Source organism: Pseudomonas sp. GM79 (assembly GCF_000282495.1).
GTDB lineage: Bacteria > Pseudomonadota > Gammaproteobacteria > Pseudomonadales > Pseudomonadaceae > Aquipseudomonas.
In genome coordinates this window covers 55,366-113,036 of record NZ_AKJE01000108.1, presented here as the reverse complement: position 1 = coordinate 113,036, position 57,671 = coordinate 55,366, and the positions used below count along the sequence as shown (strand labels likewise).

46 protein-coding genes and 1 pseudogene (2 of these 47 only partly in view) are annotated in these 57,671 nt (G+C 56.0%); 18 read left to right on the top strand and 29 right to left on the bottom strand.

The window, feature by feature from the left end; all coding sequences use genetic code 11:
* The 7 genes from PMI36_RS03895 to PMI36_RS03925 all read right to left on the bottom strand — a co-directional run.
* Positions 1 to 899: the 5' portion of a 4-hydroxyproline epimerase gene (locus PMI36_RS03895; protein ID WP_008075382.1), read on the bottom strand. Its footprint begins 145 nt before the window's first position; the window shows 899 of its 1,044 coding nt (coding positions 1–899); its start codon is at positions 897 to 899; the stop codon falls past the left edge of the window.
* A gap of 57 nt (positions 900 to 956) precedes the next feature.
* The gene (locus PMI36_RS03900; protein ID WP_008075380.1) at positions 957 to 1,838 is read right to left on the bottom strand and encodes a dihydrodipicolinate synthase family protein; all 882 of its coding nucleotides are present in this window, start codon (positions 1,836 to 1,838) and stop codon (positions 957 to 959) included.
* A 36-nt stretch (positions 1,839 to 1,874) separates the two neighbouring features.
* A complete protein-coding gene (locus tag PMI36_RS03905; RefSeq protein ID WP_008075379.1) occupies positions 1,875 to 2,540 on the bottom strand; it encodes an amino acid ABC transporter permease in 666 nt (221 codons plus the stop codon).
* A 10-nt stretch (positions 2,541 to 2,550) separates the two neighbouring features.
* Positions 2,551 to 3,222: an amino acid ABC transporter permease gene (locus tag PMI36_RS03910; RefSeq protein ID WP_008075377.1), complete on the bottom strand. Its 672-nt coding sequence runs from the start codon at positions 3,220 to 3,222 to the stop codon at positions 2,551 to 2,553.
* Positions 3,223 to 3,233: 11 nt separating this feature from the next.
* The gene (locus PMI36_RS03915; protein ID WP_008075375.1) at positions 3,234 to 4,055 is read right to left on the bottom strand and encodes an amino acid ABC transporter ATP-binding protein; all 822 of its coding nucleotides are present in this window, start codon (positions 4,053 to 4,055) and stop codon (positions 3,234 to 3,236) included.
* A gap of 52 nt (positions 4,056 to 4,107) precedes the next feature.
* Positions 4,108 to 4,950 (bottom strand): transporter substrate-binding domain-containing protein, encoded by an 843-nt coding sequence (locus PMI36_RS03920; protein ID WP_008075374.1) that lies wholly within the window; start codon positions 4,948 to 4,950, stop codon positions 4,108 to 4,110.
* Between the two features lie 186 nt (positions 4,951 to 5,136).
* Positions 5,137 to 6,048 carry a LysR family transcriptional regulator gene (locus PMI36_RS03925; protein ID WP_008075372.1) on the bottom strand — a complete coding sequence of 304 codons (912 nt, stop codon included), beginning with the start codon at positions 6,046 to 6,048 and terminating at the stop codon, positions 5,137 to 5,139.
* Between the two features lie 468 nt (positions 6,049 to 6,516).
* Here PMI36_RS03925 and PMI36_RS03930 point away from each other — a divergent pair, with 468 nt between their 5' ends.
* From PMI36_RS03930 to PMI36_RS03945, 4 genes are all read left to right on the top strand, one after another.
* Positions 6,517 to 7,368, top strand: coding sequence for an IclR family transcriptional regulator (locus PMI36_RS03930; protein WP_008075371.1), 852 nt, complete (start codon positions 6,517 to 6,519; stop codon positions 7,366 to 7,368).
* Between the two features lie 130 nt (positions 7,369 to 7,498).
* Positions 7,499 to 8,890: an MFS transporter gene (locus PMI36_RS03935; RefSeq protein ID WP_008075370.1), complete on the top strand. Its 1,392-nt coding sequence runs from the start codon at positions 7,499 to 7,501 to the stop codon at positions 8,888 to 8,890.
* Between the two features lie 130 nt (positions 8,891 to 9,020).
* Positions 9,021 to 9,950 carry a dihydrodipicolinate synthase family protein gene (locus PMI36_RS03940; RefSeq protein WP_008075369.1) on the top strand — a complete coding sequence of 310 codons (930 nt, stop codon included), beginning with the start codon at positions 9,021 to 9,023 and terminating at the stop codon, positions 9,948 to 9,950.
* A gap of 214 nt (positions 9,951 to 10,164) precedes the next feature.
* A complete protein-coding gene (locus PMI36_RS03945) occupies positions 10,165 to 11,412 on the top strand; it encodes an OprD family porin (RefSeq protein ID WP_008075368.1) in 1,248 nt (415 codons plus the stop codon).
* A gap of 478 nt (positions 11,413 to 11,890) precedes the next feature.
* Here PMI36_RS03945 and PMI36_RS03950 read toward each other — a convergent pair whose 3' ends face one another.
* Positions 11,891 to 12,463: a TetR/AcrR family transcriptional regulator gene (locus PMI36_RS03950; protein ID WP_032830684.1), complete on the bottom strand. Its 573-nt coding sequence runs from the start codon at positions 12,461 to 12,463 to the stop codon at positions 11,891 to 11,893.
* Between the two features lie 131 nt (positions 12,464 to 12,594).
* Between PMI36_RS03950 and PMI36_RS03955 the strand changes: the two genes are divergently transcribed.
* A complete protein-coding gene (locus PMI36_RS03955; RefSeq protein WP_008075366.1) occupies positions 12,595 to 13,353 on the top strand; it encodes an SDR family oxidoreductase in 759 nt (252 codons plus the stop codon).
* Between the two features lie 69 nt (positions 13,354 to 13,422).
* Here the strand turns inward: PMI36_RS03955 and PMI36_RS03960 are convergent, their stop codons facing one another.
* Positions 13,423 to 13,821, bottom strand: a complete 399-nt coding sequence (locus PMI36_RS03960) for a nuclear transport factor 2 family protein (RefSeq protein ID WP_008075365.1) — start codon at positions 13,819 to 13,821, stop codon at positions 13,423 to 13,425.
* Between the two features lie 273 nt (positions 13,822 to 14,094).
* Between PMI36_RS03960 and PMI36_RS32550 the strand changes: the two are divergent.
* Together PMI36_RS32550 and PMI36_RS32545 are read left to right on the top strand one after the other, a co-directional pair.
* Positions 14,095 to 15,285 (top strand): annotated as a pseudogene (locus PMI36_RS32550) (HAMP domain-containing protein); the annotation flags it as partial.
* 144 nt (positions 15,286 to 15,429) lie between these two features.
* A complete protein-coding gene (locus tag PMI36_RS32545; protein WP_443216708.1) occupies positions 15,430 to 16,143 on the top strand; it encodes a methyl-accepting chemotaxis protein in 714 nt (237 codons plus the stop codon).
* Positions 16,144 to 16,987: 844 nt separating this feature from the next.
* On the opposite strand, the gene PMI36_RS03975 is transcribed toward PMI36_RS32545, so the two are convergent.
* The 9 genes from PMI36_RS03975 to PMI36_RS04010 all read right to left on the bottom strand — a co-directional run bounded on the left by PMI36_RS03975 (position 16,988) and on the right by PMI36_RS04010 (position 30,200).
* A complete protein-coding gene (locus PMI36_RS03975) occupies positions 16,988 to 19,426 on the bottom strand; it encodes an efflux RND transporter permease subunit (protein WP_008075361.1) in 2,439 nt (812 codons plus the stop codon).
* A gap of 16 nt (positions 19,427 to 19,442) precedes the next feature.
* Positions 19,443 to 20,585, bottom strand: coding sequence for a WD40/YVTN/BNR-like repeat-containing protein (locus tag PMI36_RS03980; RefSeq protein WP_008075359.1), 1,143 nt, complete (start codon positions 20,583 to 20,585; stop codon positions 19,443 to 19,445).
* A gap of 2 nt (positions 20,586 to 20,587) precedes the next feature.
* Positions 20,588 to 21,979, bottom strand: a complete 1,392-nt coding sequence (locus PMI36_RS03985) for a DUF1329 domain-containing protein (protein ID WP_008075358.1) — start codon at positions 21,977 to 21,979, stop codon at positions 20,588 to 20,590.
* Positions 21,980 to 21,999: 20 nt separating this feature from the next.
* Positions 22,000 to 23,730, bottom strand: coding sequence for a DUF1302 domain-containing protein (locus PMI36_RS03990; protein WP_008075357.1), 1,731 nt, complete (start codon positions 23,728 to 23,730; stop codon positions 22,000 to 22,002).
* 1,069 nt (positions 23,731 to 24,799) lie between these two features.
* On the bottom strand, positions 24,800 to 25,099 hold the full coding sequence (locus PMI36_RS03995) for a putative quinol monooxygenase (protein WP_008075356.1): 300 nt from the start codon (positions 25,097 to 25,099) through the stop codon (positions 24,800 to 24,802).
* Between the two features lie 68 nt (positions 25,100 to 25,167).
* A complete protein-coding gene (locus tag PMI36_RS04000) occupies positions 25,168 to 26,346 on the bottom strand; it encodes an FAD-dependent monooxygenase (protein WP_008075355.1) in 1,179 nt (392 codons plus the stop codon).
* Between the two features lie 256 nt (positions 26,347 to 26,602).
* Complete coding sequence (locus PMI36_RS0129905) at positions 26,603 to 27,199, bottom strand: VOC family protein (protein ID WP_008075352.1); 597 nt, start codon at positions 27,197 to 27,199, stop codon at positions 26,603 to 26,605.
* A 20-nt stretch (positions 27,200 to 27,219) separates the two neighbouring features.
* Positions 27,220 to 28,890: an AMP-binding protein gene (locus PMI36_RS04005; protein WP_008075351.1), complete on the bottom strand. Its 1,671-nt coding sequence runs from the start codon at positions 28,888 to 28,890 to the stop codon at positions 27,220 to 27,222.
* Positions 28,887 to 30,200: a hypothetical protein gene (locus PMI36_RS04010; protein ID WP_008075350.1), complete on the bottom strand. Its 1,314-nt coding sequence runs from the start codon at positions 30,198 to 30,200 to the stop codon at positions 28,887 to 28,889. Before PMI36_RS04010 ends, PMI36_RS04005 begins: the two co-directional genes overlap by 4 nt.
* A 505-nt stretch (positions 30,201 to 30,705) precedes the next feature.
* Here PMI36_RS04010 and PMI36_RS04015 point away from each other — a divergent pair.
* The 3 genes from PMI36_RS04015 (at position 30,706) to leuD (ending at position 33,948) form a co-directional block, all read left to right on the top strand.
* Positions 30,706 to 31,698, top strand: a complete 993-nt coding sequence (locus PMI36_RS04015) for an MDR family oxidoreductase (protein ID WP_008075349.1) — start codon at positions 30,706 to 30,708, stop codon at positions 31,696 to 31,698.
* A 226-nt stretch (positions 31,699 to 31,924) separates the two neighbouring features.
* Positions 31,925 to 33,343 (top strand): 3-isopropylmalate dehydratase large subunit, encoded by a 1,419-nt coding sequence (gene leuC, locus PMI36_RS04020; protein ID WP_008075348.1) that lies wholly within the window; start codon positions 31,925 to 31,927, stop codon positions 33,341 to 33,343.
* A complete protein-coding gene (leuD, locus tag PMI36_RS04025) occupies positions 33,340 to 33,948 on the top strand; it encodes a 3-isopropylmalate dehydratase small subunit (protein ID WP_008075347.1) in 609 nt (202 codons plus the stop codon). The genes leuC and leuD overlap by 4 nt, the downstream gene beginning before the upstream one ends.
* A 31-nt stretch (positions 33,949 to 33,979) precedes the next feature.
* On the opposite strand, the gene PMI36_RS04030 is transcribed toward leuD, so the two are convergent.
* The 3 genes from PMI36_RS04030 to PMI36_RS04035 all read right to left on the bottom strand — a co-directional run bounded on the left by PMI36_RS04030 (position 33,980) and on the right by PMI36_RS04035 (position 37,323).
* On the bottom strand, positions 33,980 to 35,377 hold the full coding sequence (locus PMI36_RS04030; RefSeq protein ID WP_008075346.1) for an MFS transporter: 1,398 nt from the start codon (positions 35,375 to 35,377) through the stop codon (positions 33,980 to 33,982).
* 270 nt (positions 35,378 to 35,647) lie between these two features.
* The gene (locus PMI36_RS0129900) at positions 35,648 to 36,535 is read right to left on the bottom strand and encodes a TetR/AcrR family transcriptional regulator (protein ID WP_008075345.1); all 888 of its coding nucleotides are present in this window, start codon (positions 36,533 to 36,535) and stop codon (positions 35,648 to 35,650) included.
* A gap of 275 nt (positions 36,536 to 36,810) precedes the next feature.
* Positions 36,811 to 37,323, bottom strand: a complete 513-nt coding sequence (locus PMI36_RS04035) for a MarR family winged helix-turn-helix transcriptional regulator (protein ID WP_008075344.1) — start codon at positions 37,321 to 37,323, stop codon at positions 36,811 to 36,813.
* A 326-nt stretch (positions 37,324 to 37,649) separates the two neighbouring features.
* On the opposite strand from PMI36_RS04035, the gene PMI36_RS04040 reads away from it, so the two are divergent.
* The 4 genes from PMI36_RS04040 (at position 37,650) to PMI36_RS04055 (ending at position 41,222) form a co-directional block, all read left to right on the top strand.
* Positions 37,650 to 38,378: a dienelactone hydrolase family protein gene (locus PMI36_RS04040; RefSeq protein WP_008075343.1), complete on the top strand. Its 729-nt coding sequence runs from the start codon at positions 37,650 to 37,652 to the stop codon at positions 38,376 to 38,378.
* A gap of 39 nt (positions 38,379 to 38,417) precedes the next feature.
* A complete protein-coding gene (gene bktB, locus PMI36_RS04045; protein WP_008075342.1) occupies positions 38,418 to 39,596 on the top strand; it encodes a beta-ketothiolase BktB in 1,179 nt (392 codons plus the stop codon).
* A 97-nt stretch (positions 39,597 to 39,693) separates the two neighbouring features.
* Positions 39,694 to 40,626 (top strand): fumarylacetoacetate hydrolase family protein, encoded by a 933-nt coding sequence (locus PMI36_RS04050; protein ID WP_008075340.1) that lies wholly within the window; start codon positions 39,694 to 39,696, stop codon positions 40,624 to 40,626.
* A gap of 107 nt (positions 40,627 to 40,733) precedes the next feature.
* A complete protein-coding gene (locus PMI36_RS04055) occupies positions 40,734 to 41,222 on the top strand; it encodes an acyl-CoA thioesterase (RefSeq protein WP_008075339.1) in 489 nt (162 codons plus the stop codon).
* A 300-nt stretch (positions 41,223 to 41,522) separates the two neighbouring features.
* Here PMI36_RS04055 and PMI36_RS04060 read toward each other — a convergent pair whose 3' ends face one another.
* The 4 genes from PMI36_RS04060 to PMI36_RS04075 all read right to left on the bottom strand — a co-directional run bounded on the left by PMI36_RS04060 (position 41,523) and on the right by PMI36_RS04075 (position 47,208).
* A complete protein-coding gene (locus PMI36_RS04060; RefSeq protein ID WP_008075338.1) occupies positions 41,523 to 43,337 on the bottom strand; it encodes a hydantoinase B/oxoprolinase family protein in 1,815 nt (604 codons plus the stop codon).
* A gap of 11 nt (positions 43,338 to 43,348) precedes the next feature.
* Positions 43,349 to 45,397 carry a hydantoinase/oxoprolinase family protein gene (locus PMI36_RS04065; protein WP_008075337.1) on the bottom strand — a complete coding sequence of 683 codons (2,049 nt, stop codon included), beginning with the start codon at positions 45,395 to 45,397 and terminating at the stop codon, positions 43,349 to 43,351.
* A 151-nt stretch (positions 45,398 to 45,548) separates the two neighbouring features.
* Entirely contained in the window at positions 45,549 to 46,241 is a 693-nt protein-coding gene (locus tag PMI36_RS04070; protein WP_008075336.1) for a Crp/Fnr family transcriptional regulator, read from the bottom strand.
* Positions 46,234 to 47,208 (bottom strand): SDR family NAD(P)-dependent oxidoreductase, encoded by a 975-nt coding sequence (locus tag PMI36_RS04075; RefSeq protein ID WP_202949518.1) that lies wholly within the window; start codon positions 47,206 to 47,208, stop codon positions 46,234 to 46,236. Before PMI36_RS04075 ends, PMI36_RS04070 begins: the two co-directional genes overlap by 8 nt.
* A gap of 100 nt (positions 47,209 to 47,308) precedes the next feature.
* Here PMI36_RS04075 and PMI36_RS04080 point away from each other — a divergent pair, with 100 nt between their 5' ends.
* Entirely contained in the window at positions 47,309 to 48,004 is a 696-nt protein-coding gene (locus PMI36_RS04080) for a Crp/Fnr family transcriptional regulator (protein ID WP_008075334.1), read from the top strand.
* 120 nt (positions 48,005 to 48,124) lie between these two features.
* Positions 48,125 to 49,501 (top strand): amidohydrolase family protein, encoded by a 1,377-nt coding sequence (locus tag PMI36_RS04085; RefSeq protein WP_008075333.1) that lies wholly within the window; start codon positions 48,125 to 48,127, stop codon positions 49,499 to 49,501.
* 538 nt (positions 49,502 to 50,039) lie between these two features.
* Here PMI36_RS04085 and PMI36_RS04090 read toward each other — a convergent pair.
* Both PMI36_RS04090 and PMI36_RS04095 read right to left on the bottom strand, forming a co-directional pair.
* Entirely contained in the window at positions 50,040 to 50,516 is a 477-nt protein-coding gene (locus PMI36_RS04090) for a VOC family protein (protein WP_008075332.1), read from the bottom strand.
* A gap of 41 nt (positions 50,517 to 50,557) precedes the next feature.
* Positions 50,558 to 51,595 (bottom strand): CDP-6-deoxy-delta-3,4-glucoseen reductase, encoded by a 1,038-nt coding sequence (locus PMI36_RS04095; protein WP_008075331.1) that lies wholly within the window; start codon positions 51,593 to 51,595, stop codon positions 50,558 to 50,560.
* A 359-nt stretch (positions 51,596 to 51,954) separates the two neighbouring features.
* Between PMI36_RS04095 and PMI36_RS04100 the strand changes: the two genes are divergently transcribed.
* Positions 51,955 to 52,725, top strand: a complete 771-nt coding sequence (locus PMI36_RS04100) for an enoyl-CoA hydratase/isomerase family protein (protein WP_008075330.1) — start codon at positions 51,955 to 51,957, stop codon at positions 52,723 to 52,725.
* Positions 52,726 to 52,874: 149 nt separating this feature from the next.
* On the opposite strand, the gene aceF is transcribed toward PMI36_RS04100, so the two are convergent.
* Both aceF and mdeB read right to left on the bottom strand, forming a co-directional pair.
* Positions 52,875 to 54,194 (bottom strand): dihydrolipoyllysine-residue acetyltransferase, encoded by a 1,320-nt coding sequence (gene aceF, locus PMI36_RS04105; RefSeq protein WP_008075329.1) that lies wholly within the window; start codon positions 54,192 to 54,194, stop codon positions 52,875 to 52,877.
* Between the two features lie 106 nt (positions 54,195 to 54,300).
* A complete protein-coding gene (gene mdeB / locus PMI36_RS04110; RefSeq protein WP_008075328.1) occupies positions 54,301 to 57,009 on the bottom strand; it encodes an alpha-ketoglutarate dehydrogenase in 2,709 nt (902 codons plus the stop codon).
* Between the two features lie 383 nt (positions 57,010 to 57,392).
* On the opposite strand from mdeB, the gene PMI36_RS04115 reads away from it, so the two are divergent.
* Positions 57,393 to 57,671: the 5' portion of a hypothetical protein gene (locus PMI36_RS04115; RefSeq protein ID WP_008075327.1), read on the top strand. The gene runs 471 nt beyond the window's last position; the window shows 279 of its 750 coding nt (coding positions 1–279); the start codon lies at positions 57,393 to 57,395; its stop codon lies beyond the right edge, outside the window.

Here is a 57,671-nt window from a genome sequence, read left to right as displayed (position 1 = left end):
GTGCCATTGTCCAATTGAAGCTGTTGCGCCACACGACCGACGAAAAAACTGCCGATCAGGCTTTCATGACGATAGGCCGCACCGTCGGCCAGCCAGCCACGCGCAAATCGCTGCGCGACCCGGGCCGAGCTGCCGGTGCCACACGGGGAGCGGTCGATGAGGCTTGCGCCGGCAATCACCACAGCCCGCCCCTGGGACTCTGCTGACAGCGGCGCGCCTGTCCACATGCAATGGTTGACGCCTCTGATCGCCGGGTTTTGCGGATGGACCACGTCCATGGATTGATTGACCAGGTCCTGAATCTGCCGCCCCCATTCCAACAGCTGTTGCGGGCTGAAATGCTCACAGCCCGGATAGTTGGGCTGCACGTCGATAATCGGATAAAAATTACCGCCATAGGCAATATCGACCTTCAACTCGCCCAGCGGCGGGAAGTCGATGGTCAGGTCACGGTGCAACAAGAATGACGGGACGTTGGTGAAACACACCGAGGTGACCTTCTCGCCCACACGGGTGTAAGTGGCGTGAACCTGCCCCGCCGGTACATCCACCACCACGGTGCCGGGGACTTTCGGCTCGATCAGGCCGGCCTCCAGCGCAAAACTGATGGAGCCCAAGGTCGCGTGCCCGCACATCGGCAGGCAGCCCGAGGTCTCGATGAACAGCAGGCTGAAGTCGCTGTCGGCGCGCATCGGCGGATAGAAGATCGTGCCCGACATGTGCGCATGCCCTCGGGGCTCGAACATCAAGGTGCGGCGGATCCAGTCGAACTCGATCATGAAGTGTTCACGCCGATCGCTCATGGTCGCGCCCTTCAGTACTGGGCCTCCGGCGATCACCATGCGCACGGGCATGCCTTCGGTATGGCCTTCAATGCAATTGAATACGTGTCGGGTCATCTCATCTCACTCCGTAGAGCCGCATCGGCCGGGCGTGGCGGCCGATGCGGCAGGCGCTTAAACCTGAGCCAGTTCGAAAGCCTCGCGGAAGCTGGCTTTCTCTTCGTTGGTCAGCGGTTGCAGTGGCATCCGTGCGTTGCCGGCCTGGAAGCCCGCCAGCTCACATCCGTACTTGACCTTCTGAATGAACTTGCCGGATTCCATGTCCGCCAACACCGGGAACAGCGAGCGCACGATGGCCTGGGCACCGGCCAGATCACCGCTGGAATATTTGGTGTAGAAATCGCAGACCTGTTGCGTCAGGCAGTTGGCCGGGCCGCAGATCCAGCTGGTCGCGCCCCACAGGAAGAAGTCCAGTGCCTGGTCATCGGAACCGCAGGACAACTGATAGTTGTCTTTGTAGGTGCCGCCGATTTCGATGGCACGCAGCAGGTTGCCGCTGCTTTCCTTGATGCCGATGACGCGCTCGTTGTCCTTGAAGGCATCCAGCACGCCGAAGCCGACTTCAACGTTGGTGCGTACCGGGTAGTTGTACAACACCACATTGATATCCGGCGCGGCATCGAGAATCGCCTGATAGTGACCGATCAGCTCGTCCTGTGAAGGCAGTGCGTAATACGGCGGCGCGATCAGCAGATTGGTGTAGCCCGCATCACGGGTCTGCTTGACCTGCTCGATAACCTCACGGGTGCAGGAACCATTGGCACCGGCAATCAACACGCCGCGATCACCGACCACTTCGCGCACCGTGGCCAGAATCTGCCGCCGCTCTTCGTTGGTCAGGGCGTAGTACTCACCGGTGGAACCCAGCGGCACGAAGCCTTTGACGCCGGCCTTGAGTTGAAACTCGATGATGTTGCTGAGCATGTCGAAATCGACTTTGCCGGCCTTGTCGAAAGGCGTGACCAGAGCAGGCAGGATGCCTTTGAGTTGGGTCATTGAAGACACTCCACGTTGTTGAATGACGGGTTGGGGTTAGTACGCATAACGTCGCAGCATCCGCGTCTCGATCACTCCGACCAGACGGGTCAACGGGAACGCCACGAGGAAATAGATGACCGCCACCGCCGAGAGGAACTCGACCGGACGGGCCGTGCTGTTGGAGATGTTCTGGCCGACGAACATCAGGTCGGCGATGCCCACCGAAGAAATCAGCGCGCTCTCCTTGAACAGCGAAACCACGTTGGAAAGCAGCGGCGGAATACCCCGCAGCAACGCCTGGGGAAACACCACGAAGAGGGTTTTATTCCAGGACGCCAAGCCCAACGCGACGCACGCATCGTGTTGTTCGCCGGGGATGGATTTGAGTGCGCCGCGAAAGGTCTCGCTGGTGATGGCGGTCATGTACAGCGTCAGCGCCAGCAACACCGAGATGTAGGGCGGCACATCGATGCCGAACACCACCGGAAAGCAGAAAAACACCCAGAACAGCTGGATCAACAGCGGCGTACCGCGAAACAGCTCCACATAGAACCCCGCCGGCACGCTCAACCAGCGACTGCGGGACGCGCGCAACAGGCTCAGGAAAAACCCGCAGAGACTGCCCAGGATGGCGCAGCCGACAGTGAACGCCAGCGTCAGCGCCAACCCCTGCAGCAAGGCTTGCCAATAAGAGAACACCACGGTGAAATCGAGATTCATGACAGTCTCCTCAGCGCGCGAGCGCAGCGTCCTGACGTCGTTCAAGCCACTGAACGAACTGAGCGATGGGCAGCGACAGGGCGAAGTAAATGAGCGCGATCAGCGAATAGGTCTCCAGCGGGCGGTAGGCTTCGGTGGCAATGCTTTTGCCGACGTACATCAGGTCGCCCACGGCCACGATTGCCACCAGCGCGCTTTGCTGAAGGATCGAAATGCCGTTGGTCATCAACACCGGGATGGCACTGCGCAACGCTTGCGGAAGAATCACGTAGAGCGTGCGCTGCCACGGGCGCAGGCCCAATGCAACGCAGGCGTCCAGGTGCTCACGCGGTACCGCCTGCACGCCGGCCCGATAGGCCTCGGCATTGAACGCCGTCAGGTTCAAACCGAGGGCCAGAACGCCCATGGTGATCGGGTCGATGAACACGTCGAACAGCATCGGCACGCAGTAGAAAAACCAGACGATTTGCAGCAGCACCGGCGTGCAACGAAAGAACTCGATAAACAACTGCGCCGGCCAGCGCAGAAAAAACCAGCGACTCAAGGTCAGCAGGCACAGGCCAAAACCCAACACTAGACCGACGATGTTCGACACCAGTGCCAGTTGCAGGGTGACTTTCAGGCCGTCCCACAACAGGCCGAAGTTGCCGTTGAGAAAGCTGAAGTCGAATTGATAATTCATGGTCGCGCTCCTCAGTCCAGGTGCAGCACTTTTTCCAGGAACTCGCGAGTGCGGGGTTCCTTGGGCTGAGTGAACAACTGATCGGGATGGCCTTGCTCTACCACTTTGCCGTTGGCGCAAAACACCACGCGGGTGGCGATATGCCGGGCGAAATGCATATCGTGGGTGACGATGATCATCGCCATCTTCTGCTCGGCCAGTTGCAGCATGACGTTCTGCACCTCGATGACCATTTCCGGATCGAGCGCCGAGGTGACCTCATCGAACAGCATCAACTTGGGCTCCAGCATCAACGCCCGGGCAATCGCCACCCGCTGTTTCTGGCCGCCGGATAACTGGCTGGGGTAAACGTTGAGCTTGCTCTCCAGGCCCAGCCGAGCCAGCAATGCCCGGGCCTTGTCAGTCGCCTGTGCCCTGGACAGGCCATGCACTTTCATCGGCGCCAGGATCAGATTGCCCAGAACCGACAGGTGCGGAAACAAGGTGTAGTGCTGAAACACCATGCCCACCTGGGTTTGCAGCGAGCAATCCATGGGCTTGCCTTTGCCCCTGGCGTTGCCATCGATATAGGGTTTGTCCTGGAAGCGGATGGTCCCGCCCTGAATGCTCTCGAGCCCCATCATGACCCGCAGCAAAGAGCTCTTGCCGCTACCGCTGGGACCGATGATGACCAGGCGATCATCGGCGCGCATATCCAGATCGAGGTGGTCCATCACCACCAGGTTTTCGCCGTAGGACTTATAGACGTCGCGCAGCTGGATGAACCCGGCGCCCTTCGTTTCGCAGGCAGGCAGAGGCCGTGACGGCACCGCCGCCAGAGTGGAAGTTTTCATCGAACATTCTCCGAGAGCGCGCAGCCCGCTGCGCGCTCGGCATCGGCGGGGTTTACTGAGGAGTTTTCTCGGCGTTGGCCAGTTGCGAAGCCTTGTCGACCAAGGCGTCGATCTCACCGGTCTCGCGACGCTGGGAGAGATAGATGTTCAGCGTCTGCAAGTCGGCGGCGCTAATGTCGCGGCGCACGCCGAACGCCACGCCCTGCTTGGCCAGTGCGGGTTTGGGCAGCACTTCCTTCGACCAGCCCGGGTTAGCCACGGCAAACAGGTGGTTGGTGTCACTGGCATCGACCAAGACGTCGGCACGCTTGGACATCACCGCCAGGCGCACCTCGTCCATGCCCGGCAAGCGCATGATCTTGCCTTGCTTGATAACCGCCGAAATGGCCTTGTCCTGGGCGGTGCCGGACATGACCGCGAAGGTCACTTCAGGCTTGTCGAAATCGACGAGGGTATTGCCGGCGTTTGCCAGTTTCGGGTTGTCCTTGTTGATCAGCAACGACACCTGGTAGTCCGTCGCAGGCACCGAAAAACTCACCGCCAGCGCGCGTTCAGGTGTCTGGTTCAGCGCCATGGCCATGTCCCACTTGCCACCTTGCAGCCCGGCCACGAGGTTGTCCCAGTTGGTGTCGACGAACTCGACTTTGACCTTCAGCACCCTCTCGCCAAAGTCGCGACACAGGTCCACGAAGTAGCCGCTGTATTCACCGGAGCGTGCATCACGCATGACGTAGGGCGCGGCAACGGCCGCGCCACAGCGCAAGACGCCTGCTTTTTGAATGTCTTTCCAGAGTGAAACATCAGCCGCCTGGGCTGGGACCTGGGTGAGCAACGCGCCAATAGCGGATGCACAAACGAGCATGTTGCGGATGGTGCGAGGAAGGAACCGAGCCATTTTGACCTCTCCGATGATTTCGTTCTTGTAGGCAGGAAGGTACAAATTCAACATCACTGTGCGCCATCATGTGTGCAGCGCTGTATGCAAGATAGATTTGAATGAATCGAACTGTCAACACGCGTCGAAAAAATTCATGAGGAAAATGACCGAGCGGTCGGACGACCGCTTTGGGGAGGGGGAAAACTAAAGAGTTTGCTGAATGGCTTCGAGGAAGTGGTCGAGAATCAGGCTTGGTCGACGGCTTTTCGAGGTGACCACGGCCAGTGGTGCATCGAAATACAGGCGCTGTGGCGCAAGGGGTTTCATCAACCCCTTCTCGACCCAGCCAGCGGCGAAGTGGTCGGGAAGAAAACCGATGTAGCTGCCCGTGAGGATCAGAAAAGCGATGCCTTCGCGGTCCGTGGCGGTCGCCGAACATTCCAGCAGGTGATGAAGACCGATCGCCTCAGCGGTCATTCGGTAACTCGGGACAACCGCATCGACATGCCGCAGATCATCGTTGGTCACCTCCTGCGTGCGACCAAACAACGGATGCTCCCAGCTGCAATAAAGATTCGAACGCTCCTCGTAGAGCAAGCTGTACTCCAGTCCCGAGAGTGGCGTAATCAACGGGATTGCCCCGACATGCAGGCGCCCGTCCAACAGGCCTCGCTCAATCTCCCCGGGGGTGCTCATGCTCAGGTTGATCGTGACGCCATCCCCTTGGCCACGCAGTGATTTCAGGGCGCGTGTGATGCGCATTTTCGGCTGTGTCACCAGGTTGTTCATGACGCCGATATTCAGATCGCCGCGCAGTTGGCTGTGCAACTGATTGACCTCGCTGCGAAATCCCTCGATCGCTACCAGCACCGCTTCACTGGAACGCAGAACCTCCCGGCCCTCATCGGTCAGCGCGAACCCGGCGCGCCCTCGCTGGCATAGCCGCATGCCTAAACGTTTTTCCAGGTCGCTCATGTGCAGACTGATCGCCGAGCGGCTGATGCCGAGTGTGCTTTCAGCGGCGGAAAAACTGCCACATTGCACCACCGTTTTAAACAATCGAAGTAGGCGCAAATCAAAATCGCTGACCTGGGTCAGGGGGCTCTTCTTGCTCATGGGTGAGTTTTTCCGAAAGTTAACGTAATAACTTAAAGATTTAACTCACCAATTAGATTGGCTACAAGCTCCACAACGGAAATATTCTCAGGAGGCCGGCCGTGAACAAACCTCTGCCAACGTCCACAAAACGGCCTTGGCGAGATGTTCGCGTGGCAACTGACCCGAGCACTCGCAATAGAGACGGTTCGAGCGGATTGGGGCAGATGTTCGATCCAGTTTAAGGCTGTAGAGGTGAGCTGAATGATGTCCGTAGGCGATTTTGATCTCCCCTCAGCGAAGCCCAATAAACTACGTACAAAAAAAACGCCGCTCAAATGAGCGGCGTTTTTGCGTATTCATATATTCAAAAATGGAATAAAAAAAACTAAAAATCAGCAAATAGATATAGGACAACAAAGCCCAAAAATAATATTCTATTTGAAAGAAAATAATTTCGCAATCCGAAAAAACAAAAAAGGCGAAAAAATGATAAAGACACTTGAACAAAACACTGCCAGTACCGAATCCACGTCGAACACTGATGACAAAAAGGCACGCAGTACTGTTCAGTCCCTTGCAAAGGGGTTCCGGGTGCTGGAAGCCTTCACTTCTGAAAATGATGAACAAACCTTAAGCCAGATAGCCATGGCCGCTGAGCTCGACCCAGGTACCACCTTCCGTATGCTCAATACGTTGGTCGATCTGGGATATGTTTCAAGAATCCCGGAAAGTCGTCGCTTCGCACTGACACTCAAGGTGCTCGACCTTGGTTTCCACGCCATCGCTCGTACGGACCTACGTAGCATCGTGCGGCCAATTCTTCGCAGCTTGGTCAGTGAAACCAACGAAGCTGCGAGCTTTGCCGTATTACAAGGTGCAGATGTGCTGTATCTAGAACGGGTGCGGGCGGGTATCACTCGACTAGGCGTGGATATCCGTATCGGTACCACAGTACCCGCAACTCAGACCGCTATCGGGCAGTCAATACTGGCCTTCTTGCCGGAACAACAGGTACAGAAAGTCCAGATGCTGACGCCCACAACACCATTCATTATTAAACCCCACGCCACTGAGCCAGCCCTTCAGGACTTGCTTGTGCAGATTCGTGAGGACGGTTTCGTTCTAACCGAATCCCTGTTCACCGATGGCTTAAGAATTCTTGCGGTACCCGTACTGGATATTGACGGGTATCCGGTGGGTGCAATCAGCATCGCGGCACCTTCGGTCAGATGTACTGCGGATGAACTACGATGCCGCGCATTGAACTCCACACTGGAAGCAGCCAAGGATATCGGAAAAGCGCTCGAAGCCAACGGCAGTATCGGCTCGTACTTCTAGATTCTTATCACGAGATAAAACGGGTTTACATTTAAGCCCGCTAAAGCTGTAAAAAACCTCCAGCATTGTGCCCACACAGAATGCTAGCACCCGCACGCCTCTACAATCTGAAAATAAGAAAGGAAGTGCTATGTTGATGCAGAATATAGAAACAGAACCCTTAATTGAGGGTGTCAAAAGCCAAGCCAATATAAGTGCAAGGCTTGAACGCTTACCCATGACCAAACAAGTGTTCTGGGCAAGAAATATTATTGGTGCGGCCACCTTCTTTGACGGTTACACGGTTATTGCAATTGCTTATGCGATGCCAGTGCTCGCAAAAGAATGGAATCTTACCCCCACACAGATCGGCATGCTTCTTTCGTCCGGCTACATAGGCCAACTGTTTGGAGCGGTGTTTTTCGGCTGGTTAGCTGAACGTATCGGACGGATGAAGGTACTTACCTTCACCATTCTCTTGTTTGTTGCGATGGACATTGCTTGCCTTTTCGCATCGGGGGCGGCTGCCATGATGGCATTCCGTTTCCTCCAGGGTATCGGCACGGGGGGTGAAGTACCGGTAGCCAGTGCTTATGTGAACGAACTCATCAGTTCGAAGAAGCGCGGTAGATTCTTCCTGCTTTATGAGGTGATGTTCCTGCTCGGACTAGTAGGCGCGGGAATAATCGGCTATCTGCTAGTCCCAATCTACGGCTGGAAAGCGATGTTCGCGGTAGGGTTGGTGCCCGCGACACTGTTGATTCCGCTACGGTTCTTTCTGTTTGAGTCACCACGCTGGCTGGCCTCCAAAGGCAGGCTCGATGAGGCTGATCGTATCGTTACTCGCCTGGAAAACAGCGCACTTAAGACTGGAAAGAAACTGGCGCCCCCCGTCGAGGTTCCACAAATTCAGGCGCAAAAGAGCACTCAGGGCTGGCGAGAACTGTTCCGAGGCATGTACTTCAAGCGGTCAATGGTCATCTGGTCCATGTGGTTCGGCGCCTACATGGTAGCCAACGGCTTGATCACCTGGCTGCCAACCCTCTATCGTCAACACTTCAACCTGTCTCTGGACACCAGTCTCGCCTATGGCTTCATTACATCGGCCGGTGGCGTTGTCGCGGCCGTCATCTGTGCACTCCTGATCGACAAGATCGGCCGACGCCGCTGGTATATCGGAGCGTTGTTTCTGGCGGCTGTTCCATTGTCCTGCCTCGCGCTTACCGGGGCGACCACCCCATTACAGATCCTGATGCTGGCGGGCTTGGGGTATGCCTTGGTGCAAACAGTCACCTTCTCTCTTTACCTGTACTCAGCCGAACTCTATCCCACTCGCCTGCGGGCCCTTGGCACAGGACTGGGAAGCGCGTGGCTGCGTCTTGGATCGGCCGCCGGGCCGCTCGTGGTAGGACTTGCGGTATCCGGTGCCGGGGTGCATTACGTATTCGGTGTATTTGCGGCAGTACTGGTAGTTACCGGATGTATTACAGCGTTGTTTGCGATTGAAACAAAAGGTCGAATTCTAGAAGAACTGTCTCCGTAACTACGGACACTTGTCGCGCCATAAAAACTGCAAGTCTGATCCTCCCAATTAACCTCAAAAAATACTCATTAGTGTTTTTTGCGCCACTGCACGCGTTAGCTGCGGAAACTTTGTAAACAGAGGAAATAAAATGAGCACTAATAATACGATCGATCTCAAAGGCCTGGTACCGGCTCCTGTCACCCCGTTTACTCGCGATGGCAAGGTCGATTACGACGCGATCCAAAAACTGGGGTCCTGGCTGGGCAGCTTCGACGGAGTCAAAGGCCTGGTGGTTCTCGGCCATGCGGGGGAAGGAACATTCCTGACCCAGGCGGAACAGGCCCAAGTCATCCGAGCCTTCAACGAGTCGTGCGAGGGCCGTCTTCCCGTGATCGCTGGCATTACCGGAGAAGGTACTCAAGTGGCTGCCGAGGAGGCCAAGCGCGCCGTAGATAATGGTGCTGCAGCAGGCTTGGTTTATCCGTCTCACGGTTGGTTGCGCTTTGGCTACCAGAAAGGCGCAGCGCAGGATCGCTACCGTGCGATCTACGAGCACAGCGGCTTGCCGCTGATCCTGTTCCAGTACCCGGATGTCACCAAGGCCACTTATGACCTGGAAACCCAACTGGAAATCGCCAAACAGCCGGGCGTGTTCGCAATGAAGAATGGCGTGCGCAACATGCGTCGCTGGGACACAGAGATTCCGGTAATCCGCAAGGAAGTACCGGACCTGCAGATCCTCACCTGCCACGACGAATACCTGCTGCACACCATGTTCGATGTGGATGGTGCCCTGGTTGGCTACGGCGGTCTGACCCCAGAACCGCTGATCGAGCTGATCGCTGCAGGCAAACGTAAGGATTACCCAGCTGCTCGCGCCATCCACGACAAACTGCTGCCGGTGACACGCAACGTCTACCACCGCGGTTCCCACATGGAAGGCACCGTGGCACTGAAGCATGGCTTGGTTGCTCGCGGCATCCTGGATCACGCAACTGTCCGTTCGCCGCTGCTGCCGCTCGCAGAAGGTGCTGACCGCGAAATCGCCGATGCACTGCGCTCCGCCGGCCTGATCTGATCCAACGGACGGCGCGGCACTTTAGTGTCTCCCGTCCGGACGCTCATATCAAAATAGGGCTCCGCTACTGCGAAGCCCTGTCTCTACGCTCGTACCCATTGAGATACCTGACCCAATAGTCGATCAGTTCCCCCAGACGAGCAATTCGCAGAATTGTCTCCCAAGGGAATTGCAGATCGCTTGTGCCCTTCAATAAAAACAACAGGGGAAAATCATGGTCTTGAATTCAAAAGCATTACATGTAACGGGCGCACTCCTCGTGTCAACCATGCTGTTGCAACCGAGCAGCTTTGCTCAGGGTTTAGTCGAAGACAGCACTGCAAACCTGACACTCAGAAACTTCTTTTTTGAACGCACTTTCACAGCGCCGAACTATCCGCAGGATAAGGCCCGAGAATGGACGCAAAGCTTCATCTTCGATCTTCGCTCTGGCTTTACCTCCGGCACTATTGGCGTCGGAGTCGACGTGCTTGGCAAATACGCCGTGAAACTGGACGGTGGTGCCGGCCGTTACGGCGCATTATTGCTACCCAAGGATAGAGATGGAGAACCGGCAGACAATTTCGGCCGGCTCGGGGTAGCGCTCAAGGCGCGACTTGGCGCAACGGAACTGAAGGTCGGCGAATGGATGCCAAATCTGCCGATCGTGACCGCCGACGACTTCCGCGCATTGCCGCAAACCTTCGAAGGCGCTCAATTATCCTCACAAGATATAAAACATTGGACGCTCTATGCAGGCCAACTCAACAAAAGCAGCTTGCGTAACGACTCCTCCATGGAGGACTTGGCCTTCGGCAGCGCCCACAGTGACGCTTTCAACTATCTGGGAGGGGATTATCGCTCTGAGTCCAAGAACACCACGATTCGCCTTTGGTCAGGACAACTCGAAGACATCTATCAACAGCAATACGTTGGACTTAACCAACGCTGGCAGCTATCGACATCGGCCACACTAAATACAAACATCGGCTATTTTTGGGGCAAGGATGATGGCAGCGCCAAAGCGGGACGACTGGATAACCGCACGGCTTCGCTGATGATTGGTTTAGGGGTGTATGAGCACACTTTCAGTATTGGTCTTCAACAAGTCAGCGGTGACACCGGATGGATGCGGATTTCCGGTACGGGGGGCATCTACCTGGCGAACAATACATTTAACCATGCGTTCGACAACCCCAGGGAAAAGTCTTGGCAATTGCGCTACGACCTAAACTTTGCAGGATACGGACTGCCGGGGCTTTCGTTGATGACCCGTTACGTTCGTGGTGAGGATGTCAGGCTGCAAAAGATCGATAACGGCTCTGAATGGGTTCGCGAAACGGAACTTGGTTATGTAATCCAGAGTGGCCCCGCCAAGAACCTGGCCGTACGCTGGCGCAATGCAAGCGTGCGTCGTGACTTCAACAACTCTGATTACGATGAGAATCGTGTGATCCTCACGTACCCTATCAATATTTTGTAAACCGAAAGAGATGCGAACAATATATCCGTTCCTTATTGGCCTGCGGCGCAACACCCGAAAATAACCGTGGCTTATTTAAATCAGAATACTGCCAAGAAACAGGGCAGCTCTTTCTACCATTAGCACTTAGTAATACAAGTGAAAATCACCTATCCATTTGTCAGGAGTAAATAATTTTGAAACTATACGAAGCATGCGAAATTATCGAAGTACACGGAAGTTTAAACACCAATGAAAAGCTCTTGGAAGGTTGGATACTATTGGCTGTGGTAGCCGGAGCCAACGCCTGGCCCTGGTACGTTTTAGGTAGAAAGGCTTCGTCAAAACAAAGCCAACAATCGAACTCAAATACCCAGTAAGTTGGCCGGACTTTAGTATGGGGCTGGCAATCGATACCTCCTATTCGTTTTCTCTTCTTGCGTAATCGTTCGGCCAACACCCATCTGGATCCAGGCGGAGCAAGCCCCTCTTGGCCAAGCTAGGGAACGCGTGCGGGTGCGCCCGCGCGCAATCCGTCCATGACGAGGTCCATGAGCCGGGTGAGGCGTGGTTGCCAGTCTCCACCGGAATCGATCTGCCAAATGCCGGCGATGGCCAGAAAGAAGTCGTCCGTGGTAACTCCCGGGCGAATGGTACCGGCCTCCTCGTTAACGCCGAGCAGGAGTTGGGCCGCAGCGGCCACCGGGGCATAACCCGATTTCCCTGGGCAGTCTCGTGCGCTGGCGGCCTGACGGATTGCATCCGCCAGGCCAGCCTTGGTCAAGGCGTATTGGGCAAGGCGATCCATCCACTCCCGCAGGGCCTGGTCCGGCGGACAGGTCTGGAGCAAGTGGGCTGCGAGATCAGCGACCTGCTCCATCTCGTAGCGGTAGACCTCCATTATCAAGGCCTCTCGGTTGGGGAAGTTGCGGTAAAAGGTAGCCTGCCCGACACCCGCCTTCTTAGCGATTGCGCTCAGCGGTACGTCCGCCGAACGCGTCAACTCGGTGATCGCCACTTTCAAGATACGTTCACGATTCTGTAGCGCGTCCGAACGCAACGGTGTGTCCATCTGCTGCGGCACTCGTCCTCCTTCCCAAACGGGATGCTCTTGCGAAACGGACAGCTGTCCGCTAGGCTTCGGTAAAACGGATATCTGTCCGCTTTTGGTTATTGTAACCACAATGCACAGGAAATCATTTCATGAAGACCACAGGCAACACGATCCTGATCACCGGCGGTACCTCAGGCATAGGGCTTGGCTTGGCGCTGCGCTTTCATGAGGCGGGCAATAAGGTAATCGTCGCCGGCCGACGTGAAGAGCTGCTCGACCAAATTACGACCGATCACCCGGGCATCGAAGCGATCGTACTCGATGTAGCAGACCCCGCTTCAATCACCCATGCGAGCGAAACGGTGGCTGCCAACTACCCTGAACTGAACGTCTTGGTAAACAACGCGGGCATCATGCTGGGGGAAAACCTCCGTGACCCCAGCTGCCAGCAGATTGCCGAAGATACAGTCACCATAAACCTGCTCGGCACGATTCGGATGGTGTATGCCTTCTTGCCGCAACTGGTGGGCAAAGCCGACGCAGTCATCATGAACGTCACGTCTGCGCTGGCGTTCGTCCCGCTACCGGCCACCCCCACCTACAACGCAACCAAGGCTGCGATCCACTCTTTCACCGAGAGCCTGCGCGTCCAACTCGTCGACGCGTCTGTCAGGGTAATCGAAGTAGCGCCGCCGGGTGTGCGAACGACTTTGTTTGGCCAGCAGGACGATGAACAGTCCATGCCGCTGGAGGACTTCCTCTCCGAAACCATGACTCTCCTGCATGCCGACCCGGGGGCGCACGAGATTATCGTAGAGCGCGCCAGGTTCGTGCGCTACGCAGAGGCCAATGGCACGTACGACAATGTCCTGAGCATGCTTAGCACTGTAAAACCGACCCACGGCTGAGTAGCTGGAACAGCAGCGCCCCGTCAGTGGTGATGGGGCGACTTCCTGTCGCAATCCGCAATGACCGAATCAGTCATCTGAACCGGACACAGGTTCGATTTTCAGCACGCGACTCGCTAGACGCCAACCCGCCAGGGTTGGCCGAAGCTGGTCCAGGAAGGTAACGCTTGCGACTGCCCCATTAGCCAGCAGCCCCAGACCTTTGGACTCCGCGATGAGTTCGTCTCCTAGCCCATCTTGCACATACACATTGGTCGTGTGATGCGCCCGAGCATGGCCTTCCTGATCAAACATCCCTCGAATCGCGTCAATACCCGAAACAGGTGTATATCCGAAGATGCTGCAGTCATAGAGCGCATCGTCGGTAAGCACCTCATCAAAACGGTGCCATGCGCGCCTGTCAACGAGGTGACCCCAAAGGGATAAAAGCTGGTTGACTTCAACGATGTCACTGATGGACGGCTTCATAGATGATTTTCCGTGGTGAATGATGGGCTGGTAAACGTTGAGATGAGCGGTTCTGAATTTATTGATACTGATATCAGTATTAAAGGGTCTCTTGGTTACTAACCGACGATCGACCCTCTGCCAAAAAAGCCAATATTACAGACCTGCCTTACGCCAAACCCTATCGAAGATTATTGACCAGATCAAATTAACTGGTATATAAATTTAACAGGAATTTCAGCAGACAGAAAAATGCTGATACGCCCTGTCTGACGACAGCTCATAAAAATAAAAATGAAAGGGAGACGTCTTGTGAAGCGCCTGCTGTATCCGGCCATCGAGCTGATGAATCGCCTGAGCTTTGGTATGAAGTTCAGCCTGATCAGTATTCTGTTTTTCGTACCCATGCTGGTGATCAGTTTTTACCTGGTCCGCGATTCTTACGCTGAGTTCCTGAGCACTCGTGTTGAACTGCAAAGTCTCGACCTGCTGAGTGCCAGCCTGACCTTGCGCAGAGACCTGGAAACCCTGGGCAATCTGGTCGAAATCAATGCAAATCTGGGGCAGTTGGGCAAGGCCGGTGATATTGAATCGAAAATCAGTAGCCTCGAACAGACCATTTTGAATCACCTGCAAGGCCTGACGGCGGTCAGCGTCGATCCGGAGCAAATCGCCACCTTTAATGGCAAACGCGACGAAATGGTTGCGGCGTTTCAGGCGCAGCAGGTCGATAAGTCCTTGCTGAGTAGAAGTACGCAGATCGAAAAGCTGCTCGGTAGTGCGCAGATATTGAGCAAGATCATCGCCAGCCAGGCCAGGCTCAACCAAGACAGCAAGAGCGAAGTGCGCCAGATGAGTGATTTGATTACCAGTGCTACGCCACTTATCACTCAGACCATCGGCAAAGGCCGGGCGATGGGGGCCTCCTCTTTAGGTCAGGGCTTTCTCCTTTCGTCAGCCAGCAGCCGTTTCGATGAACTGCTCCAGCAACTAGAGAAGCTACAAGGCGAATATGATTTGAGATTGCAGGATGCTTTGGGGGCTAGCAAGTCCGCCCGTGACGCCCTGAATCAACTGGCCAGCGGCAGCCAGGCGACACTCAAGCAGAGCACTGGATTGTTCGAAAAACAGGTGGTCATGGCCGACACTCTGGATACACCATGGCAAGCGTTTTATGACCAAGTCACAGGTTTGATGGAGAAAACCTACCAACTGAATGATGCAACCCTGGCCTTCCTCGACCAGGAGCTGCAGCAACGCCTGGAGCAGAATCGTCTGCATATGCTGCTACTGGTCGCCGCCCTGGTCAGCGTATTCCTGCTGATCGTCTACCTCTATGGTGGATTCTATGTCTCGACGCGCACCACCCTGAAAAGATTGGGTGAAGTGATGAACCAGGTCGCAGCCGGGGACATGACCGTGAGTTTCACCGCCCAGAGCCATGATGAACTGGGGGAATTGGGGCAGGTATTCAATGGCACAGTGGCGAAGATTCATGACCTGATCGAGCTGGTCAGCAAGACAGTCATCGAAGTCGAGCAGCAAGCGGCACAAGTGGAGTCAATTTCCGCGGTGAGCAATCAGGCCGTCGCCGGGCAGCGCCGCCAGATCGAGCAAGTTGCCACGGCCATGAACCAGATGGCAGCCACCGCACAGGAAGTGGCGCGTAGCGCTGGCGCAGCGGTCAGCAGCGCCCACAGTGTCAATGAAGAAACGGTCAGTGGACGCGGGCTGGTGCAGTCCCAGCAAGGCAGTATTGCCCAGCTGGCCTGCGAGATAGATCAGTCAGTATTGGTGATCAATCAACTGGCCAGCGATAGCCAGTCCATCAGCCTTGTGCTCGAGGTGATCAAGAATATTGCCGAGCAAACCAATCTACTGGCGCTGAATGCGGCGATCGAGGCCGCCCGCGCGGGTGAGCAGGGTCGTGGTTTCGCTGTAGTGGCTGATGAGGTGCGAACACTGGCCAAGCGTACTCGGCAGTCCACGGAAGAAATCGAGCAGATGATTTCCAGGATTCAGGGTGGTGTGGGCGCGGCAGTGAAGGCCATGAACGTCAGCCATCAGATGGCCAACGGCACAGTCAGCCAGTCGGAGAAAGTCCAGCAGGCCCTGGAGAATATTCTTGGCGCGATGGGGATGATCGTCGATCAGAACCAGCAAATCGCCGCGGCAGTAAAGCAGCAGACGGCCGTGGCCCATGATATCGATCAGAACATCGTGGAGATCAACCGTGCTGGCGAACGTACCGCCGAAGGTACTTGTCAGACTGAACATGCCAGTCGACAACTCTCATCGCAGGTGCTCCAGCTCAAACAACTGATCAGCGCGTTTCGCATCTGAAAAACTTCACCGACAGCGCTAGCCTATCGCCTGGTTGAACAGTTCACGGGCATTTTCCAGGTCGGTGATCCCTGGTTAGGCATGCGCTCTGTGGGGCGGCACTTTCATCCATTGGTGACAAGCCTACACAGCAGGAAGCGCTGGCTTATGGCATCAGCAGCGCTTCATGGATCTCAATGGAAGGTATCCCGCCATCCCTGCGCTTGCCTGCAAGCCAAACCCTCATTTTGCTCACATCGAAAATCTGCCCCTGCTCCATCAAGGTTAATACGAGGGCATCAGAAACCCGGTAATGCCCACAGGATGGACAGTCTCGTTCCTCCCAATCACCATCACACATAATGCGCTCGGCGGGTCCTGCACAAATTAGACAGATCATGGGCGCCCCCTTCTTTTTTCAACAATCTGTGCCCGATCCGTCATCGTCGCACCCTCCTCCCCATCCAAAAGCTGTTGCCTATCCAAATTGCAGTGTTTTGAATCAATCAGCCACACACATGCTGGCATTGGTACCTGACTCCAGACAGAGGGGCGACATGCCGTTGAGGCACGCGACAAGATTCGCAAGCGGAGCAGATTGCTCGACTGGCTCGATGAAGATTATTGTGGACGCCTTCAGCCGAAGCGCTGAGATGAGAAGGGTATATTGCTGCGCCATGGAGGTACTGATCCCAGGCCATCAGGCGCACCCCGCTCACCGGGTTGATACGTCTCACTAGCTCCTGGGCAATGGGCTCGCAAGGCGTTACAGCCTCCTCCACCGCAGACTCGGATGCGTCAGGAGGAAGGCCGAAACTCTACTCTGATTGATCACACTTCCTGATTGTCAAACCGTTACAGAACCTTATATCCAATGCGGCGACGGGGGCTTTAACTGGATTGGACCTACTGGCCGGACGCGCCGCAACAAAAAATATGACAGCGCTGGAATCAGCACTAAAGCCCCGATCATGTTCCAGACGAACATGAACGCTAACAAAAGCCCCATATCAGCCTGAAACTTGATCGGAGACCACATCCAGGTAATCACCCCTGCAGCCATTGTTATACCAATTAACGCAACCACTCTCCCGGTAAAGCCTACAGCTGCACCATACGCCTGCGCCAGGGTTGCACCTTGACGCTGCATGACGAGTTGCACGCTAAGAAGGTAGAGGGCGTAGTCGACGCCAACCCCAACACCGAGTGCATGCACGGGTAGCGTCGCCACTTTCAAACCGATACCGGCCTTGACCATCAACGCCTCACAAACCACTGCGGTAATAAGCAGCGGAATGAGTGCGACGATCACTGCTCGCCAGTTGCGGAATGTGACAAAACATAGCAACGCCACGGCGCTATAGAGCAATAACAGCATTTCGCTATGCGCTTTGCGCACTACTGTATTGGTAACAGCCTCGACGCCGGCGGTACCTGCTATTGGCAGGAACTGTATTTTGTCGGAGTCATGTGCCCGCGCGAAGTCTTCGACGATTTTCAGCATACGGGCCAGTGTTTCAGCCTTATGGTTCGTCAGATAGGCAATAACCGGCATAACCGAGTAATCGGCATTTACCAACTCAAGACCGCGTTGCGTATAGATGTTGTAGACCGCCACGCCAGCGTTGCTATTACGTGGAATGGTGAGCCATTTAGGATTGGCTTCAAACTGGCCCATGTTGACGAACGGGACATCCGCTGCAATCGAGGACACACCCTGCACGTCCGGGTCTTGTTGCAACAGCCAGCCGAGACGATCCATTTCTACGAGAGTGCTGTACTCCTGACCACCGTTCTTTGATGTTTTGACTATCACTGCAAACTGGTCGCTCGATAAACCAAAGTTTCGGTTCACGAAGTCGACATCCCGGTTGTAAATCGAGTCGGGCCATAGCTCGGGGGCTCCCGCATCTAAATCCCCAACCTTCAAGTCGCGACTGATCAGCCAGCTTGAACCGGCCAGCACCGCCGCTACCACAAGGGCCGCTATAGCCCAGCGCCGCTCGGTGAAGCGAGTGAGGGTGGCCAACCCCAACCCTTTCAAGCCTTGTCCAGACGCTTGCTCTGAATCCAGAGCCAGGCGGCGCATCGCTGCATGGTGATTCACACCGATGTAGGAGAAGGCAACAGGGATCAACACCAACTTGGTTAAAATCAATATCGTTACGCCAACACTGGTGATAAAGGCCATCTCCCGAATGACCGGAATATCCACCACCATCAGCACTGCAAAGCCCAGGATATTGGTCAACAACGCAGTCAGGCCGGCCAGAAACAGGCGGCGAAACGTATAACGCGCCGCAACGTATCGGTGCGTACCGCGAGCAACGTCCTGGGCGATCCCGTTCATCTTCTGTGCGCCATGACTGATGCCAATGGCAAAGATCAAAAACGGCACCAGAATCGAATAAGGATTCAACTCGCGCCCGAGCAACCCAATCAATCCCAACAGCCAGACCACGCCAAGCACCGATACCCCGACGAGTACGAAAGTGCTGCGCAGACAGCGACTATAGGAATAGATGATCACCCCGGCGATGGCCACCGCAGCCCCGAAAAACACCATGACCTTATAGAGGCCCTGGATAAGTTCGACCATCAGCACGGAGAAGCCAACTGCATGAATCTTGATTTTGTCGGTCTGAAGTGCAAGCAAAGCCTGAATCCCCGTCCGACCAAATTCCTCATAGTTGAGCGGCTCTCCGGTGTCAGGATCATAGTCCAGCATCGGTATCACAATCATGCTCGACTTAAGGTCAGGTGACACGAGTTGGCCAACGAGGTTGGCACGCTGCACGTTGAGCCGAAGTTTCTCGATCATCAAGGGTGAGCCGTCGAAACCATCCGGCATCACCGGTCCACCGGCATAGCCTTCCGCAATCACATCTGTCCAACGTACCGTAGGTAACCAAAGCGACTTTACCCAGCCGCGGTTGACGCCCTTGGTGACCATGGCTTGATCTGTCACCTTGGCCAACACTTCCAGGTAGGCCGGATCAAAGATATCGCCATCGGTGTTCTCCACGGAGATGCGCACGGTATTGCCCAGCGCACTCAGATCCCGCAGGTGAGCCAGGTAGTTCTGCATGTAGGGATGCGACTGGGGAAGCATCTGTTCATAACTGGCATTCACACGCAAATGCAGTGCCTGCCAGCCGAGCAAGATCGAGATCACGAGGCAAAGCAGCAGCACCGGAATGCGATTGTTAAAGATCAGTCGCTCAAGCCAATTTCCTGACTGAGTGTCAAAGTCTTCAATCCGCTTCACCACAGGCATAGCATTGAGGTTTATATCGGCAGTCATGTCTGTAAAGGCCTATTCAAGGAGTAACGCTGCTAAGCGCGCGCACGCCGCCAAGACCGGCCAAGACCAAGGTCTTGCCACCAGCATCGACAACTCCGGTATACGGTCGCGCAGCGCCTATGTGCCACGCGGAAAAATTGCGGCCGTTGTCGTCGCTGACCCACAGACCGGCACCGCCATCAACCAGCACTACCCGCCCGTCGACAAGCACAGCGCCCCCTGTCACCGAAGACGAACCAAGGCCGGATGATTGATCCCACGTTTTGCCACCATCGCGCGACACAATGGCCCGACCCAGCAGACCATAAGCCAACACAAAGTCTGGCGTGCCGATCACACCAAACAGGCTTCCGCCTTCCGGTGGCTGAGTGCTGATGAAGCGCCCACTGGCAGAGTCCAGCTTCAACAACAAGCCTTGATCGCCGGCGATCCAAAACTCCGATCCTATGGAACGAATCGCATAAAGATGCCCAGCACCAGGGTTGTCGACCAGATGCAGCCAAGGTGTCCACGTCGCTCCGGCGTCCGTGGTGTGCAGCACCAGCCCCCATGCGCCAACAATGAATCCTTCATTTGCATCGCTGAACCAGACATCAAGGAAGGGCCGGGCCCCCTGCTCCTTCACAAAGCGCCGGGACTCTGCGAGCGCAGCCTGCATGCGGGGATCGTCAGCGGGCTGCGCCGCATAATAATCGAGCATGAGTTGCGCCGCGCGCCGCCCCTCCAGCACCAACTGCCAGGTACTCCCGGCGTCAATGCTTTTGAGCACAACGCCGTCATGACCCGTGGCCCAACCGACCTGCGGAGTCGGAAACTGGACGCTGACCAAATCCACACTCACCGGCACTTGTGCCTGCGTCCACTCCAGACCCTGGTTATCCGAATACACGATATGGCCCCGAACGCCGACCCCGACGATTCGAGTTCCGGCGGTAGCCACCGCGATTATCGGAGCTGCCGCGGCCAAGCGACTGCTCACTGCAGGAACCTGTACTGGCTCGAGCACCGTCTGCCCACCGCTCGCGGCACCCAGCGGCAACACAAATACCCACAGAGCACACCACACGAAGGTCGGAAACTTCCTCGTCAGCCAGGAGACAATTCCTGCGCCTTTCGGCCCTGCCATCGATTGGCACGCTATCGTGCATTCACCCATCATGGTTAACGGACTCCTCGCGCAGCGATTGCATCAGGAGACCAGTCACCCTTGCTCCAGGTATCCGCCGCCATAGGCCCTTTCAATCCTGCCTTGATCGGTCCGTTGCTCGGCATGCCGCACATGACATAGACGTTGTTGGAAAGGTCATAAACCAGCCATGGGATCGCATACGGAATAACTTTGTCATAGAGCTGGATCGACATGGTCAGGTTGACCCGCAGCAACTTGCCGGCGTTGTCGTATTGATCGGACATACCAGCGCCCGCATTGTCCTCATCCCAGTAGAAAACCCGCTTCGAATAGAGATGGCGCTTGCCTGGCAACAAGGTGGCTTCTACTACCCAAACACGGTGCAATTCCCAGCGCATATACTCGGGGTTCACAAACTTGGGTGATCCAACAGCCTCCATCCCTTTCTCAAAACTATTGGACTGCAACGCCCCATAAAGCTTGTAGAGGTTATAGGGGATATACACCTCTTTCTTGCCAATCAGCTTGAAGTCGTAACGGTCCATACGCCCCGAAAACACCCCAACATCATCCAGCGTGACCATACCGGCACCTGCTGGAAACGGGGTGTCATAAGCCAGCTCCGGAGCCACTTTGACTCGACGTTGCCCAGGCACATACTGCCAGGCACGGCGATCACCGGTGGTGAAGTCAAGCGGATCGAGAATCACGAACTGTTGCCCTGCCAGCGCCGCAGGTTCTAGCGCACTGGTGTTTTGCTTGAGGTAATAGGTGCTTCGATCCGGATTCTCTGGCTGATAGTAAGGATACTCGTAGCGCATTTCCGAGTTCCCGGTACTGGTCTTGCGACCGGACTGGTCAACGTAGAAATTGCTGGAGGTGAACTCCGCAACATCGCCCCCGTAAGCCAGAAGGTGGTTCCACATCACCTCGTGGCCAGTTTTGGGTATTGGGAATGGTGTCCCCCCTTCGGCGCCAGTGATACCAACGCCGTTACCAGTCGTCTGCGTGCGTGTGGCGTTCTTGACGGATGCATCGAGCACCGTTTGTGGCATTGCCACGGACCGGCGAGTCGGATAAACGTCCATTTTATAGTCGGGATAACGTGTGAGCAGCGCCTTCTGGCCCTCGGTCAGCTTGTCGGCGTATTGCGCCATGTTCTTGGAAGTGATCGAGAACAGTGGTTTATCGTCTTTATACGGATCTGGATAAATCCCACTGCCCTCCTTAAATTCCGCAGGCGACTTTTTCAGGCCGCCGGTATAGGCAGGGATGCTGCCATCCTTGTTACCTGCTACCTCCGCGCCCCACGGCGTGAGTGCGCTGCCAAGTTGTTTGGCTTCATCAGCCGGCACAGCCGCTTGGGCAACGCTTGCGGATGCAATCCACAGCCCCCAGGCGAACGGTAAAATGAACTTTTTCATATCAATACCTCCTCTGCGACTCAGAATGTGGTTTTCAGGGTGAGTGAAACCCAGCCACGATCGTCGAAGGTGTTACCGACGCCATTGACTGAACTCACCGCTGGCAAACCATTGACAACACCTTCCTTGGTCTTAAGCAGATAACCGTTGTACTGAAGGCTGACGCTGTACTTGCTGCGCACGTCCGCGGTCAGGCCGATGCTGTAAGAGCCTGCCCCCTGATTGCCCCCGAAAGGCACCGGTGAATTCCCCTTCAAACCCGTCTGCAGAAACAGCGGTGCCTTGAGATCGATACCGGGAAAAACCTGGTACCACGTCGGCGTAAAGGCCAGTGCCAATCCCCAGGCGTCACGTGTTGCGCAACCGTCCCATTTGTCGTTGGTCGGGCAACCGCCATAGCCAACGCCGCTGAAGTTTTCTTTGTTACTCGTCACTTTTTGCAGTCGACTGTAGGTCAGCTCGGCCACGTAGCTGGCGCTGTCGAAAGCGGCATTGCCGGGCATCAGCCCCAATACGTTAACCAGGGCGTGAAAAGTGTCACCACGTGGCTCATCGCCAACCAGCGTTGAACCGCCGTTGAGCAAGCCAGTGTCCATGCGGTAAACCATTTCGGCCCCCACACTCAGACCGCCAACTTCCTTACTGAGGCTGACCCCTACAAGCTTCGCTTTTCGCAGGTAAGACAACCGCAAATCAGTTGGAAGGCCCGACTCCTGGAAGCCACCTAACACGTACTGCGGGAAGCGATCGGTATACTCGCGGTAGTAGAACCCGAGTGCACCGTCCAACACCTCGGGACGCCAGGTTGCCTTGACGCCCCAGTCGCCACTGTTCTTGGGCCGGTCTTGTACACCTAGAAAAGGAACTGGAGCGATTGAGCCGGCAGGCAGGCCGAACGCGGATGCAGTCGCCCCCGCCGCGGCAGGATTGACCACATAGGTATTGCCGCCCAATGAGGAAAAGTCGACCGCGCCCAAATAGGTCCCGCCATCAGGTAACCTCGACGGATCCCATTCGAAGAAGTACTGCCCACCCACACTGAAATTGTCAGCCAATTGGGCTTCGCCAGAGATTTGGTTCTGCGGCAAGTAAAGTTCTTTTGCCTCTATACCCGGTGTGGTGGCGAGCTTGCGAAGATCCACCGGCCCCTGGGAGTAAGAAACGCCATGCACGAATGAGAAAATCGATTCACCCCAATAGAGGTTATGACGACCCAATCGCCCATCCACTGGCACGCTCCCAACATCGAAACGGCCAAACACAAACGCATCGAGAAGCTCCCCGGACGGGCCGCGATTCCAACGTTTGGTGTATGAGGAATACCGAGCGTTCGGATAGGCTGTACTGGTATTCCCTTGGCCTGGCACCGAGAACGCCGAGTTGGACTTCACATCGGTATCCCTGTAGGCGTCGTCGTACCAACCAGCTGCACTGACGCGCCCGCCATACCGTTTTTTGTACTTGAAGTCGAATTCACTCAACACATCGATACGATTTGTGACCACGTCACCTCGATCGAACTTTGAATCGGAATCGTCGTAGCTCGCGTTGTTAAGTAGCTTCTGGTCCTGCTTTTGAGCCCGCATGCCCACGTTGTAACGAAGGGTGTTATCCCACCGGGCAGTCCAGTCGGGATCTTCAAGATTCAGCTGAAACGCCGATGCGGCAAACGGCAGCCCGCAGCATGCCAACACTGAGATCGTCTGTTTGACGTACCTACCGCAGTAGGCCGAACCTTTTTTTCGAGCCATCGTTGCCACCCTCTTATTATTTTTCTTATCTCAAAGGACCGATCGGATTCCCAACGGTCAATCGCCGCTATAAAAACCGTTCGGGATTAGCGGGCCGCAGCTACAGGGCCCGCTTCGCACCAGTGCAAAGCTTGTGATACGTAAGACCAGGCACTCGAGAAACCGGCGACCCTCGCCCGTGCAACGGAGAAGGATTGGTCTCGGGGCTTAATGCGGATGAAGGAACTCTGCTGAGCAGGGGATCCCGCTACAGCAGGCGCGTGCTGCGCGATGGACAATAGAAAGAGATTGGCGTTGCTGCGCGACCACGCGGTCACGGGATAGGCAATTTTGACGTGTGTAACAGGTTTACGCACGGCTACATGGCACTTCACGAATAGAGTCACTTTTCGCCTCCATCTTATTTTTATTATGAGCAGCACATCAGCGTCTGCTAACCAGCGCATGACATTGCATAGAGACAAGCTAGATCTATTTTTTAGGGATGTCAATATTATCTAGGCAAGGCATTCATCGAGTTCATCTTGAAATGATTCATCACAAGGTAAAAATTTGGATCCAGCTCGCTGAACACCACATAACTAGCCTAAACCAGGCGTAATGGAGTCATTCCTCCACCTCGACATTATTTAGTTGATACCCCAGTCAAATAAACTCAATTTCAGGATGCTGACTTCCAGTAAACGCCGGCTCAAATCCTCATCCTTGGTTGAAGGAAATCGAGGCAATCTCGATGCACCCAACGAGCGGGATACCTCCCGCAAAAAAAACTCAGGCTCATAGGAAAAACCCAACCTGGAATTGGACCCGTTTGCGTAACGTGAGGGACGAAGTCGACATCCACACCCGTCCACCACTACGAGTAGCGGTAAACGGACGGGGAGATTATTTCGACCGAAACCGCGCACATTGCACGGCATGAAACGTTATGCGCGCCTGAATTGGCATCACTGGGTAAGCAATCGGACGGCCGCCCGATTACTAGGTGACTTTGGCAAGAAACCTGGGCTCGTGCTGTTTGGACACGCTGACGACTCTATGGCGGCCGCCGATTAAACGGCTACTGGAATCAAAAAGACAAAGGATCGCCAATCTCGAATATTTGGAATTTTCGATGGGTAATCCAGCCTGCAGCCTCACTCGATCGCCACTGCGCCATATGGGATGACGCCGAGTGTTCATCGAATGCAGCTTTGCTCAACCAGGTTTCCTTGACCCGAATAAGCCCAGGATCAAGGACATCCTCAGCATACGTATAGTCCAGGCACCCAGCCTCCTCCCGACTTGCTGCAATCACCTGCTCCATTGCAGGCTTTGCTGCCTGGACCCTGCCGACCGGCAAACGGACCTCGCCAACTATCAGCAACATCGTATTCTCCTTTACCAAGGGATCGGACCTACCCACGTTCAGTGGTAGACACTCTGATTTCAGATGACTTAATGGACGATGCTTCCTGATTGCTGCTCGGTCACATCCTCGGATGCCGCCAGAGAGGCGCGCCATTCTTGGCGATAGCGGTCCATAAAATGAGGGAACTCATTGTTCAAGCGCTGCTCATCCACCCGTCCGGTGCGCTTCATGTAGTCAAAAACAAGCGCTATCGGACTGAGATCGAGCTTCGACACGACATGCTCATACCATGTAAAGCTTTTTTCCGCCGCACTGACCAGTTTCTGTTTTGCGGGCTCGCGCTCTTTACGGAAGGCTGCGAGTGCCGAAGCAACGTCCGCATTACTCTCCAGCGAGGAGACCAGAGCAATGGCATCCTCCATAGCGATACGAGTACCGGAACCGATGCTGGGATGCGCACTATGCAGAGCATCGCCGATCAACACCTTATTACCGACCGACCAGTTACGTACCCGGGTGACAGGGAGGCTATGCCACATTGACTTGTTGCAGATCAGCGACAACCCCTTCAACTCCTTCGCGAACATTTTCTCGGTAAACCGTGCACTTTCCTGTTCGGTCATCTGGCTAAGACCGGATCTCTCCCAAGTCTCGGCATCGCACTCCGCGACAAACGTGCTCATCTTTTCCGTATAGGAATAGCCCACCGCCCAGAAATGCCCCAGCTCGGTCGTCTTGAAGCTGAGAACCGGATAAGGAAATGCGGCTTCGGTGCCATACCACGCAAGCTTGTTGGTTAACGAATAGGTGGTTGCTCCGAAATCCTCCAAAAAGCCATTGCGAAGTGCCGAGTTGACGCCATCACCACCGACAATCAAGTCGGCTTCGGGCAAATCTCGCGCCTCCATCCGACTCCCGTAGTTGACAATCACACCTGCACGCTCAGCACAATCCTGAAGGATCTGCAGCAACCGTAAGCGCGCAATCGCCGCACCGTAACCACCGCCCTCGATAAAGATCTCCTCGCCCTTGTGCATCACCACGCGGTGCCGCGAGATAAAGCAGGACCGCATGATCTCTTCATAAGACTCCAGGTCAGCCTGCTTCATGCGATCCATGCCTCGGTCGGCCAGCACGATGCCGAAACCATAGGTAGCGTCGCGAGGATTCTGCTCATAAACCGTCACATCCGCACCGAGTCTTTTACGAGCCAGAAGCGCGAAATACAGCCCGGATGGACCACCTCCATAGACCACGATCTTCATGACTCCGATACCTCATTTACGATGCGCATAGTGTCGCGTCCATACTCCAGGATGCGACCACAAAAGCCGCCTGTTAGAGCACTGTTCCAGAGCGCCGGACCTAGTCCGAGTGCCCGGCGCTCAAAGTGGATCTGATCAGCCGACTCGATCCGCCAATATCCATTCTCAGGCTCACGCACGGTGCAATTTCCGACCTTAAGTGCTCCGTTGATTAGCGGCATGAATTCAGGAATGTCCGGCACGAAGATTCTGACCATTATTCGGCTCTCTCCATTTGTGCATCGAGCATGGCGCCCTTGGCCTTCCAGACACTTTCGATTTCCTTCAACCGCCCCCCCAGACCCGTGCACTCCGCTTCAACCGCGATAGCCGCTGCGAGCGTCAGTTCTGCGTCCGAAATATCGAGCGACTGGAAGGGTCGAACCGGTCGTCCGATCTCGAGGTAATAGCCGTTCGGATCACGAAAATAGATCGACTCCACCACTTCGTGCTCAATCTGGTACAAAACATCCACGCCTCGAGACTCGAGCAATCGGCGCCACGCCATTAGCTCCTCTCGCGTCTCCACTCGCCAAGCGGTATGGATTGCATCATTGTCATATTCCGGGCGGTGAACGAGATGATCGGGTTGCTCGTCCCCCAGATAGTAGAAAAATGCGATGGTGCTGCCATTACCGCTGTCAAAGAAAAAATGCAGAAAGTCGGGATGCTCCGATGGCCCCCAGCCTCGTGCCGAAACACAATGGAGAAGCGGCAGCCCAATAACATCGCGATAAAATTCGAGTGTCTCCCGCAGCTTCCAGGTGGGTCGGGCGGTATGATGGACACCATTGAGTAGCAGTTGCGTAGTCATGGCATTTCCTGTCTGGCTAACTAGTTAGTAACCACGTCGGGCTGTTCGAGCCGTTTCGCGATGTCTATTCGCAACGCAGCCTTGTCGAGCTTTCCGACCTTGGTAAGCGGGAGCGCGTCGATCGTCACGACTCGTTCAGGCCATTTGAACTTGGCCAGGCCCAGCGCCTCCATGTGCCCCTGGAAATCGCTGACGCTTGGTGCCTGATGTCCACTTCGGAGCACGACATAAACGCAGACCCGCTCACCCAGGATGGGGTCAGGCATTCCCACGACAGCGCATCCCGCAACTGCGACATGAGTTGAAACTGCGAGCTCGACCTCCTCACAGTTGATTTTCTCGCTTCCGCGATCGACAACATCCTTGAGCCGCCCGGCAAAGGCGTAATAGTGCTTGCCGTCGATAACACGGCGAACCAGCAAATCGCCTGGCTTGTAGAAACCATCGGGCGTGAATGCCTCTCGGTTTCGCTCGGGAGCATTGAAGTAACCCGATACCGTATATGGCCCACGGCAAATCATTTCACCGATCTCGCCATCGGCGACCTCGTCCATCGTCCCCGGCACAACAAGCCGTACTTCGTCAAAGCTGGAAAGAGGCCTGCCGACCGTCCAGTCGCGCGCCTCTTCAGAGTCATCAGGGCGACAGTACATATTCATGCCTTCGGACATTCCGAACATGGCGTAAGTTGGACGACCATATTTCTCCCGCAACATGCGGGCAGAATCAGCCGACCAGAACGCGCGCACATGCCCGAGCGCAGCAGGCTCAAGATCGAATGCAGCTTCAAGCCGCGGTAAAAGCGGGCGGATCACGCCGATATAGGTGGGTGGTGTGCGTTTGAAGGCGGCAGCCCAGGACTCTGGCGTCAGATCTTCAGGAATTACGAATGCAGCACCGGCTAACAGGACAGGCATGGTGAAACAAATCATGCAGGCGTTATGCATCATCGGCATCGGCATAAACATTACATCGTCGTGCCGATAGCCTATCGCCTCGATGGTCAGGGTCGCGTTAAGCAAATAGTCGTTCTGCATCCGGGGAATAACCTTGGGAACGCCGGTCGTGCCCCCCGACAACTGAAAGACGGCAACCTGATAAGCATCTCTAGGTACCGCCCTGACCGCAGCGTAGGCCTTCGCCGCATCGGTTTTAGCAATCAGATCTTCCATCCGAGTGACGCCATCGCGCGGCCGCCCTCGGAAGGAGATGACGTGGCGAACAGTCGGAATCTGCGGCTGCATCTTCAGCGCAAACGCCTCCAGATCGAACTTCACGTCATCGCCCTGCACGATGAACGCCTTCGCATCGACATGACGGCCGAGATAGGAGATCTCGCGCTCGCGATGGGCCGCCAGCGTGCAGGTGGGGATCAACCCGGCCTTAAGGCAGGAAATGAGTGCAATGATGAGGTCGGGCGAGTTATTCGCCTGAAATAGCACCCGATCAAGCGGCATGAGCCCCATGTCAAGCAGCGCGGCGGCAAACCGATCGGTTCGCTCATCAAACTCGGCGTAACTAATGATGCCATCGGTAGTACATAGGGCCGGCGCACCGGCATTGTCCGCGAACGAAGCCATCAGAGCTTCAATGAGACTGGTCTCGGACAGTTCACCGCTTTCGACATAAGTTCGCAGATGGTCAAGCGGCGGATAGACAACTCCGGGCAAGGGATCACGGACGCCGATCATGATAATGCCTCCTTGCGGGAAGGGCTTTTCAACTGAACCGCAGTGGCAGGAAAGCGTGGCGCGAGCCATTCAATCACATGCTCCGCTGCAACCTCCTGGCCATTGCGCTCGTCAAGACGCAGTGACTGACCATGATGGTTTCCGCGGATATCGATACGCTGCTTATCGCTGGTTGCAATGCTCGCAAAAATACTCGCGGCATCACCGGGAAAGACGCTGTTATCACCTGTGTAGTACACGACGAATGTGGGCTGATTGATCGAGTTGCCACACAATTCGAATGAGGCACGCGAGGTCAATGCAGACCATGTCGAAAGCCAGCTCTCCGGTGTACACACCCGCGCGAAACTAACGCTACCCATATTGGACACAGCAGGATTCGCCCCCCACACGCTGCCCCATCGGCGATCCGAAGAATCCAACGACAGGTCAAAGCAACGTAGGTCAGCATCGGTGCGCCAGACCGTGAACACACCAGAAAAGGCAGCTCTTAAGGCATCACCTCCGCGGCCATCGGCGATCTTCTTCTTCTCCGCCATACGACTGCCGATACTGCCGATAGCCGCCGCATCGATCCGAGCGATACGAGCACACTGCGCAGCGCGATATCGCTCAACGAATTCGTGGGGATAGTGAGCGCCGCCCGCTTTTCCATCGCTGTAGCCGTTTGCAACATTAAACGGATCAAGTGAAGCATCGACCGAAAAAGGATCGTTCTCATCGGTCAACGAGGGATCGATCATATTCATCAGCAATCGCCCCTGCCCCGGGTGCGGCGCGACGAAAACAAAGCCATCCGCGATAGGCATGGACGCTTCGGCCAACTTGGTCGGCCGCCCACCGGGCGTGTGGGCAACGCGCTGATCGCCACTGAGCTGTGACTGCTGATTATAGTAGGCAAAGAGACTTGCACCACCGGAGTTGCCGAGCATCACGATCTTCTCGAAACCCAACTCGCGTAGCTTATTCATACCCGAGGCGACGTCGTGCAGCGCCAGTTCGTGCTCCAGACGTATATCGTTTCCGGTCGAGCGCGGCGCTTGCACCCAGCACGCATAGCCCGCTGAAACCAGACCGGGTACCAGGTAATGCGAAACCAGTAGTTCGCGAGGATGCATGATGTATACGACGGTGCGCTCACCGCCACAGGCATGCAAGTACCCCATGACCGGTGCGCCGTCGAAGGTCACGCCTGGATAGACCACTGTACGCATATCACTTGGCAGTAACGCCGGATTCCAGGACGCACCGCGAAGCCCCGCTGTCACCTGCCGCTCGAGTGTCGGATTATCATTCTTCGTGCCGGTCATTCCTGCACCTTCTCAATCAAGTTCTATTATATTTATTATCTATCTTAATTTGCATACAGATAGCCTTTCCGTCGCACCCAAATGACCGGTATACACCCTCATACTCATTGACTGCCGGTGTCGTCACAGCAACCTGACGACTGGGCATTCCGATGAGCATCCACAGCCATTTAGCGCCACACACCATCAAACCTACCGAACTATAATTAATAGGTCAATCATTTTTATCCGATGCCTTTTCACCGACCGCCTCCACTGCAAGAGCCTGCCGCCTTGCTGACGGATAAGGCCCTTATAAACCGGGCACTTTCAACTTAATCGATCTATCGAATGTCGCTCTCAGATCAATCATCTATCGACTTTGAGATCCTCTAACAGGTCGATATTTATAATTTATTGACACCCCAATTAATCACACCTAAGCTCGAAACACGCACCCGACCACCACCGGCCGTGGCACGACGAACCTGAATTCAAATCCAACCAATCGAAATCACAGATAACCATGACAAAAAGTTCGTTTAACGCCCTGGTTCTGCGCCAGGACGAGAGCGGCACAGTGGCGACGATGGAACCCCTTTCCATTGACGACCTGCCAAACGGTGACGTGCGCATCGCGGTCGAATATTCGAGCCTCAATTACAAGGACGGACTCGCCATTACAGGGATGGGCAAGGTCGTACGCAGCTTCCCCATGGTCCCCGGAATCGACTTCGCCGGCACTGTTGAGGAATCAGCGTCGCCACTGTTCAATCCAGGCGACAAGGTCATCCTGACAGGCTGGGGTGTTGGCGAGACATGGTGGGGCGGCTTCGCCGAGAAGGCTTCGGTCAAAAGTGAATGGCTTGTCGCCTTACCCGCCGGAATGACAACTAAACAGGCTATGAGCTATGGCACCGCAGGACTTACGGCAGGGTTAGCAGTCAATGCCCTTGAGAACCATGAGGTCGATAGAAAGCGCGAGATTCTGGTCACCGGAGCCTCAGGCGGCGTCGGCAGCGTAGCAGTGCTCATGCTGGCGCAGCTTGGCTATCGCGTGGTGGCCTCAACGGGGCGTCCTGAGCAGGAAGCCTATCTCAAGGACCTGGGCGCAGAGAGCATTATCGCCCGCGATGTATTGGCCACCCTCTCCAAACCGTTGCTATCCGAACGCTGGGGTGGCGTGATCGACACGATAGGAAGCCACACTCTTGCATCTGCGATGGCAGGTGTATGTAACCGAGGCGCAGTTGCAGTTTGCGGACTTGCGGGAGGTACCGACCTGCCGACAACCATCTTGCCGCTCATCTTGCGCGGGATAACTGTTATCGGCATTGAGTCTGTGCGCTGCCCGATTGAGGATCGACAGCGCGTCTGGTCCCGTCTGGCCAGCCTGTTTCCGAATGGACTGCCCGACAGCCTGGTGCAGGAGGTTTCACTGGCGAATGTGCTATCCCCTGCGAAGTCCATTTTGCAAGGACAGGTGCGTGGTCGCATCGTGGTTCGGACTGGAGAGTGACACCCCATGAATGGTCCGCGAGATACAAGACCTCAGCCCTCAACCGGACAAAAGCCAGAACAACAATAACGTGCCGGACAGTCTTCTCGGACTGTTCCTGATGAAACCGCGACCCCTGACACGGAAAGAGAACTATGAGCTCACAATACGTCGTACCGGCCGAATCCGGATCTCGAATTAGATTGCTGATCGCACACAACTGCGCCACTGGAAAGGTGGCCGCCGAATGACCGCCCCCCGTACGTTAGTCCAAAAGGTCTGGGATGCTCATGTCGTCGCGGCGATGGGTGATGGTGCGGTGCTGCTCTACATCGACCGGCATCTGGTAAACGAGGTCACCAGCCCACAGGCGTTCGAGGGCCTGCGGCAGGCCGAACGGCGCGTGCGCCAGCCGGATGCAACCATTGCAGTAGCCGACCACAACGTACCCACAGAAGGCCGTGCCGGGGGCGTGGCGGCGATCGCCGAACCAGACAGTCGACTGCAGGTCGAAACGCTCGAACGAAATGTAGCCGCCTTCAATGTGCCTTATGTACCACTACTCAGTCGCCAGCAGGGCATCGTCCATATCATCGGACCGGAACTGGGCCTGACGCTACCGGGCACCACGATCGTATGCGGTGACAGCCACACCTCGACGCATGGTGCCTTCGGCGCACTTGCTTTCGGCATTGGCACATCAGAAGCCGAGCATGTGCTCGCTACCCAGACACTGATCCAGCAGCCGGCCAAATCAATGCTGATACGCATCGATGGGCACCTCCGCACCGGCGTCTCGGCGAAGGACCTGATTCTCGCTATCATCGGCCGGATCGGCACCGACGGCGCGACGGGTCATATCATCGAATATGCGGGCGAAGCGATCGAAGCGCTCGATATGGCTGGACGCATGACCGTTTGCAACATGTCTATCGAGGCCGGCGCTCGCGCAGGCATGATCGCCCCCGACGAAAAAACCTTCGCCTGGCTGCGAGACCTGCCATTAGCACCGCAAGGCGCCGCGTTCGAAGCAGCCAAAACCTATTGGCAGACGTTGCACTCCGATCCCGGCGCATCATTCGACCAGACCATCTCCCTTGATGCCACCGACATTGCACCGATGGTGACCTGGGGCACCAGCCCAGAAGCCGTCACCACCATCAATGGCCGAGTCCCCGACCCGGCGAATTGCACCGACCCTGACCGGCGGCGCCAAATGGAAACGATGCTCGCCTATATGGCGTTGACACCAGGCCTGACCTTGAAAGGTCTGCCCATCGATGTCGTATTCATCGGGAGCTGCACAAATGGGCGCATTGAGGATTTGCGCGCCGCCGCCGCGGTTGTCGATGGCAGGCGGGTGTCTGCGCACGTGCGCGCCCTGGTTGTGCCAGGCTCGGGCAAGGTGAAGGCACAGGCCGAGGCGGAAGGACTCGATCGACTGTTCACGGACGCCGGTTTTGAATGGCGAGATGCCGGCTGCTCAATGTGTCTGGGCATGAATCCCGACCGCCTCGCGCCGGGCGAGCGTTGCGCCTCCACCTCCAATCGCAACTTCGAGGGACGACAAGGTCCTGGTGGACGCACGCACTTGATGTCACCTGCCATGGCGGCTGCAGCAGCAATCGCCGGCCACATCGTTGACGCTCGGGAGTTTTCCTCATGAAACCGTTCCAACACATTGCCGGGGTGGCGGCTGCGCTGCCGCTGGCCAATATCGACACAGACAAGATTCTGCCCGCCCGCTTTCTCAAGACAATCCGCCGCGAGGGCCTGGCCGAAGGATTGTTCGCAGTGCTTCGCGAAGATCCGACATTCGTCTTGAATCGCGCCCCTTGGCTGGGAGCCGAAATCCTCGTGGCGCTCGATAATTTCGGCTGCGGCTCCAGTCGCGAACACGCGCCCTGGGCACTGCTCGATTTTGGAATTCGCTGCATCATCGCGCCTAGTTTCGCCGATATTTTCTATAACAATTGCTTCAAGAACGGCATCCTGCCGGTCGTACTCCCTCGCGACCAGGTCGACGCCCTGCTCGAGTCAGTCAGCGACCCTGAACTGGCGCGGACCGATATCGATCTGCTGGAACAGACTGTACAGCTGGCCGACGGACGCATCTTTCGCTTCGCCATCGACCCAGCGCGCAAGCGCGCCCTGCTCGAAGGTCTGGACGACATCGGCAACACTTTGACTTTCGAAGACAGGATTGCAGCATTCGAAGCGGCACGCCGAGAGAGCCAGCCGTGGCTCCCCACCATCCCTGCGGAGTTTTGATTGAGTCAGCCTGGGCGGTACTAAATTCATGCTAGCCGACGGACCGGGCCTTAATGAATCGCACCAGGTTGACGACGATGGCAAGCGCGGCGCAGATGACGGCCATTGCCACACCAGTCATTGGGCCGTCAGCGCCCGCCACGCTAAAAGCGATCGCCACCAGCGCACCGCCCAGGCTCTGGCCAAACACTCGAGTGACGGCCTGCAAGCCACCGGCAGCACCACTGCGAATACGTGGCGAGTTTGAAAGAATTGCACGACCATTGGCGGCCTGGAAGAAGCCGAAGCTCAGCCCCGCAACCAACATCCCGATCATGATGAGAAGATTGGACGAGCCTTGCGGCAAAGCCGCCACCCATGACAAGCCGGCCACCATGCCTAATGCCCCGCCCCCACCTAACAGAGCTGGCGAATATCTATCGGAGAACCGGCCTGCGATCGGTGCCACCAACACGGAACCCAACGGCCACGCCCCCATTAGCATGCCCACTTCCAGATACGAACGATGCAGCACTTCCTGGAAGTAGAACGGCAGAGCAACAAAAGCCGACATTTGTGCGGTGAGCGTAAAGGTGGCTGCGCCTACCGCATAGGCCACCGGCCGAATGCGCAGCAGATCAATGGGAACCAGCGGCGCCGGGTGGTGACGCACACGTCGATACAGCAGCAGCCCGGCGCAAGCTGAAATCGACAGCAGACTAAATGCATACGGGAGACTCTCACCCAGATACCCCACGCCACTGACAAACGCACCCAGCGTTACCATGCTGAGCAAGGCGCTAATCCCATCAAACGATGCCACACCGCAAGGCACATCAGGCAGATACCGCAGACCGAACATGGCCACGATACCGATTGGAACATTCACTGCAAAGATCCAGGGCCAAGTGCCTACCGCGAGAATAGCGGAGCCCACGGTGGGCCCCAGCACCGACATCACCCCCACCGTGAGCGCATTCCAGCTCAAGCCTCGCCCAAGCTTGTCCAGCGGATAGATATTACGCGTCAGACCGCCAACCAGACTCATCAGGCATGACGCACCTACCCCTTGAAAGATCCGTGCGCCGATGAGTGTGTTCAGCGAGTACGCCAGCGCGCACCCCAGTGACGCCAGGGTGAACAAAATCAGGCCGAAACCAAACATGCGACGAAAGCCAATTCGCTCAGCCATCGCCGAGAACGGCAACAACAGAACCACTAACGTGAGGTTGTAGGCGTTGATCACCCACACAGCGGACGCACTGGAGGCGTTCAATTCTGTGGCAATGGTAGGAAGCGCAACGTTGGCGATCATCGCATCCATCACCGCCAAACTGATCGCCGTGAGCAAGGTGGCAGCTGCCCATTGCCGACGCGGCGCGGGCAGTCCTTGAAATGCATCAATATCGATAGCTTCGCTGGTCAGATCTTGCGGACGATTCGTGCTCATGATCACTTCAGACCTCTGCGACATTCGTGTTTGCTTACGCTTTCGGAACCCCGAGCAGTTAGCCGAAGGCGCGTCAGGCGCAAGATTCGGAGCGCGTCAACGGTCTTGCCGAAGAGTGATCGAGCACAGTAGGAAGGTCGGCGAATGCATAGACGGGGACATGCTGCCCCCATCAGAGAAGACGGTAAAACTCATCCAACGTAACTTGCAGGCTTCCCGTCCTTTTGCTCGAAGGTCTAGCCTGCGACATTCAACATCCGCACTCCAGGTTCATACCGAGGATTTGCGACTTAGGGCTGGCCGCTTAATTGCGGCTGGTGCCTCGTTTGTAACGTGACCGTCCACCGGGAGCAAGGCATCGCCGAGATTCATACGATTAAGCGCAAGCTCGAGCGCATCGAACAACAAATTCAAACCAGCAGAGAATGTAGTTAACGCATTGAGCGTTGTATAACTTTCCCGAACGAAGTCAACGGTTGGAAACTCTTTCGGATCAAGGGCTGCAAGTTTATTGTCGAGAAACTCCTTATGCTCCCCCGGCCACCGGTGCCGTACAGTTGCATGCGCGTTACCGATGATGAAGTCCACGATAAGATGCGCATACATTGAGGTTCGCGCTGCATCGAACCCCATACCCCGCACAGTCGAAAGCATTTTCTCGAATACAATCACACCGTAATCAGTTTCACCCTCAGCAACTTCCTGGAACAACCGATACCGATTGTGCGAAATCACGTAGGCGGCCACGCCCGGATATCTGATATACGTCCGATACATGGCTTCGGCAGTGACTTCGATGTTGTGCCTCCAACCGCCCTGCTCTGGTGGCCAAGACGCCACCAACTCTTTATAGAACATGTTCATCACGCCAGAAGTGAGCGGATCGCGCCCCCCCAAATAATAGTGAATGAGGGCTGGCGTGACACCAAGCTCCTTCGCTACTTTGACGATAGAAACATCTTGCAAGGGAGCAGTTTTCGTCAACTGGAGAGCGACAGTGACGATCGTTTTTTTATCAAGGAAACTGGTGTCGGCACCTGTGGGGCGACCACGCCCGCGACCCGTTTTTGCCACGATCGCCTTTGTAGAAGCCGCCCGCAACTTTTTGGTTTCAGTCGCAGCCTGACTTTTCGTCTCTTCTGATGCTTTCCGCGCCATAATTAACATACTCCCACTGAATGGCTAATCGTTGCTCCCTCCCAGCGGCACAATCTTCCAACCGCGGGGGCTAAATATTACACCACGATTAATTATCCTGAGCCATCAATTAACGCAACCAAACAGCACGCTTCGCGCTCCACACAATGAAATGACAAGCTGAAAAACGTCGCTCATTGAGCAGCTGAAACATCGAAACCTTGCACTGGGACATACCGACCGAAAATTGGACCATCCGACGCATCACCATTGACGCATTGTTGGCATAGAGCACATCAATCAACAGCGTCTACCCCACCACTGGAAGTCGATCCATTAGCCAGCATGCGCCACATAAAGTCCTTGAAAAGGCTTTCTTCGTCTGCCGTGAAACCGCGCAAGTGCTGATCCAGCACGCGCCCCATGCTTGCTGGAATTCTCTTCGCGGTGTCCGACCCAGCCTCGGTCAGCTCGATCTTGATTACCCGACGATCTTCATTGCTGCGTAGACGGCGTAGCAGCCCTTTGGCTTCAAGCCGGTCGAGCGTGCGCGTCATGGCACCGGTATTCACATTGTTCAGCATGGCCAACTCACCAGCCGTGCCGGCACGCCCACTCCAAACCATGATGATCGGGCGCCACTGGCCGGCAGTCAGGCCCAGCGGCGCCATTTCCTGGTCCACCAGCCGGTTTAGCGAACTCAAGACCAACCTGACCAGGAAGTAGGCATTGTCACACCGCGTCCCACTGGCATCGCCCCAGTACGGAATGGACTGATCGTGAGAAAGGGAAAAAAGGAATTCGCTCATACCGACAACTTAGCTGCCGAAGCATTTATTATCAACTATATTAATTTATATTCCCTGCAACCATACCAGTAAAGACCGACCTCCTCCAAATAGATTGCATACCTGCAGCACATGCCAACTGAGAAAGCCCGGCCTTTCATCGAGAGTCCGGCCGCCGCAACCCTCATACTGGGAGGGGTCATTGACAGAGCAATATTAACTGTCATATAAATTTAAAAGTAGATCAGTGATCTTCACGTCCTTTAGATGCGGCGGGAATGATCAGGCCAGGCAGCAACCTTAATGGTCGCCTTGCATTTCAGGCATTTATCTTGACCGGAGCAGCTATGACGATCAGATCAGAATTTTTGATTTATGAGGGACCGGGCGGCCCGTTCGAGGGCGTCGTGGCCTGGGATGATTCGCTCCAGGGCAAACGACCAGGGGTACTCGTAGCACCCGGCTTTCTAGGGCAATCGCAATTCGAAACAGACAAGGCTATCGCGCTTGCCGGCTTGGGCTACGTTGGGTTTGCGATTGATATCTACGGCCGCGGGCGTCGCGGTGAAACGCTCGAGCAGGCAACGGAGCTTATGGGCGAACTCAACGATGATCGCCCAATGCTGCAACGACGCATGACCGCCGCGCTGTCCACATTACGAGGACTGGAGAGGGTCGACCCAGATAAAACTGGCGCAATTGGTTTTTGCCTCGGAGGTAAATGCGTGCTCGATTTGGCCCGCACAGGGAGCGATATTTCCGGCGTGGTCAGCTTCCACGGGGTGTTCGACCCACCTCCGTACGACACAGCTAAGCCTGTCTCGGCCAAGATCCTGGTGTTGCATGGTTGGGACGATCCCCTGGCCTCACCTGACGATGTTGCCGCACTCGCAACCGAGCTAAGTACAGCCCGCGCCGACTGGCAGATACATGCATACGGCGCAACCGCGCATGCATTCACAAATCCTAGCGTGAATTTGCCTGAACAAGGTATGGCGTACCAACCGGCTGCTGACCTTCGGTCGTGGACTGCCATGAAGTTTTTTTTCGAAGAGCTATTTTCGGCCAACGCCTGAACCCGCTCGGTTAAATAACAATAAGAGGAACAACAAATTATGGAATCCGTCTTTATCGTTTCAGGAGCGCGTACGGCTATAGGCAGTTTTGGAGGAAGCTTGAAAGATATTCCGCCGGCGCGCACCGGCGCACTGGTGATCGCCGAAGCCATCCGGCGTGCGATGCTGAACCCGAGCGACGTACAACATGTAGTGCTCGGCCAGGTTGTTCAGACCATTCCCCAGGACGCGTTTCTTGCCCGCGTCGCCGCCGTTCACGCAGGCATTCCCGTAGAAGCATCGGCACTGACGCTCAACAGGTTATGCGGATCAGGGGTGCAGGCCATTATTTCAGGCGCACAAATGATCGCCCTGGGCGAATGCGACATCGTAGTGGCTGGAGGTGCCGAATCGATGAGCCGCTCACCCCATCATGTGACGGCCGCACGTTTCGGCCAGAAGATGGGCGACATGACCATGACTGATGCGCTCATCGCGGTCCTCAGTGACCCCTTTGAAGGCTTTCATATGGGAATCACCGCCGAAAACATTGCACGGGACTATGGCATCACTCGCCAGGCACAGGACTTTGCTGCCGCCCAAAGCCACAAACGAGCAGCAGCAGCCCAGGCAGGAGGATATTTCACCAGCCAAATCCTCCCTGTCGAGGTCAAGGATCGGAACGGCACGCGCCTGTTTGATACCGATGAGCATGTTCGCCAAGACACAACTGTCGAGAGTCTTACAGCCCTTCGCCCCATATTCAAAAGCGACGGTACGGTGACGGCTGGAAACGCCTCCGGCATCAACGATGGCGCAGCAGCCGTTGTCCTTGCCTCTCAACGGGCCGTCGATGAACACAACCTCAAGCCGCTGGCAAAAATTCTTGGTTGGGGTCACGCAGGTGTCGAGCCGCACCTCATGGGCATCGGACCGGTCAAGGCGGTTCCTATTGCACTAGCCCGCTCTGGACTCACCCTCGATCAGATCGACGTTATCGAGTCCAACGAAGCATTTGCGGCGCAGGCTTGCGCCGTCGCGCAGACACTTGGGTTCGATCCGGAGAAGGTCAATCCAAACGGGTCCGGCATATCACTCGGGCACCCAGTCGGCGCCACTGGGGTAATTCTGACGGTCAAGGCATTATATGAATTGGCACGAACGGGCGGCCGCTATGGTTTGATCACCTTGTGTATTGGTGGTGGCCAAGGGATTGCGATGACAATCGAGCGAATGTGAGCGATGCAATATCTGCGTCGTGGTATGACGCCGGTTTACTTATTCGACACCACCACGTTGTCGAATAGCCCGTTTATGGCACCGCTCTGGAGGAATCATGTCGTACAAACTTCTGTCGTTTGCATCCGAAGAAAACAAGATAAGAGCCGGCCTGTTGATCGGGGATATCGTTCACGACGTCGAGCACCTCACAGGCAAAGCGCACTATGCGACGGTTCTCGGAATCCTTGAAGACTGGGAACATGCCGAGGCCATCCTTACCGCAGTCTCAGCCACAGCCCCCGCCGCCGCCGCCGAAGGTGTACCCCTGGCCTCCGTCACCCTGCATGCCCCGATTCTGTATCCCGGCCAGATTTTTGCGGCCGGAGCAAATTATCAGGATCATATAGATGAGATGGTCAGGCAAGGTGTGGTGGAAGCCGGACCGAATGCCAAGCAGGCTGGAGAGCGACCCTGGCATTTTATCAAAGCCTCGCGCAGTGGCGTCGTCGGGCCGGGCACTGTTCTTCCCCTACCCGCTCACTCGGCCAAAGTCGACTGGGAAATCGAGCTCGCGGTCGTTATCGGCAAAAAAGCCAAGAATGTACCGATTGAGAGCGCCATGGAATATGTTGCCGGTTACACAATCGTCAACGACCTGTCGGCGCGAGATTTTGTTTTCCGCAAGGGAACACCACCTGATTCGCCGTTTTACCATGACTGGATCGGGTCGAAGAACTTCGATGGCGCCTGTCCAATGGGCCCCTGGATCACCCCCGCGTCGGATATCCCCGACCCGATGAATCTGTCGATGAAACTGTGGGTGGACGAAGTCATCCGACAGGACTCCTCGACACGGCACATGATCTTCAACATCGCCGAACAGATCGCCGAGCTCTCTGCGCGTGTGACGCTAAATCCAGGTGATGTAATCATGACCGGAACACCCGACGGCGTCGGAATGGGCTGCAATATCTTTCTGAAGCCAGGCCAGCAGTTGCGCCTATGGATAGAGCACATTGGCGAGCTGCAGCACGGGTTTACCGCTTAATCAAATGTTGGCGACGTTTAATCGAGGCGTTCATGGGCCATTGAGATACGCCAGTGGCCTGCTGCATGACGCGACAGTGGTTTTTCAGCCTTGAAAAGGAACAACCAATGGACCGAAATACATTCACGCCAGAGCAGATTATCGAAGCCTCCGAAGCCCTGATCCACAGGCGCCCCATTATCGTACGACGGCAAGTACGATGGGGTGATTGCGATCCAGCTCAAGTGGTTTATACACCGCGATTTGCGGAGTATGCGGTTGCTGCCGCCGCCTTTTTTTTTGATGATGTGTTCGGCAAAGCTTTCATTGCAAGGCGGGCAGACAAGAGCTTCGGGTATCCGCTACGCGCACTGTCCTTCGAATTCGAGAAGAGTCTGACTCCGCACGAACTCTTCGATATGCGTGTGGAGGTTTCGGCCATCCGTTCCCGCACTTTCGAACTGACGATCACCGGATTGCGCCTCGATGGAGAAGTGGCGTTTCGGTGCCTCTTCGTTCCAATCTGCATTGCTGTTGATGAGCGCCGCGCCCTACCACTTCCGGCCGAAGTTCGGACGGCATTGGAAGAGTACATGGCTGAGTGCACCACAGCGTAAGTCAAGGCTGAACAACACTTCCCATCAAGCGGAATAGGTTGACGCCTTTTGCGTACAGCCCCCAGCCCCGGGGTTGTATAAAAACCTCCACAACCCAACAGACTGAGCAAAAAAAAGCGCGGCGCCCATATCTTGGGGCCGCGCAATATATGATCGGCTTTGGCGCCTCAAGGCACCGCAAGCACACAGTTACAACCGAACAAGGTGAAATCATTTTCAGTCGAGAGCGAGCGCGGCGAGTTTATCCTCGCCACGCATCTTCGATGCACTTTCAACAGAGTGCCTTAGAAGATTAGTCTCTCAACAAACAACCCATGGTTGATGACCTAATCGAGATAACCGCAACATCTGCGAGGCCGTCAAATCGACAGATCCTGCAGCATCAATGACCACGCCATAATCTTCGCGTGCGCTATCGACTGAGACATAGCCTTGCCGTACGTCGCGGGCCACTCGCTCAAGATCGCGTTTCAGCGGATCGCCATATCCGCCCCCACCCGAACTCAACACCCGAAGTGCATCCCCAGCACGCAAGTCCAGGTTCGCCTTCATGACTGACTGCCTTTCTGCGCCCTGCCACTCAACATAGGTCTCCGGCACGGCCGCGTCTTTGCCACCCAGGATCCCCCAGGGTGCACATCCGCTGCGCTCGAAATTGAGTTGAACTGAAGTGGGCGCCAGCGTCCTGATCAGCTTCTCCAGCCCGACACCACCACGATACTCACCGGCCCCTCCCGAATCAGGGCGAACCTCATAATGCTCGAATCGCAAGGGATAGAGCTGCTCAAGCGCTTCGATCGGCACATCCAGCGTATCGCCATGGGACATCGTCTTGTACGGGCCGGGACCATCATGTCCAGCCGATGCGCCCCACCCTCCGTGATTGCCGGTAATCGCCAGATAGAGCTCGCCGGTCTCCGGATGACGTCCTTCGAAAACATGCGCCCCGAAATTAGCGTGATGCCCTCCCGCTACATGGTGCGGCATCGCCGGCACCATCGCCCGCAGAATGGTGTCGATCACCGTTGGAAGAGGAGGACTGTACATGCTCATGGCAGCCTGTCCGTTCGCGCTCAGGAACTTTCCGTCCGGGATATCCACGTGCAGAGGGCGGTAGCTACCGTCGTTCGAAGGCTCGTGAGGCGCACAGAGAAACTTGAAGGCTATGCGCGCCGCCGTGGTCGCGCCACCGAAGCGCCCGGAGTTGATTGAGCCGGTCACCTGGTCAGCCACCCCAGAGAAATCGACGGTCATTTCATCGCCCGAGACGCGCACGATAACCTTAATCTCGACCGGTTTACCGAAGTCGTGACCATCATCGTCGAGGAAGGAGCTCGCCTCGTAAACGCCGTCAGGAATCGCGGTAATCGCTTCGCGCGCTGCCGCCTCCGATCGACTCCAGATGAGGTCGATCGCGCTACGGAATGTATTCAGTGTATGTTTTTCCACTAGCTCGCGAATCATGTCGCGACCCAGAAGACAGCCAGCGAGCTGCGATTCAATATCGCCCAGCAGCATTCGTGGAAAGCGGCTGTTTGACTCGATAATGCGGTAGACGTCCTCGACGCGCTTGCCTTCGGACCATAACTTGATGCTGCGGAACTGAATCCCTTCCTGGAAGATACTGGTGGTACCGATTGGAGCAGCGGAGCCTACCGCCCAACCACCAATGTCGAGCCAGTGCATGATGATCGCCATAAACCCGGCGAGCTGGCCATCGTCCATGAAGATCGGTGTATACATGATCACATTGTTGAGATGCTGACCTAGCGTCCCGGAATGGTTCGAGATGAGGACATCGCCCGGCTTGATACCCTCTCGACCATGAATAAGCAGGCCGTCCCGCACGCCCACGCCGAGGGCATCGGCAACGAACAACGGAATGCCACCGCCTGATTCAGAGATCAGTCGACCTTCCGGATCCACGATACCGACCGCGTAATCCTTATATTCATAGACAAGTGGGCTGTATGCCGTGCGCGTGATATTCAGTTCAATCTGCTTGGGGATCGACAGCAGACTGTGGCGAATGAATTCCGCCGTTATCGGGTTGATCGACGTAGCATTGGCAGCACTGGCCGCGTGATCACGCGGAAGCGATTCGGCCTGATTCATAGTGGGCTCCTTCAATTGAAACGGATATGGATTTCACCGAGCTGACCAACCTCAAATCGGTCATCGGGACCAACGACGGTGGTTGAGCCATATTCTTCGATGATCGCGGGACCAGTGGCAGAGAACCCAAGCTGAAGATTTCGACGCTGATAAATTGGCGTGCTGATGCGCCCACCGCGTTCGGCGAAATACACCGACCTTTCGCCACTCGGATTGGAATTGCCCTCCCCGACCGACGGACTGAGCTCCTCGAGTCGAGGACGCTTGATCGTCGCAGCCGCCGTCAGAACCAGGTTGACGATCTGTATCGGCGAGTTGACCTCGACGTGGCCATAGCGGCGTTTATAGATCGTCTCGAACGTCTCGCGAACGCTTGCCGTATCGGGATCGGTACCCACCGGAACGCGCACGGTGTGCTTCTGCCCTTTGAAGCTAAGCTCGACCTGACGTTCGAAGCGGATACTGGAGACGCCAAGATCACGCGCCATCTCGCCACCGACCCGTTGTTCCATTTCCTCGAAACCTGCAGTGAACAAAGGAACGGCGTCTTGATCCAGAGATTTGAGGAAGGTGCGCGTGTCATCGACACGAGCGTCGGCGAGGATCATGCCCAGTGCGGAGAAATTGCCTGGCTCCGGCGGAATGATCAGGTGCGGTACACCCAACTCCCGAGCAAGAGCGGCGGTATGCAGTGGCCCACCCCCGCCAAAGGCGATCATCGACAGGTCGCGCGGATCGATACCCCGCTCGACGGTAATCTGCTTGATTGCAGACGCCATCGTCAGCGCCCCTAGAGACAATATGCCTTGTGCGGTTTCATCCGTTCCGGCGTCGCCGGAAAAACCCAGTGCGGTGGCGACTTTCTCAATCGCACTTCGCGCTCCCGCCTCGTCGAGCGTCATCTCGCCACCCAGGAACGACGATGCGGCAATTCGACCGAGCACCAGATTGGCGTCAGTTATCGTCGGCTCGACACCGCCGCGGCCATAGCAAACTGGCCCCGGGGTAGAGCCGGCGCTGCGTGGACCGACATGCATACCGCCATGGCGATCGACAGACGCAATCGAACCACCGCCGGTACCCACTTCTACGATGTCCAGAACACCGCCACGGACCGGAAATCCTCGCTCATAACCACCCACGTAATACGGTGACTTGACCTCAAAGCGGCCATTTTCGAGCAGAGCACACTTCGCGGTGGTCCCTCCCATGTCAAACGCGATGACCCTTTCCAGACCCAAAGCCTCGGCGTATACACCCGCACCGATGCATCCTCCGACCGGCCCCGACTCGACGAGCATCACCGGCTGCTGCTGAGCTCGCTCGGCCGAGAAAACACCACCGTTCGATGCCATCAGGAAGAAGCTATCTTTGAAGCCTTCCAATGACAGTCGCTCATTCAGACGCTCGACATAGTCTTCGAGCTTTGGCCCAACATAAGCATTGGCCACAACGGTAGAGGTTCGCTCGTACTCGTACCACTCGCGGCTCAATTCGGTACCGGCGCTGACATAGACGTCGGGGAGAAACTTGCGCAATTGCTCGACGGCAATGCGTTCGTGCTCGTCATTGATGTAGGAGTTGAGAAAGGATACGGCAACCGATTCGACGCCGAGCTCGCGCAGACACGTCGCGAGGCTTTCCAGCTCCACCAGGTCAAGCGGTTGCAGGATCTCACCTGCAGCCGACATGCGCTCGTCGATGCCGAACCGCAGATCTCGCCCGATCAAAGACGCTTCGCGTGCAAAACGCAGGTCGAAAGGAACCGGTCTGTTGCCCCGGCCCAGCTCCATGACATCACGAAAGCCCTTGGTCGTCACCAGGGCAGTCTTGGCACCGTTACGTTGTACAAACGTGTTGATCACCAAGGTCGTACCGAATTTAACAGTTTCGGCCTTGGCAAGATCAATTCCGGCCTTCGTCACGCAGCTCATCAGCCCTTCCACGAGATCACCATAATTGGTGAGGCTCTTGGTGTAGATGACACGGCCGCTCTCGCTGTCGTAAGCAGCCAGATCGGTAAATGTTCCCCCCGTGTCGGCGGCCAATATATAACTCATTTCGCTTCTCCCTTATTGTTATGGCGAGCACTTGTCGCGCTGGCCGACAGGCACGCGAGAAGCCCCGCGCACAGACTATTTAGACTCGAGCCCATACGCGATCCCGCCCGGCATCTGCATATGATTTGTTGTAGTTTCGAAAATGCCATGATCATCGCTGGTCGCTCACTTTTTCGAGAAATGCCGAATCAACCAAGCGTATACAGGCACGTTCCTGGGCGATGGTTCCGCGCCGTGCCAATCGCCTGAGTTGCGTGCTGATGGTCATCCGAGTCTTGCCCGCGAATTGCGCCAAACGCGCCTGACTGACGTGAACATAGCCGTTGTCGTCAGCAAGCTTGAGCAGAAGCGCAGCGGTTTGTGCCGCACTGGTAGCAAAAGCACCACGCTCGATGTCACGCAACAAGGTCGCGGTCTTGCGGCTGATAACGTGCAAAAGTGCCGGTATCAGGTCCGGATGGGCGCGTATCGCAGCCATGAGACTGGAAGGAGATATCTCGCCAACGATACAATTGGAGTCCGCTATACAGACCAGGTCGCTGTCAAACCGGGTGCGCCCAATAGCTATTTGTTCACCGATAAGACTGCCCGGTCCGAGAAATCCCAGAAGATGCTCGCGTCCATCACGACCGCGCAAGATTGAACGGGCGCCCCCCTCAAGGATAATGATGATGACTGACTCGCCATCCTTACCTATGGTTGGGATCGGCGTACCTTCTGCGACCTCATGCCGACAGGCAATCGGGATCTGGCGCAGCCGTTCGGGAGAAACCACCCCCTCATTGCCATGTCCATCCACGACAGACGTCACCATTTCCTCAGACCAACGCGCCGGATTAGCCATGGACTGCCTCGCTCGATATCGCCCAAAGCCGTTGCGCCGCATCGAGATCCTGCGCATGCGTTCCAACGCCAGACGGCGGCGAAAACGTTGGAGTGCCAGCGATAGCACAATTTTCAAGATAAAGTCCGCCGCGCCCTTCGAGCTCCGGCGCAAGCGCCGCCCAGACCGTCGTCGCGGCGCCTTGTTGTGGGGTCTTTAGCATTGATCCCACGCGCGCCATCAACTCCGCTTCAGCTTTTTCATCCATATCTTTGAACAAGCCGGTTCGGATGACACCTGGCATCACCGAATAGGAGTTGATACCACGAGATTCGTAGCGATCGCTGATAGCAACGGCCGCCAGGGCCGTCGCTGTCTTGCTACGCCCGTAGGCTGCCGTCGGATCATAGGGTTGGGACAGGAAATTCCAGTCATCGAAGTCAAACGGCCAACGCAAATGCGCGCCCGACGAGAGTTGAATGACTCGTGAAGGCGCTCCAAGCTCAAGATTGGGACGCAGCAGCTGGAACAGCAGAAAATGACCGAGATGATTGATCCCGACGTTAACTTCAAAGCCGTCCGCTGTCCGCGCCAACGGCCCCGCCATAATCCCTGCATTGTTGATTAGAAGATTCAACGGGCGGTCGCCCCAAGCGGATGCGAAAGCACGAACGGACGCCAGATCTGCCAGATCGAGGAGCCCGGTACTGACTGCTGCCCGACCTAACTCCGAATTGATGGTCGCTGCTGCGAACTCACCTGTCGCTGGATTGCGCACGGCGATCATCACGTCAGCGCCCACACTGGCCAAGGCCCTTACTGTTTCAATGCCGATGCCTGCGGCACCACCCGTGACAATCGCAACAACGCCCGAAAGGTCACGACCACGCACGACATCTGCCGCTGTCGAACTGGTTCCGAACACTGCATTCGATTCCATCACATTCACCTTTTTATTTTTATTTAATGTGGCGTAGCGTTGACCCATGATTTACGCACGTCTCAACATGAACAATATTTACTACCCTGTCAATTTATGTGCGAAAATTAATTTTGTCAATTACGTCCCTCGCGCAGGAAAACGACCCATGCACACTTACCCGCTCAAGTCGCAATGGCTCGACCGGTTCTCAATTGACACCGTGAAACAATATCGACCCGATCGCCAGATAGTCTTGCCTGAAAAAGATCATGCCTTAGGCATCATCGAAGGATCAGTTCAAGTGGTTATGCTCTCGCCGGACGGCCGAGTACGCTCGCTGATGGTGTTGCACACTGGTTGCCTTTTTGGCGAACAATCGGCCTTGGGCGGGATCAGCATCACGACAAACCTCGTTGCTGTCGCGCTGACCAAGTGCACGATCGGCTATATTTCAGGGTCAAGCATCATTGCAGCAGTCAACCGTGATCCATCACTGATCCTGGAGCTCATGCAACACAGTGCAGAAAACACATCGCTTCTTTTGAGAGAGCTTGAACGGATTGCATTCAGCGACTCCCTCACTCTCATTGCGATAATCCTGATGGAGCACAGCGATCACAACGGCACCATCCCCCTCAGTCAGGAAAGACTGGCGCAGATCGCCGGAAAAACACGCGTCACTGTCGCCTCAGCCTTGCATAGACTGCAGGAAATGCAGGTCATTCGACTCGAGCGTTCTCGTATCCTGGTCATTGATCAGGAGTCGCTAAACCGGCTTACCCTCGAGCACGGTGAGTCGAAGCCGGGTCGGCCGATAGTAAAGTCATATGCAGACAGGACAGACACGCAGCCACGAGGATGACACCTACCCGAAGGGTGATGATGGTAGCAATCCAATGCAATCCACCGCCTTTCGGTTTGTCGACCCGGTGTTACCCAGGCTTCACCCCGCGGGAACGCCTCTCAAAGTGAGGATCATCACATGCCTACGCGCTCAATCAAGATAGACAATGCTGACTACCTATTCACGATGGATCCCCAACGCCGCATTATTCGTGGAGGATCCATCCTTATAGAGGGGAGCCGAATCACGCGAGTGGGAACGAAAGCCGAGTTGGCCGACGTCACCGCGGATCGGGTCATCGATGCTCGCGGCAGGATCGTAACGCCCGGTTTTGTTAATGCGCATGACCATTTATATCCGCAGATCATGCGTGGATTGTTTCTCGACGAATTAACATCCACCTATGTCGAAGAATCCTGCGCGGTGCGCAATGTGATGTCTGAAGATGAGGAATACATCGCTACGCTGGCCAGCCTGACCGAACATCTCAAGAATGGCACCACCACAGTCCTGAACCCCAGCGATTCGCAACGACATGAAACAGCCTTTCAGGCATATGAAGCGGCTGGTGCACGAGTCATCATGGGACGCAACGTCACCGATACCGCGAATGAAATCCATATCAACGTCCAGTCCACGCCTGATGCGCTCGCAGAACTCAAGAAGATCATCAAAACCTATCACGGTCGTTGCGACGGTCGAGTCAGCGCCTGGGTGATGTTGGCCTATGCATCTTCAGACTGCTCGCCTGAATTCGCCACGGCGGCAAAAAAGATAGCCGACGATTATGGCGTCGGAATGACCTTCCACCAGTCTGCACGACCACGCCATATCCAGAGGGCTTTGCGCGACCACAATATGCGGCCCATCCAGTATCTTGAGAAGCTTGGTGTTGTTGGCCCCAATGTGGTGTTGGGTCATGGCATTTTGCTGGATCAGGCGGAAATCGATATTCTTGCGCGCACGGAAACCCGTGTGGTCATGTGCCCGACAACATCTCTACGCTGCGGTTATGGCACAACCCAACATGGCAAATTACCCGAGATGCTCAAACAGGGCGTGGTGGTAGGTTTGGGGACCGACAGTGCCGATTTCGGCTCGGTGGATATGATGCGCGTGATGTGTCTGACAGCCGGCATTTATAAGGATGCGCGCGAAAGCACTGCAATGATCCATGCGGAAACCGCTCTTGAAATGGCAACCATCCAGGGCGCCAAGGCAATAGGCCTTGATCACGAAATTGGCTCCCTTGAAGTAGGAAAAAAAGCCGACATTGTCATACTCAATACCAACTCACTGGAGTGGCAACCACTCATCAATCCAATCAATTCGTTGGTGTACAACGCCGATGGTCGTAGCGTTGAAACAGTGATTGTCGATGGCCAGATCAAGATCGAGAACGGATCGCCGACCTTCATCTCCGAAGACAAACTCATCAATGATCTTCGCGCTGCGGCAGAGCAACTCGTCGCACGCTCTGGCCATAAAGTTCCTTCACGCTGGCCGTTTGTGTAGGGCCATAACGAAGCTTGAGCGGGAGGCTTAATCGATAATGGGAGGCAGCGCCGGAACCAGGCAAAAGGTCTTGGCGTTGCCCCCTTACCTCAGCTCACAAACCTGTTCAGAACCCTATCTGCGCGACTGCGTGTGATACTAACGCCGATCATCAAGAATCGAAGCTGCAAGCCCAAAAAATCAATACGGGAGTAGTCCCCGTCGCCCCGAAATCGGGTCAACAACCCCAAGCCTGAAAGCAAAAAATCTGGATTGAGGATAAGGCAGGTGATGGCCGCCGATTCATCAGAATCAAAACAGGCATCATAAGGGACGAGGCCTGATGCAACGATTGCCAGAATCGCAGCAGCACCAGTAACGGTGACGACTCCAGCAGTAACGTATCAAGAACGTGGAGAGGAACAGAATACGGTCGCTACTCAGGAGTCCCCATAAGAGGCCTGCAAGCCGCATCACAAAAGAAAATACGCACTGCCCCTGCGCTGGGCGCGACCACTTATGCATCATTTGGTCGACACCCATCGCTCTCAACAATGCGTCAGACCATATCGCCGAAGGCGAAGAAATCATCGGTCAGATTGCCAGGGTAGTATTCGATTTCCCACCAGTTATGATCGAGATCCTGGAAGAAGAAACTATAGGCGCCCCACACCTGTTCCATGGGCTCAACAGTCTCCCGGATTCCGTACTTGTCCTTCAGCTCGAGACAGGCACGATAGGCATGATCGACCTCCTCCTTGGTTTCAACCTGAATACCCCAGTGATTGGCCAAGCCCATTGGGCGAATTTCTTCACCAAGTGCGAGCACGACTACGTGAAACCGTACGCCGATAGTAAAAATGACGCTTTCGGGCGAGATTCTGACGCAGCTCAGCCCAAGAAATTCTTCGTAAAACTGACGGCTCTTTTCAATATCGTAACTTTCAGCTGTGCCATGGGTTAGAAGCATCGATTTGATGACCGGATTGGCCACCGATCTCTTTTCCCAGGTTGGCGTCTCTGCGTTTGCGTTCATGACATTTCCTCGGCTGTTGTTGTAATGATTGGAAGGCGGTCTCAGCTTGCCGCGACGCTTTCATTCTCGACAAAATCGGCTTGCGTGAGAAACAAGTCTGCAAAGAACTCGTCGGCTGGCAGGCCACAAGTTTCAACGAAATCGCGGCGGGCGGAATTGACCATGATCGGCGCCCCACAAGCATAAACCTGCATGGATGACAGATCAGGGTAGTCGGCCATAACCGCCTGATGAACAAAGCCGGTTCGCCCCTGCCAGGCATCTCGCGGAGCTGGATCGGACAGAACCGGAATGAAGTGGAAACGTTCGTGCTGAGCATCCCACTGCGCAGGCTCATCAGCCAAATACAGATCCGCTCTGGTTCGCCCGCCCCAATAGAGATGGATGTCGCGGTTTGGCATTGCCTCGAAGGCATATTGGAGCATCGAGCGAATGGGTGCGTAACCGGTACCACTGGCAACGAGGATAATGGGCTTACTGCTGTCTTCGCGCAGGAAGAACGTGCCCAGTGGCCCGCAGATGGTGAGTAACTCACGCGCCTTCATATTGCTAAACACATGATCGCTAAAGAGTCCGCCGGGACTGTGCCGGATATGCAACTCCAACTCCCAGTTCCCCTCCGCCCGTGCCGCAGTTGCCAGCGAATAGCTACGACGAGCGCCATCGGGAAGCAGGATATCGACATACTGCCCGCCATTAAATTGAAGCCCCTTGCGAGGCGGCAGTCGCAACGAAACGATCATCACATCGGGGGCAGCCAGCCGCATATCAGCCACTAGCGCCTTCGCTATATCGGACTTGGCAACTACCGGCAAAGGCTTCGCTTCAACCACCACGTCAGTGACGGGCACCGACTGGCACAACAGCGCATAACCGGCGGCAAGATCTTCAGCAGACAGTGACGAGTGTTTGTGCCGCACCTCGCCCTCAATCACCCGAGCACGGCACGTGCGACAAACGCCCTTCTTACAGCTATAGGGCAACCCTATCCCCGCAGCGGCGGCTGCCGCATGGATCGTTTCGCCCTCACCCACGGAGAAGGAGAGTTCACTGGGCATCAAGCGTACAGAGAAACTCATTTGACACCCTCCAGCGCAGTGATGAGGCAGACAAGTTCAACGCGTGTAACAGGCTGATGCACTGCCACGCGGCCCTTCGCGAGTAGAGTCACTTCTTGTCTCCATTTTATTTTTATAGTGAGTAGAACATCCGCGCCAGTAGCCAGCACATGACATTGCATAGAACGCAAATTAGATCTATTTTGCAGGGATGTCAATATAACCCCGGCAGAGGGCTACCGAGTCAATCTAGACATACGGCGCTCTCCTGGATAGCACCTGTCGCTACTACGAAATAGCCGGTATTAAGCAGCCTTTTTTTCGCCGCAATACCCGTGACCTACCGACCTTAATCATCAAACTTTTCAGGAGAAATCATCATGCAACCTTCGACTCCAGCCGCCCATCCGATAACGCCTGTCCTACGCCAAAGGCAAGGGGAGATTGAGATCCTTACCCTTAATCGACCGATGCAACGCAATGCAATGTCCAGTGCGCTTGTCGCCAGCCTGACCGAGGCTTTAGCGGACATCAACGAGGATGCCAGCGTCGGTGCAATCCTGCTCGTTGGTGAAGGCAGAGGCTTTTGCGCCGGCAGTGACCTTGGCGGCCTGACATCCATGACCCCAGCTCAAAGACGTTCTTTTGAAGCAGAATCAGGTCGCCTCGCCAGGATGATCGGACAGTGTGCTAAACCGGTGGTTTCAGCAGTTCATGGCTTTGCCGTCGGTGGAGGCCTCACCCTTGCCACATCCTGCGACATCGTCGTCACCGACGCGGCCTCGCGATGGAGCCTGCCAGAAGTACCAATTGGGCTGTTCCCCGCGTGGGGCCTTGCGTCGGTCGGCAGTCGAATCGGGATGCCGGCTGCGCGGCGGCTGTCCTGGGGGATAGAGACGCTTACGGGCGCAGAGGCTCATCGTCTCGGACTGGCGGATATTCTGGTCGACAGCGCAAGCGAAGTTCGCGATACAGCTTTGAAGATTGCCAGCCAGCTTGCCGCCTTGCCACGTCGACAATCCGAAGCGGTGAAGCGCTATTTCGCGTCACAGTGTGCGGACGAAGGTGCTGATATCGCCGCGAATAGCCTCTTTATGGAGATGACCAGTAGCCCCGAGGCACAGGCGAGCTTCATACGCTTTGGAAGCTAACCGCTCTCCGGGAGAGGCTGCTCGCAAGCTTGCCCTGAACAATTGGTATCGCAACGCAGCTCACAGCTGCGTTGCTTTTCTTTACCTAAGTAGGTAATGAGGGAGCGTGCATTATCAAGCCCTCCCTCTAACGTCTTACACCCCTTCCCTTACAGCATCAAGCGCCGGAAGTCCGCCAACAATTGAGCCAGAAAAGCGTTGAAACGTCCGGCTGCGGCCCCGTCAATTACCCGGTGATCCCAACTGAGACTCAGAGGCAAGATCAAGCGAGGCACACCTTCCTTGCCATTCCAAACCAGCTTGGTAGCGCTCTTCCCGACACCGAGGATTGCAACTTCCGGTGCGTTGATGATGGGCGTGAAATAAGTGCCACCGATACCGCCAAGCGATGAGATCGAGAAGCAACCGCCGCTCATCTCAGCTGGTCCCAATTTGCCGTCACGCGCCTTGGCCGACAACTCAGCCATCTCCCTTGCGATGGCAATCACCCCTTTCTGGTCGACGTCGCGGATTACGGGTACTACCAGACCGTTTGGGGTGTCGGCGGCAAAGCCAATATGGAAGTACTGCTTGAGTACGATTTGTTCGCCATCCAGACTGGCGTTGAATCCCGGAAATTTCTTCAGGGCCACTGCGCAAGCTTTCATCAGTAAGGCCAGCAACGTGACCTTCACCCCAGCCTTCTCGTACTCTTTGTTGAGCTGTACGCGGAAGGCTTCCAACTCTGTAATGTCGGCATCGTCATGGTTGGTGACGTGAGGGATCATCACCCAGTTACGGTGCAGGTTCGCGCCGCTGATTTTCTTGATGCGTGAGAGATCCTGGCGCTCGACCGGACCGAACTTGGCAAAGTCCACCTGCGGCCAAGGCAGCAGGCCAGATAAACCGCCACCTGCAGCAGGTGTGTTGGCTTTCTGGGCTTCAGTCTGAGCCTGCCCGGTCATGACGCGTTTGATGAAACTCTCGACATCCGCCCGGGAAATTCGACCTCGAACGCCTGTACCGCGAATCTCGGCCAGAGGGACACCCAGTTCGCGAGCCAGCTTACGGATTGAAGGCGATGCAAAGGGCAGCTCGCCCTTGGCCTCAGTCAATTCCTGTGCGAGTGGCGAAACCACGACGGGCGCACGCTCTACAGGCTGAGCCGGTGGTTCTACAGACAGCGTAACAGCTGCCGGCGCTGGCTCAGGCAAGGGGGCGGTGACCGGGATCGCCATGCCGGGTGCTGGAGCCACCTCCATCATCGCAATCAGCGACCCTTCACTGATCTTGTCGCCCACCACGACATTCAACGTCTTGATTACACCAGCCTGCGCGGCGGGTATCTCTATCGAGGCCTTGTCGGTCTCGACGACGACCAGGCTCTGCCCATCGACGACCGATTCGCCGGGACTGACCAGCACTTCGATGATGTCCACTTCCTTGTAATCACCGATGTCGGGAACCCGAATCTCCTGCAGTGTACTCATGCCTAAACTCCTGACGAAGTAAGCCGGACTGAACCCAGTCAGCCCGAACAAGATGATCGGCGGCACCTGGCGGCGCCGCGCGGAACAAGCAGCCTTGGTGCCGTACTTAGCACTCCCAGGGCGCGACCGAGTCGGCATCGATGCCATAACGCTCGATAGCTTGGGCACAGACCTCAGGCTTGAGCTTGCCTTCCTGCACCAGCGATGCGAGCGCACTCAGCGCGATCTGGTGCCGATCCACTTCGAAGAAATTGCGCAGGGCCGCGCGCGTATCGCTACGGCCGAATCCGTCAGTGCCTAGGGCGATATAACGCGCCTCGACATAGGCGCCAATTAGATTTGGCAAGGCACGCACGTAGTCAGTCGCGGCGATCACCGGCACCCCCACCGGCAAGCACTTGCCGACGTGACTCTGTTTGGCCCCCTGCTGCGGGTGCAGGCGATTCCAGCGCTCGACTTCGCGAGCATCGCGAGCCAGCTCACTGAAACTGGTCACACTCCAGATTTCGCTTTCGATGTTCCAGTCTTGAGCCAGCAGCTCAGCGGCAGCGATCACTTCAAGCAAAATTGTTCCCGAACCGAGTAGTCGCACGCTCCCGCGCGAACTGTCCACCGGCTGTGCGCCATAACGGTACATGCCTTTGATGATGTCTGACTCGACACCTTCCGGTAGCGTCGGCTGCGCGTAATTCTCATTCATCAAGGTCACGTAATAGAACTCGTCAACCTGACGTTCCAGCATCTGTCGCATCCCATGATCAAGGATCACCGCGAACTCACCAGCGAAGGCCGGGTCGTAGGCGCGACAGTTGGGCACCATCGAAGCAATCAGGTGACTGCTGCCATCCTGGTGCTGCAGCCCCTCGCCGCCCAACGTGGTCCGGCCGGCTGTAGCACCGAGGAGAAAACCGCGAGCCCGCTGATCGGCGGCGGCCCAGATCAAATCACCAACACGCTGGAAGCCGAACATCGAGTAGTAGATATAGAACGGCAGCATGGCCAGACCATGCGCCGAATAGCTGGTGGCCGCTGCAACCCAGGAACTGATGGCCCCCGCCTCGCTGATGCCCTCCTCAAGAATCTGCCCATCCATGGCTTCGCGATAACTGAGAATCGAACCGATATCTTCCGGTTCATAACGCTGACCGACACTCGAATAGATGCCGATCTGCTTGAACAGGTTAGCCATGCCAAAGGTGCGTGCTTCGTCAGCGACAATCGGCACCACCCGCGGCCCCAGCTGCTTGTCCTTGAGCAGGTTGCCGAGCATGCGCACGAAGGCCATGGTGGTGGACATTTCCTTGCCTTCGGCCTGGGTCGCGAAACCACCGTAGCCCTTCAAGTCAGGCACTGGCACGACCGCCGCAGTGGTGCTGCGGGTTGGCATGTAACCACCGAGCGCCTGGCGTCGCTCATGTAAATAGCGCATTTCCGCACTGTCATCGGCAGGCTTGTAGAAACTCAGAGACTCGACCTGCTCGTCCGAAAGCGGAAGATTGGAGCGGTTACGGATCGCGATCAGCGCGTCCCGATCCAGCTTCTTCTGCTGATGGGTGGTCATCTTGCCTTGCCCTGCCTCGCCCATGCCGTAGCCCTTCTTTGTCTGAGCCAGAATCACGGTCGGGCGACCACTGTGCAGCGTCGCAGCCTGGTAGGCGGCGAAGATTTTCACCATGTCATGCCCGCCACGCTTGAGGCGATCGATCTGCTCGTCAGTAAGACCTTGGGCGAGCTGGGCCAACGCCTCGTTCTGGCCAAAGAAATGGTCGCGGTTATAACGCCCATCCTTTGCGGCAAAGGTCTGGAACTGACCGTCCACCGTCTGCGACAAGGTCCGCACCAGCGTACCGTCCTTGTCGCGGGCAAACAGACCGTCCCAATCCGACCCCCAGACCAGCTTGATGACATTCCAGCCGGCACCGCTGAACAAAGCCTCCAGTTCGTCAATGATGCGGCCGTTGCCACGCACAGGACCGTCCAGGCGCTGCAGATTGCAATTGACCACCCAGGTCAGATTGTCCAGGCCTTCACGGGCAGCCAGGGTCAGTGCCGACATGCTCTCCGGCTCGTCCATCTCACCATCGCCGAATACCCCCCACACGGTCCGCCCGGTGGTGTCCTGCAAACCACGGTGCTGCAGGTAGCGCATGAACCGCGCCTGGTAGATCGAGCTGATCGGCCCAATGCCCATGGAGCCGGTGGGGAATTGCCAGAAGTCAGGCATCAGCCAGGGATGCGGATAGCTGGAAAGCCCCTGAATGCCGCTACGCCGTGCGGTGATTTCCTGGCGGTAATGCTCAAGGTTATGTTCGCTCAGGCGCCCTTCCAGAAAGGCACGGGCATAGACCCCAGGGGACGAGTGCGGTTGATAGAACACCAGATCGCCGCCGAGCGTGCCATTGCTGGCGCGGAAGAAATGATTGAAGCCGACTTCGAAAAGATCCGCAGCACTCGCATAGCTGGCGATGTGTCCGCCCAGTTCGCCATAAGCCTGGTTAGCCCGTACCACCATCGCCAGCGCGTTCCAGCGCATGATTGCCGCTAGCCGCTCCTCGATAGCCAAATCACCGGGAAATGCTGGCTGTTGCTCTACCGGGATAGTGTTGATGTAAGGCGTTCCGTGGACGGGATGCCAACCAATGGCAGGATCGCGAGCAATGGTCGTGAGCATGTCGAGGATTTCCCGCGCACGCTCCGGCCCCGCATTCTCTATCAGCGATAGCAGAGCCTCACGCCATTCGACCATTTCTTGCGCGTCGGTTTGATTCTGCTCCAGCGTCAAGGCCGCCAGGGCTGGGGAATTGGAATGGGTCATAGGCTTCTCCTGTGTTATTCTTTAATTGTTATACCTATTAAATATAACAAACATTTATCCATATATTCCTGACAAATGTCAAATTATCAAATGTTTAATAAGCAGATACAGAGGATCGAAAAAGCAAGGAGCAGCCCCCCTCAGAAGGATGAATATCAGTTCCAGAACGTGCAGAGTGCGGCTCACTCGTCTTGGGGTCGGCGAGGGATCGATATCAGTGCAGAAGGGGCGGCAGAATCGCTTCAGTCACGGCCACTCGCTGCCGTGCAACATCTCTCGCCGAGGGTGCTTGCCCATCGACGTTAAACGGTTGGAGCAATCGATAAGGTTGAGCGCATCCCAAATAGTCAAGACATCACCCGCATTTCAAGGAGACTTCCAGCATGTATGCTGTCCAAAGTTGCAACCCATACGCCAAACTGTTCTATCGCCCCATTGAAGCAGCGTTGCGTTGGTGCAATTTAATGGCCTACGAAACGGAAATTCTTGAGGTAGCATGGCGCAACCCAAAGCTGCTCAACACAGCGTTCCCACAATGGCCATGCCTAAATACCAATGCCGAGAAGATTCTCGATGCTATTCAACATGGTGAACTGACCTACGGCTGCCTGGGTATGCCTGTCGCCATTGGCACCACCGTCGATCACAGTCAGCTAACCGTC

Bases quoted from the DNA above. Each gene is read 5' to 3' on its own strand.
- PMI36_RS03900 (WP_008075380.1), bottom strand. From the start codon at position 1,838: ATGACCCAACTCAAAGGCATCCTGCCTGCTCTGGTCACGCCTTTCGAC.
- PMI36_RS03905 (WP_008075379.1), bottom strand. From the start codon at position 2,540: ATGAATCTCGATTTCACCGTGGTGTTCTCTTATTGGCAAGCCTTGCTG.
- PMI36_RS03910 (WP_008075377.1), bottom strand. From the start codon at position 3,222: ATGAATTATCAATTCGACTTCAGCTTTCTCAACGGCAACTTCGGCCTG.
- PMI36_RS03915 (WP_008075375.1), bottom strand. From the start codon at position 4,055: ATGAAAACTTCCACTCTGGCGGCGGTGCCGTCACGGCCTCTGCCTGCC.
- PMI36_RS03920 (WP_008075374.1), bottom strand. From the start codon at position 4,950: ATGGCTCGGTTCCTTCCTCGCACCATCCGCAACATGCTCGTTTGTGCA.
- PMI36_RS03925 (WP_008075372.1), bottom strand. From the start codon at position 6,048: ATGAGCAAGAAGAGCCCCCTGACCCAGGTCAGCGATTTTGATTTGCGC.
- PMI36_RS03930 (WP_008075371.1), top strand. From the start codon at position 6,517: ATGATAAAGACACTTGAACAAAACACTGCCAGTACCGAATCCACGTCG.
- PMI36_RS03935 (WP_008075370.1), top strand. From the start codon at position 7,499: ATGTTGATGCAGAATATAGAAACAGAACCCTTAATTGAGGGTGTCAAA.
- PMI36_RS03940 (WP_008075369.1), top strand. From the start codon at position 9,021: ATGAGCACTAATAATACGATCGATCTCAAAGGCCTGGTACCGGCTCCT.
- PMI36_RS03945 (WP_008075368.1), top strand. From the start codon at position 10,165: ATGGTCTTGAATTCAAAAGCATTACATGTAACGGGCGCACTCCTCGTG.
- PMI36_RS03950 (WP_032830684.1), bottom strand. From the start codon at position 12,463: ATGGACACACCGTTGCGTTCGGACGCGCTACAGAATCGTGAACGTATC.
- PMI36_RS03955 (WP_008075366.1), top strand. From the start codon at position 12,595: ATGAAGACCACAGGCAACACGATCCTGATCACCGGCGGTACCTCAGGC.
- PMI36_RS03960 (WP_008075365.1), bottom strand. From the start codon at position 13,821: ATGAAGCCGTCCATCAGTGACATCGTTGAAGTCAACCAGCTTTTATCC.
- PMI36_RS32545 (WP_443216708.1), top strand. From the start codon at position 15,430: ATGAACCAGATGGCAGCCACCGCACAGGAAGTGGCGCGTAGCGCTGGC.
- PMI36_RS03975 (WP_008075361.1), bottom strand. From the start codon at position 19,426: ATGACTGCCGATATAAACCTCAATGCTATGCCTGTGGTGAAGCGGATT.
- PMI36_RS03980 (WP_008075359.1), bottom strand. From the start codon at position 20,585: ATGATGGGTGAATGCACGATAGCGTGCCAATCGATGGCAGGGCCGAAA.
- PMI36_RS03985 (WP_008075358.1), bottom strand. From the start codon at position 21,979: ATGAAAAAGTTCATTTTACCGTTCGCCTGGGGGCTGTGGATTGCATCC.
- PMI36_RS03990 (WP_008075357.1), bottom strand. From the start codon at position 23,730: ATGGCTCGAAAAAAAGGTTCGGCCTACTGCGGTAGGTACGTCAAACAG.
- PMI36_RS03995 (WP_008075356.1), bottom strand. From the start codon at position 25,099: ATGTTGCTGATAGTTGGCGAGGTCCGTTTGCCGGTCGGCAGGGTCCAG.
- PMI36_RS04000 (WP_008075355.1), bottom strand. From the start codon at position 26,346: ATGAAGATCGTGGTCTATGGAGGTGGTCCATCCGGGCTGTATTTCGCG.
- PMI36_RS0129905 (WP_008075352.1), bottom strand. From the start codon at position 27,199: ATGACTACGCAACTGCTACTCAATGGTGTCCATCATACCGCCCGACCC.
- PMI36_RS04005 (WP_008075351.1), bottom strand. From the start codon at position 28,890: ATGATCGGCGTCCGTGATCCCTTGCCCGGAGTTGTCTATCCGCCGCTT.
- PMI36_RS04010 (WP_008075350.1), bottom strand. From the start codon at position 30,200: ATGACCGGCACGAAGAATGATAATCCGACACTCGAGCGGCAGGTGACA.
- PMI36_RS04015 (WP_008075349.1), top strand. From the start codon at position 30,706: ATGACAAAAAGTTCGTTTAACGCCCTGGTTCTGCGCCAGGACGAGAGC.
- leuC (WP_008075348.1), top strand. From the start codon at position 31,925: ATGACCGCCCCCCGTACGTTAGTCCAAAAGGTCTGGGATGCTCATGTC.
- leuD (WP_008075347.1), top strand. From the start codon at position 33,340: ATGAAACCGTTCCAACACATTGCCGGGGTGGCGGCTGCGCTGCCGCTG.
- PMI36_RS04030 (WP_008075346.1), bottom strand. From the start codon at position 35,377: ATGAGCACGAATCGTCCGCAAGATCTGACCAGCGAAGCTATCGATATT.
- PMI36_RS0129900 (WP_008075345.1), bottom strand. From the start codon at position 36,535: ATGGCGCGGAAAGCATCAGAAGAGACGAAAAGTCAGGCTGCGACTGAA.
- PMI36_RS04035 (WP_008075344.1), bottom strand. From the start codon at position 37,323: ATGAGCGAATTCCTTTTTTCCCTTTCTCACGATCAGTCCATTCCGTAC.
- PMI36_RS04040 (WP_008075343.1), top strand. From the start codon at position 37,650: ATGACGATCAGATCAGAATTTTTGATTTATGAGGGACCGGGCGGCCCG.
- bktB (WP_008075342.1), top strand. From the start codon at position 38,418: ATGGAATCCGTCTTTATCGTTTCAGGAGCGCGTACGGCTATAGGCAGT.
- PMI36_RS04050 (WP_008075340.1), top strand. From the start codon at position 39,694: ATGTCGTACAAACTTCTGTCGTTTGCATCCGAAGAAAACAAGATAAGA.
- PMI36_RS04055 (WP_008075339.1), top strand. From the start codon at position 40,734: ATGGACCGAAATACATTCACGCCAGAGCAGATTATCGAAGCCTCCGAA.
- PMI36_RS04060 (WP_008075338.1), bottom strand. From the start codon at position 43,337: ATGAATCAGGCCGAATCGCTTCCGCGTGATCACGCGGCCAGTGCTGCC.
- PMI36_RS04065 (WP_008075337.1), bottom strand. From the start codon at position 45,397: ATGAGTTATATATTGGCCGCCGACACGGGGGGAACATTTACCGATCTG.
- PMI36_RS04070 (WP_008075336.1), bottom strand. From the start codon at position 46,241: ATGGCTAATCCGGCGCGTTGGTCTGAGGAAATGGTGACGTCTGTCGTG.
- PMI36_RS04075 (WP_202949518.1), bottom strand. From the start codon at position 47,208: ATGGGTCAACGCTACGCCACATTAAATAAAAATAAAAAGGTGAATGTG.
- PMI36_RS04080 (WP_008075334.1), top strand. From the start codon at position 47,309: ATGCACACTTACCCGCTCAAGTCGCAATGGCTCGACCGGTTCTCAATT.
- PMI36_RS04085 (WP_008075333.1), top strand. From the start codon at position 48,125: ATGCCTACGCGCTCAATCAAGATAGACAATGCTGACTACCTATTCACG.
- PMI36_RS04090 (WP_008075332.1), bottom strand. From the start codon at position 50,516: ATGAACGCAAACGCAGAGACGCCAACCTGGGAAAAGAGATCGGTGGCC.
- PMI36_RS04095 (WP_008075331.1), bottom strand. From the start codon at position 51,595: ATGAGTTTCTCTGTACGCTTGATGCCCAGTGAACTCTCCTTCTCCGTG.
- PMI36_RS04100 (WP_008075330.1), top strand. From the start codon at position 51,955: ATGCAACCTTCGACTCCAGCCGCCCATCCGATAACGCCTGTCCTACGC.
- aceF (WP_008075329.1), bottom strand. From the start codon at position 54,194: ATGAGTACACTGCAGGAGATTCGGGTTCCCGACATCGGTGATTACAAG.
- mdeB (WP_008075328.1), bottom strand. From the start codon at position 57,009: ATGACCCATTCCAATTCCCCAGCCCTGGCGGCCTTGACGCTGGAGCAG.